Annotated in this window: 48 protein-coding genes and 1 pseudogene (1 of these 49 only partly in view); 22 read left to right on the top strand and 27 right to left on the bottom strand. The window is 61.7% G+C overall.

The window, feature by feature from the left end; translation table 11 throughout:
• The 6 genes from AB4Z20_RS13515 to AB4Z20_RS13490 form a co-directional block, all read left to right on the top strand.
• Positions 1–789, top strand: the 3' portion of a protein-coding gene (locus tag AB4Z20_RS13515; RefSeq protein ID WP_301300935.1) for a fatty acid desaturase. It extends 27 nt beyond the left edge of the window; the window shows 789 of its 816 coding nt (coding positions 28–816); the start codon falls outside the window, past its left edge; the stop codon is at positions 787–789.
• 3 nt (positions 790–792) lie between these two features.
• Complete coding sequence (locus AB4Z20_RS13510) at positions 793–1,527, top strand: metal-dependent hydrolase (RefSeq protein ID WP_442090080.1); 735 nt, start codon at positions 793–795, stop codon at positions 1,525–1,527.
• A 94-nt stretch (positions 1,528–1,621) separates the two neighbouring features.
• Entirely contained in the window at positions 1,622–3,001 is a 1,380-nt protein-coding gene (locus AB4Z20_RS13505; RefSeq protein ID WP_442090079.1) for a UDP-glucose dehydrogenase family protein, read from the top strand.
• A 176-nt stretch (positions 3,002–3,177) separates the two neighbouring features.
• Positions 3,178–3,885, top strand: a complete 708-nt coding sequence (locus tag AB4Z20_RS13500; protein WP_442090078.1) for an HPP family protein — start codon at positions 3,178–3,180, stop codon at positions 3,883–3,885.
• A 134-nt stretch (positions 3,886–4,019) separates the two neighbouring features.
• Positions 4,020–5,126, top strand: a complete 1,107-nt coding sequence (locus AB4Z20_RS13495) for an enoyl-CoA hydratase/isomerase family protein (RefSeq protein ID WP_253474960.1) — start codon at positions 4,020–4,022, stop codon at positions 5,124–5,126.
• Between the two features lie 3 nt (positions 5,127–5,129).
• On the top strand, positions 5,130–6,281 hold the full coding sequence (locus tag AB4Z20_RS13490; protein ID WP_003202007.1) for an acyl-CoA dehydrogenase family protein: 1,152 nt from the start codon (positions 5,130–5,132) through the stop codon (positions 6,279–6,281).
• Positions 6,282–6,675: 394 nt separating this feature from the next.
• Here AB4Z20_RS13490 and AB4Z20_RS13485 read toward each other — a convergent pair whose 3' ends face one another.
• The 11 genes from AB4Z20_RS13485 to pssA form a co-directional block, all read right to left on the bottom strand.
• The gene (locus AB4Z20_RS13485; RefSeq protein WP_003202009.1) at positions 6,676–7,449 is read right to left on the bottom strand and encodes an enoyl-CoA hydratase; all 774 of its coding nucleotides are present in this window, start codon (positions 7,447–7,449) and stop codon (positions 6,676–6,678) included.
• Between the two features lie 13 nt (positions 7,450–7,462).
• Positions 7,463–8,590, bottom strand: coding sequence for an acyl-CoA dehydrogenase (locus AB4Z20_RS13480; protein ID WP_214510370.1), 1,128 nt, complete (start codon positions 8,588–8,590; stop codon positions 7,463–7,465).
• A gap of 9 nt (positions 8,591–8,599) precedes the next feature.
• Positions 8,600–9,790, bottom strand: coding sequence for an acetyl-CoA C-acyltransferase (locus tag AB4Z20_RS13475; protein ID WP_442090077.1), 1,191 nt, complete (start codon positions 9,788–9,790; stop codon positions 8,600–8,602).
• Between the two features lie 12 nt (positions 9,791–9,802).
• Positions 9,803–10,564, bottom strand: coding sequence for an SDR family NAD(P)-dependent oxidoreductase (locus AB4Z20_RS13470; RefSeq protein ID WP_442090076.1), 762 nt, complete (start codon positions 10,562–10,564; stop codon positions 9,803–9,805).
• Positions 10,565–10,580: 16 nt separating this feature from the next.
• Positions 10,581–12,245 carry an AMP-binding protein gene (locus AB4Z20_RS13465; RefSeq protein WP_442090075.1) on the bottom strand — a complete coding sequence of 555 codons (1,665 nt, stop codon included), beginning with the start codon at positions 12,243–12,245 and terminating at the stop codon, positions 10,581–10,583.
• 261 nt (positions 12,246–12,506) lie between these two features.
• The gene (locus tag AB4Z20_RS13460; protein ID WP_442090114.1) at positions 12,507–13,964 is read right to left on the bottom strand and encodes an ArnT family glycosyltransferase; all 1,458 of its coding nucleotides are present in this window, start codon (positions 13,962–13,964) and stop codon (positions 12,507–12,509) included.
• 67 nt (positions 13,965–14,031) lie between these two features.
• Entirely contained in the window at positions 14,032–14,325 is a 294-nt protein-coding gene (locus tag AB4Z20_RS13455; protein ID WP_092143294.1) for a lipid-A-disaccharide synthase N-terminal domain-containing protein, read from the bottom strand.
• Position 14,326: 1 nt separating this feature from the next.
• Positions 14,327–15,070: a glycosyltransferase family 2 protein gene (locus tag AB4Z20_RS13450; protein WP_442090074.1), complete on the bottom strand. Its 744-nt coding sequence runs from the start codon at positions 15,068–15,070 to the stop codon at positions 14,327–14,329.
• Between the two features lie 32 nt (positions 15,071–15,102).
• Positions 15,103–16,074 carry an NAD-dependent epimerase gene (locus AB4Z20_RS13445; protein WP_442090073.1) on the bottom strand — a complete coding sequence of 324 codons (972 nt, stop codon included), beginning with the start codon at positions 16,072–16,074 and terminating at the stop codon, positions 15,103–15,105.
• Between the two features lie 247 nt (positions 16,075–16,321).
• A complete protein-coding gene (locus tag AB4Z20_RS13440; protein ID WP_253474976.1) occupies positions 16,322–17,338 on the bottom strand; it encodes an AraC family transcriptional regulator in 1,017 nt (338 codons plus the stop codon).
• Between the two features lie 11 nt (positions 17,339–17,349).
• Positions 17,350–18,693, bottom strand: a complete 1,344-nt coding sequence (gene pssA, locus AB4Z20_RS13435; protein ID WP_214510363.1) for a CDP-diacylglycerol--serine O-phosphatidyltransferase — start codon at positions 18,691–18,693, stop codon at positions 17,350–17,352.
• A gap of 121 nt (positions 18,694–18,814) precedes the next feature.
• Here pssA and AB4Z20_RS13430 point away from each other — a divergent pair, with 121 nt between their 5' ends.
• The 3 genes from AB4Z20_RS13430 (at position 18,815) to AB4Z20_RS13420 (ending at position 20,947) form a co-directional block, all read left to right on the top strand.
• On the top strand, positions 18,815–19,378 hold the full coding sequence (locus tag AB4Z20_RS13430; protein WP_253474980.1) for a TetR/AcrR family transcriptional regulator: 564 nt from the start codon (positions 18,815–18,817) through the stop codon (positions 19,376–19,378).
• Between the two features lie 45 nt (positions 19,379–19,423).
• Positions 19,424–19,903 (top strand): nuclear transport factor 2 family protein, encoded by a 480-nt coding sequence (locus AB4Z20_RS13425; RefSeq protein ID WP_046062452.1) that lies wholly within the window; start codon positions 19,424–19,426, stop codon positions 19,901–19,903.
• A 642-nt stretch (positions 19,904–20,545) separates the two neighbouring features.
• The gene (locus tag AB4Z20_RS13420; RefSeq protein ID WP_018610475.1) at positions 20,546–20,947 is read left to right on the top strand and encodes a hypothetical protein; all 402 of its coding nucleotides are present in this window, start codon (positions 20,546–20,548) and stop codon (positions 20,945–20,947) included.
• A 36-nt stretch (positions 20,948–20,983) separates the two neighbouring features.
• Here AB4Z20_RS13420 and AB4Z20_RS13415 read toward each other — a convergent pair whose 3' ends face one another.
• From AB4Z20_RS13415 to AB4Z20_RS13400, 4 genes are all read right to left on the bottom strand, one after another.
• Positions 20,984–23,407, bottom strand: a complete 2,424-nt coding sequence (locus AB4Z20_RS13415; RefSeq protein WP_442090072.1) for a TonB-dependent siderophore receptor — start codon at positions 23,405–23,407, stop codon at positions 20,984–20,986.
• A 270-nt stretch (positions 23,408–23,677) separates the two neighbouring features.
• A complete protein-coding gene (locus tag AB4Z20_RS13410) occupies positions 23,678–24,622 on the bottom strand; it encodes a FecR domain-containing protein (RefSeq protein ID WP_442090071.1) in 945 nt (314 codons plus the stop codon).
• Positions 24,622–25,131 (bottom strand): sigma-70 family RNA polymerase sigma factor, encoded by a 510-nt coding sequence (locus AB4Z20_RS13405; protein ID WP_003202042.1) that lies wholly within the window; start codon positions 25,129–25,131, stop codon positions 24,622–24,624. Before AB4Z20_RS13405 ends, AB4Z20_RS13410 begins: the two co-directional genes overlap by 1 nt.
• Positions 25,132–25,363: 232 nt before the next feature.
• Positions 25,364–25,885, bottom strand: a complete 522-nt coding sequence (locus tag AB4Z20_RS13400; RefSeq protein ID WP_013693409.1) for an SgcJ/EcaC family oxidoreductase — start codon at positions 25,883–25,885, stop codon at positions 25,364–25,366.
• 173 nt (positions 25,886–26,058) lie between these two features.
• On the opposite strand from AB4Z20_RS13400, the gene AB4Z20_RS13395 reads away from it, so the two are divergent.
• Genes AB4Z20_RS13395 through AB4Z20_RS13380 form a run of 4 tightly spaced genes read left to right on the top strand, consistent with a single transcriptional unit; the run spans position 26,059 to position 30,681 of the window.
• Positions 26,059–27,243 (top strand): sensor histidine kinase, encoded by a 1,185-nt coding sequence (locus AB4Z20_RS13395; RefSeq protein ID WP_442090070.1) that lies wholly within the window; start codon positions 26,059–26,061, stop codon positions 27,241–27,243.
• A complete protein-coding gene (locus tag AB4Z20_RS13390; protein WP_214510355.1) occupies positions 27,240–27,908 on the top strand; it encodes a response regulator in 669 nt (222 codons plus the stop codon). The genes AB4Z20_RS13395 and AB4Z20_RS13390 overlap by 4 nt, the downstream gene beginning before the upstream one ends.
• Entirely contained in the window at positions 27,905–30,217 is a 2,313-nt protein-coding gene (locus AB4Z20_RS13385; RefSeq protein ID WP_253474997.1) for an ATP-binding protein, read from the top strand. The genes AB4Z20_RS13390 and AB4Z20_RS13385 overlap by 4 nt, the downstream gene beginning before the upstream one ends.
• On the top strand, positions 30,214–30,681 hold the full coding sequence (locus AB4Z20_RS13380; protein WP_442090069.1) for a response regulator: 468 nt from the start codon (positions 30,214–30,216) through the stop codon (positions 30,679–30,681). Before AB4Z20_RS13385 ends, AB4Z20_RS13380 begins: the two co-directional genes overlap by 4 nt.
• A gap of 36 nt (positions 30,682–30,717) precedes the next feature.
• Here AB4Z20_RS13380 and AB4Z20_RS13375 read toward each other — a convergent pair whose 3' ends face one another.
• From AB4Z20_RS13375 to AB4Z20_RS13360, 4 genes are all read right to left on the bottom strand, one after another.
• On the bottom strand, positions 30,718–31,158 hold the full coding sequence (locus tag AB4Z20_RS13375; protein ID WP_320388650.1) for a CBS domain-containing protein: 441 nt from the start codon (positions 31,156–31,158) through the stop codon (positions 30,718–30,720).
• 173 nt (positions 31,159–31,331) lie between these two features.
• On the bottom strand, positions 31,332–31,718 hold the full coding sequence (nirD, locus tag AB4Z20_RS13370) for a nitrite reductase small subunit NirD (protein WP_003202074.1): 387 nt from the start codon (positions 31,716–31,718) through the stop codon (positions 31,332–31,334).
• Positions 31,718–34,279 (bottom strand): nitrite reductase large subunit NirB, encoded by a 2,562-nt coding sequence (nirB, locus tag AB4Z20_RS13365; protein ID WP_442090068.1) that lies wholly within the window; start codon positions 34,277–34,279, stop codon positions 31,718–31,720. The genes nirD and nirB overlap by 1 nt, the downstream gene beginning before the upstream one ends.
• A 544-nt stretch (positions 34,280–34,823) precedes the next feature.
• Complete coding sequence (locus tag AB4Z20_RS13360; RefSeq protein WP_253475006.1) at positions 34,824–35,447, bottom strand: TetR/AcrR family transcriptional regulator; 624 nt, start codon at positions 35,445–35,447, stop codon at positions 34,824–34,826.
• Positions 35,448–35,533: 86 nt separating this feature from the next.
• On the opposite strand from AB4Z20_RS13360, the gene AB4Z20_RS13355 reads away from it, so the two are divergent.
• The gene (locus AB4Z20_RS13355; RefSeq protein WP_053179926.1) at positions 35,534–36,160 is read left to right on the top strand and encodes an NAD(P)H-dependent oxidoreductase; all 627 of its coding nucleotides are present in this window, start codon (positions 35,534–35,536) and stop codon (positions 36,158–36,160) included.
• Positions 36,161–36,162: 2 nt separating this feature from the next.
• Here the strand turns inward: AB4Z20_RS13355 and AB4Z20_RS13350 are convergent, their stop codons facing one another.
• A complete protein-coding gene (locus AB4Z20_RS13350; protein ID WP_442090067.1) occupies positions 36,163–37,725 on the bottom strand; it encodes a L,D-transpeptidase family protein in 1,563 nt (520 codons plus the stop codon).
• Positions 37,726–37,887: 162 nt separating this feature from the next.
• On the opposite strand from AB4Z20_RS13350, the gene AB4Z20_RS13345 reads away from it, so the two are divergent.
• Together AB4Z20_RS13345 and AB4Z20_RS13340 are read left to right on the top strand one after the other, a co-directional pair.
• Complete coding sequence (locus AB4Z20_RS13345) at positions 37,888–38,571, top strand: murein L,D-transpeptidase catalytic domain family protein (RefSeq protein ID WP_442090113.1); 684 nt, start codon at positions 37,888–37,890, stop codon at positions 38,569–38,571.
• A gap of 107 nt (positions 38,572–38,678) precedes the next feature.
• On the top strand, positions 38,679–39,647 hold the full coding sequence (locus AB4Z20_RS13340; protein WP_442090066.1) for a class I SAM-dependent methyltransferase: 969 nt from the start codon (positions 38,679–38,681) through the stop codon (positions 39,645–39,647).
• Between the two features lie 62 nt (positions 39,648–39,709).
• Here the strand turns inward: AB4Z20_RS13340 and AB4Z20_RS13335 are convergent, their stop codons facing one another.
• The 3 genes from AB4Z20_RS13335 to AB4Z20_RS13325 form a co-directional block, all read right to left on the bottom strand.
• On the bottom strand, positions 39,710–40,312 hold the full coding sequence (locus tag AB4Z20_RS13335; protein ID WP_253475015.1) for a LysE family translocator: 603 nt from the start codon (positions 40,310–40,312) through the stop codon (positions 39,710–39,712).
• 54 nt (positions 40,313–40,366) lie between these two features.
• A complete protein-coding gene (locus AB4Z20_RS13330; RefSeq protein ID WP_018610404.1) occupies positions 40,367–41,203 on the bottom strand; it encodes an AraC family transcriptional regulator in 837 nt (278 codons plus the stop codon).
• A 565-nt stretch (positions 41,204–41,768) separates the two neighbouring features.
• Positions 41,769–42,194, bottom strand: a complete 426-nt coding sequence (locus tag AB4Z20_RS13325) for a GlcG/HbpS family heme-binding protein (protein ID WP_003202104.1) — start codon at positions 42,192–42,194, stop codon at positions 41,769–41,771.
• 280 nt (positions 42,195–42,474) lie between these two features.
• On the opposite strand from AB4Z20_RS13325, the gene AB4Z20_RS13320 reads away from it, so the two are divergent.
• Both AB4Z20_RS13320 and AB4Z20_RS13315 read left to right on the top strand, forming a co-directional pair.
• Complete coding sequence (locus AB4Z20_RS13320) at positions 42,475–43,560, top strand: aromatic ring-hydroxylating oxygenase subunit alpha (RefSeq protein ID WP_253475018.1); 1,086 nt, start codon at positions 42,475–42,477, stop codon at positions 43,558–43,560.
• Positions 43,557–44,507, top strand: coding sequence for a PDR/VanB family oxidoreductase (locus AB4Z20_RS13315; RefSeq protein ID WP_253475021.1), 951 nt, complete (start codon positions 43,557–43,559; stop codon positions 44,505–44,507). Before AB4Z20_RS13320 ends, AB4Z20_RS13315 begins: the two co-directional genes overlap by 4 nt.
• A 148-nt stretch (positions 44,508–44,655) precedes the next feature.
• On the opposite strand, the gene AB4Z20_RS13310 is transcribed toward AB4Z20_RS13315, so the two are convergent.
• Positions 44,656–45,369 (bottom strand): GntR family transcriptional regulator, encoded by a 714-nt coding sequence (locus AB4Z20_RS13310; RefSeq protein ID WP_057450680.1) that lies wholly within the window; start codon positions 45,367–45,369, stop codon positions 44,656–44,658.
• A 100-nt stretch (positions 45,370–45,469) separates the two neighbouring features.
• Positions 45,470–46,501, bottom strand: coding sequence for an Ldh family oxidoreductase (locus tag AB4Z20_RS13305; protein ID WP_214510341.1), 1,032 nt, complete (start codon positions 46,499–46,501; stop codon positions 45,470–45,472).
• A 234-nt stretch (positions 46,502–46,735) separates the two neighbouring features.
• On the opposite strand from AB4Z20_RS13305, the gene AB4Z20_RS13300 reads away from it, so the two are divergent.
• Entirely contained in the window at positions 46,736–51,568 is a 4,833-nt protein-coding gene (locus tag AB4Z20_RS13300; protein ID WP_442090065.1) for a dermonecrotic toxin domain-containing protein, read from the top strand.
• A 160-nt stretch (positions 51,569–51,728) separates the two neighbouring features.
• Positions 51,729–52,730, top strand: a complete 1,002-nt coding sequence (locus AB4Z20_RS13295; protein ID WP_320388660.1) for a FecR family protein — start codon at positions 51,729–51,731, stop codon at positions 52,728–52,730.
• A 341-nt stretch (positions 52,731–53,071) separates the two neighbouring features.
• Here the strand turns inward: AB4Z20_RS13295 and pvdQ are convergent, their stop codons facing one another.
• Positions 53,072–55,420 carry a bifunctional acylase PvdQ gene (gene pvdQ / locus AB4Z20_RS13290; protein ID WP_258688105.1) on the bottom strand — a complete coding sequence of 783 codons (2,349 nt, stop codon included), beginning with the start codon at positions 55,418–55,420 and terminating at the stop codon, positions 53,072–53,074.
• 295 nt (positions 55,421–55,715) lie between these two features.
• On the opposite strand from pvdQ, the gene AB4Z20_RS13285 reads away from it, so the two are divergent.
• Positions 55,716–56,096: a fe2+ zn2+ uptake regulation protein gene (locus AB4Z20_RS13285; RefSeq protein WP_253475038.1), complete on the top strand. Its 381-nt coding sequence runs from the start codon at positions 55,716–55,718 to the stop codon at positions 56,094–56,096.
• Between the two features lie 9 nt (positions 56,097–56,105).
• Here AB4Z20_RS13285 and AB4Z20_RS13280 read toward each other — a convergent pair whose 3' ends face one another.
• A complete protein-coding gene (locus AB4Z20_RS13280) occupies positions 56,106–56,294 on the bottom strand; it encodes a hypothetical protein (RefSeq protein ID WP_003202135.1) in 189 nt (62 codons plus the stop codon).
• A gap of 158 nt (positions 56,295–56,452) precedes the next feature.
• Here AB4Z20_RS13280 and AB4Z20_RS13275 point away from each other — a divergent pair.
• Positions 56,453–56,668: pseudogene (locus AB4Z20_RS13275) on the top strand (methyl-accepting chemotaxis protein); the annotation flags it as partial.
• Positions 56,669–56,928: the final 260 nt, after the last annotated feature.

The following is a 56,928-nucleotide window of genomic DNA, read 5'->3' as shown; positions in this document are numbered from 1 at the left end:
GCGATTGCCTGGCTGGCGACGCACGAGGCATTCGTATGGCTGGCTGTCGCACCGCTGATCGTGCTCCAGGCGATCCTGATGATCGGTGTCCAGGAGATCAAGCATCAAGGCGTGCATCGCCAGTTCCTCGTGGGCACACGCCTCAATGACGCAGTGGGGGTGTTCGCGGCAGGCATTTTTGCGGCCAACTTCGTGGGCTACCGCTACTTCCACCTCGAACACCACCGCAAGACCTGCCAGGCCGATGATCCCGAAGGCTTGATGTACGAACAGACCTGGCCCACCCGCTGGATCAGCCTGCTGGGCGCCGCAGAGCAATTCTGGGTGGCGATCTCCACCAACAGGATCTCCCGCCGCTACCTGCCGCCGAACGCGGTCTGGCGCTGGCGCTGGAACAACGCCTTGATCGTCGTTTTTGCCGGTGCGCTGGCGTTCGGTCTCTATGAGGTGCCTCGCCTGGTCGTCTGCGTCTATCTGCTCCCTTATTGCCTGTTTGCCTGGATGGATTTCTGGCTGACGCAAGCCGAGCACTATGGCGTACGGATCTCGGCCCAAGGCCCGCGCCGCGCGCCCTGTGAGATCACCACGGACGTGCGCCTGCCAAAGGCCCTCTCCTGGCTGATCCTGCATCGTTCGCTGCATCGCACCCACCATCATGCGCCTGCAACCCGCTGGTTCCACGCGTACGCGCAATCGAGGGTGCTCGCCAAAGACAAGCCCGGTGGCATGACAGACCTGCCCACGTTCGTTGCGACATGGATGCGACTCGGTCCCAGACTCTGGAAATAAGCCATGAAAAACAACTGCGAGCCCTTCTGGAACGACACACCGATCAGGACCTACCTGTTCGATGCCTTTTCGGTGCTGCTGCCTGCCGGCGAACAATTTGTGATTTCGGTGGTGGAATCATCCGCGTTGCAGTTGCCGCCAACCTCGCCACTGGCTGACCAGTCACGCGACTTCGTGGCCGAGGAACGCGCCCACCAGCGAGCCCATCGCCTCTACAACCAACAACTGGAAAAGCAGGGTTTTGCAGTCAAGAAATACGAACACGAGATCGAAAAGGACCTCGATGCCCTGCGTGCCAAACTGTCACTCCATGCGCAGCTGTCCCTGGCCGCGGCGTTCGAGCATGTGACGGCCGTCACCTCGCGGATCGCCTTGCGCAGTGGCGGGCTGCTTTCTACCAGCGCCTCCCCGCAAACACGCCTGTGGCGCTGGCACTGCACTGAAGAAGTGGCTCATCAGCACGTCACCACCGATCTGCTCCAGGCGTTGGGTGTCCCCTATTGGCAGCGGATTGTCTATTTCTTGGCCGCATCGGCGCTGATGACCTTCGATGTCCTGCGGCATCTGCATGGTTTTGCTCGCTGGGACATTGCCCGCGGCCGCGTCAGCGCCAGGCAGCTGGGATGGGCCACGGGGCGCCTGCTGCTGCGCGACGGCGCGAACCTGGTGCTGCTGGCAAGCGGATGGGCCGCCTACTTTCTTCCGCTGAAAACGAATGCGATGGCGGACTGTAAGTGAACTGCAATATCGCCGACTTATTCTGGACCGAGCGCACGGCGGCGAATGGCTGGTTGTGCATGTCGCCCGCTCGGAATGATCCAGGGAGTTCGCCATGAAAATCAGTGTGTTCGGAAGTGGTTACGTAGGCTTGGTGCAAGCTGCCGTGTTGGCCGAAGTGGGCCATGACGTGGTGTGCATGGACATCGACGAGCGCAAGGTCGACAGCCTGCGCCAAGGCCAGGTGAGCATTTACGAGCCGGGCCTGGCCGCGCTGGTGCGTGAAGGCCTGGAGGCTGGCCGTTTGCATTTCACCTGCGACGAACAGCTCGCCGTGCAGCACGGCCAAGTGCTGTTTATCGCCGTGGGCACGCCTTCCCGGGACGACGGCAGTGCCGATCTGAGCCAGGTCCTGGCCGTCGGCGAAGCCGTCGCCCGCTACCGCGAGCAACCGCTCATTGTGGTGGAGAAGTCCACCGTGCCGGTGGGCACCGGCGACGTTCTGCGGGCGCACATCGACAAATGCCTGCTCAAGGCCAGTCGCCTGCTGCAGTTCGATATTGTCTCCAACCCCGAATTCCTCAAGGAAGGCTCGGCGGTCGCCGATTGCCGTCGTCCGGATCGCATCGTGATCGGCTGCGAGCGCGATGAAGTGCGCGAAACCATGCGCGACCTGTACGCCCCGTTCAACCGCAACCACGACCGGGTCCTGTTCATGGACCTGCGCAGCGCCGAGCTGACCAAATACGCCGCCAACGGCATGCTGGCGACCAAGATCAGTTTTATCAACCAGATCGCCGAACTGGCCGAACACCTGGGGGCCGACATCGAGTCCGTGCGCCTGGGCATCGGCGCCGACTCGCGCATCGGCTATCACTTCATCTACCCGGGATGTGGCTACGGCGGCTCGTGCTTTCCCAAGGACATGCGTGCCCTGATCCACACAGCCGAGCAGGCTCATTGCTCCAGCGACCTGCTGCAAGCGGTGGAAGCCATCAACGGGCGGCAGAAACACAAGCTGTTCGAGCGGATCAACGCGTTCTACCAGGGCGACCTGCGCGGCAAGACCTTCGCCCTCTGGGGCCTGGCCTTCAAGCCCAACACCGACGATATGCGCGACGCACCGAGCCGCACCTTGCTGGAATCGCTTTGGGCCGCAGGTGCCAGCGTCCGCGCGTTCGACCCGGAGGCGATGCAACAGACGCAATTGCTCTACCCCGACGAGCCCCGACTCATGCTGATGGGCACGCCGGAATCGGTGTTGCCGGGGGCCGACGCGCTGGTCATCTGCACCGAATGGCAGCCCTTCAAGGCGCCGGACTTCGACCTGATCCAGCAACGGCTCAAGGCCCCGGTGATTTTTGACGGTCGTAACCTGTTCGATCCGGAGCGCATGGACGACAAGGGTTTCACCTATTTCCCGATGGGTCGCGGGCAGTCGCGCAACCTGCCTATCGCCCAGCAAACGTGGTTCCCAGCGTCGAGAAGCGCGTGACCGGTGGCGTTACCTCAAAATTAATGCACTCAAGCAGCATTAATATGAATTTGTAAGCAAGGGTTGTGAACGGCACACTGTGCAGCGTTCCTCCCCCAACTGTTGGAACACTTAAAGGGCTTTCTGGGACCTCCCCGTAAGCCCCTTTTTTTGTTCGTTTTTTGGATTGTCGCTTAATGCTTTCTCGCTGGTTCCCCGCCGCTATCAATACCCGTCCCACCGAATGGAGCCGCGCCGCCATCGGCATGGCGCTGGGGACGATGTTCAGCGTCTGGCTCTGTGGCCAGGTATTCGGCCTTGAGGTGGCGCAACACCTGATCGGCCCGCTCGGCGCCTCGGCGGTGCTGTTGTTTGCGGTGTCATCGGGCGTCCTCGCCCAGCCCTGGTCGATTGTCGGCGGTTACCTGTGTGCGTCGGTCGTCGCGCTGCTGGTGGCCCATGTATTGGGTCGCACGCTGGGTAGCGCCTGCCTGGCGGCGGGCATGGCGCTGGTGTTGATGTGCTGGCTGCGTTGCTTGCATCCACCGGCAGGCGCCCTGGCGGCGACGCTGGTACTGGCCGCCCCGTCTATCATTACCTTGGACTGGCAAGCCGTTGGCGCGGCGATGCTGGCCGGTTCCGGGCTGCTGGCCTTTGCCCTGGCCTACAACAACCTGACGCGGGTGCGCTATCCCAAGCGAGCCAGCGAACCGGTGGCCGTCATACCGGCTGACCACCCTCCCGTCGACCGCCAGGCGATCACCGCCGAAGACCTGAAACTGGCCTTGGCAGAAATGGAAGCATTCTTTGACGTCACACCGGAAGATCTCGAGCAATTGATCCACGTCAGCGAGCGAAATGCCAAGCGCCGCAGCATCGCGGAGGTTCTCTCTAGTCGCGGTTGAGCCTGTGGCTGCTATAAATATGCAGAAAGGACCTGCACGTATCCCGGTTGTGCAATGCAAATTTGCACTGGTACGATCCTGAATGGGTACGCGCGACACAATTCATAAAGAAGAATAAAAGCAGGGAGTTAGCGATGACAGCTCAGGTTTCATCACACGCTGCGGGAACCATCGAAACCGCGGCCTATGAGGTGCTGGTCGAAGTTCGCAATCACATTGGCCATTTGACCCTGAACCGCCCCGCCGGCCTCAATGCCCTCACCCTGGGCATGGTGCGCAGCTTGCAGCAACAACTCGATACCTGGGCTCTGGACCCACAGATCCGCGCCGTGGTGCTGCGTGGCGCGGGCGAGAAGGCGTTTTGCGCCGGCGGTGATATCCGTTCGTTGTACGACAGCTACAAGCAGGGTGACACCCTGCATGAAGACTTCTTCGTCGAGGAATACGCCCTCGACCTGACGATTCATCACTACCGCAAACCGATCGTTGCCTTGATGGATGGCTTCGTGCTGGGCGGCGGCATGGGGCTGGCACAAGGTGCCGACCTGCGGGTGGTGACCGAGCGCAGCCGCCTGGGCATGCCGGAAGTCGGCATCGGGTATTTCCCGGACGTGGGCGGCAGTTACTTCCTGCCGCGCATTCCTGGCGAACTGGGTATCTACCTGGGCGTCAGCGGCGTGCAGATCCGTGCGTCTGACGCCTTGTATTGCGGGCTGGCCGACTGGTATCTGGACAGTCGCAAGCTTGAACAGCTCGATGCGCGCCTCGATCGCCTGGCGTGGGGTGATACGCCACTCAAGGACCTGCAAAGCTTGCTGGCCAAGCTTGGTGTGCAACAGCTGCCTGCCCCGCCCCTGGCCGACCTGCGGCCAGCCATCGACCATTTCTTTGGCCTGCCCGACGTGCCGAGCATGGTCGAGCAGTTGCGCCAGGTCACCGTCGCCAACAGCCACGAATGGGCGATTAAGACCGCCGACCTGCTGGACAGCCGCTCTCCCCTGGCCACGGCCGTGACCCTGGAAATGCTGCGGCGCGGTCGGCATTTGAGCCTGGAAGACTGTTTTGCCCTGGAACTGCATCTGGATCAGCAATGGTTCGAGCGCGGTGACCTGATCGAAGGTGTGCGCGCCTTGCTGATCGACAAAGACAAGAACCCGCGTTGGAACCCGCCGACCCTGGAGGCGCTGGACGCTGACCATGTGGCGAGTTTCTTCGACGGCTTCGACGACCACGGGAACTGAGCCATGCATGACCTCGAACTGACCGAAGAACAAGTGATGATCCGCGACATGGCCCGGGACTTCGCCCGTGGTGAAATCGCCCCCCATGCCCAGGCGTGGGAAAAGGCCGGCTGGATTGACGACGGCCTGGTGGCGAAGATGGGGGAGCTGGGCCTGTTGGGGATGGTAGTGCCGGAAGAATGGGGCGGTACCTACGTCGATTACGTCGCCTATGCCCTGGCCGTGGAAGAAATCTCCGCAGGCGACGGTGCTACCGGCGCACTGATGAGCATCCACAATTCGGTAGGTTGCGGGCCGGTGCTGAATTTCGGCACCGATGAACAAAAACAGACGTGGCTGGCCGACCTCGCCAGTGGCCAGGCCATTGGCTGCTTCTGCCTGACCGAGCCCCAGGCCGGCTCCGAAGCCCACAACCTGCGCACCCGGGCCGAATTGCGCGATGGCCAGTGGGTCATCAACGGCGCCAAGCAGTTCGTCAGCAATGGCAAGCGAGCAAAACTGGCGATCGTGTTTGCCGTGACGGATCCGGAACTGGGCAAGAAAGGCATTTCGGCGTTCCTGGTGCCCACCGATACGCCGGGTTTTATCGTTGATCGCACCGAACACAAGATGGGCATCCGCGCCTCGGACACCTGCGCGGTCACCTTGAGCAATTGCACCATCCCCGAGGCCAATCTGTTGGGGGCCCGCGGTAAAGGCCTGGCCATCGCCCTGTCCAACCTGGAAGGTGGCCGCATCGGCATTGCTGCGCAAGCCTTGGGCATCGCCCGTGCTGCCTTTGAAGCGGCGCTGGCTTACGCGCGTGATCGCGTACAGTTCGACAAGCCGATCATCGAGCACCAGAGCATCGCCAACCTGCTGGCCGACATGCACACCCGCATCAACGCCACCCGCCTGCTCATCCTCCACGCCGCCCGCCTGCGCAGCGCCGGCAAGCCGTGCCTGTCAGAAGCCTCCCAGGCCAAGCTGTTTGCCTCGGAAATGGCCGAGAAAGTCTGCTCCTCGGCCATACAGATTCATGGTGGGTATGGGTATCTCGAGGATTATCCGGTAGAACGCTACTACCGCGATGCGCGGATTACCCAGATTTATGAAGGGTCGAGCGAGATACAACGCATGGTCATCGCCCGGGAGTTGAAACACTACCTGGTGTGATGGCTGTAAAAGCATCGCGAGCAAGCTTTGCTCCCACTGAATCTGTGCTGCACACAGAATACTGTGCCAGGTCACGGCCCCTGTGGGAGCAAGGCTTGCCCGCGATAGCGGTGTATCAGTCATTTATAGGCTGAATGTACCGCCGCCTTCGCGGGCAAGCCCAGCTCCCACAGGGTTTAGCGACGCACACAAATGCTGCGTATCCCTCCGATCCCCTGTGGGAGCGAGCTTGCTCGCGATGGCGGTGTATCTGTCACTGAGATGCCGAATGTTCAGGCCCAATCGCGAGCAAGCTCGCTCCCACAGGGTTTGATGGCGCACACAAAGGCTGCATACACCCCAAATCCCCTGTGGGAGCGAGCTTGCTCGCGATGGCGTCAGTGAAAACGCCGCCTTACTTGTCCTGGAACTCCGCCGCACGCTTGGCTACGAATGCCGCCATGCCTTCCTTCTGATCCTGCGTCGCAAACGCCGCGTGGAATACTCGGCGCTCGAAGCGCACGCCTTCGGACAGGCTGACTTCAAAGGCGCGGTTGACGCTTTCCTTGACCATCATGCTGATGGGCACCGACTTGGAGGCGATCAACGCTGCAGTCTTCAGCGCCTCGTCCAGCAACTCATCGGCCGGCAGGATCCGCGCGACGATGCCGCAACGCTCGGCTTCCACCGCATCGATGAAGCGCCCGGTCAGGCACATTTCCATGGCCTTGGCCTTGCCCACCGCGCGGGTCAGCCGCTGGGTGCCGCCCATGCCTGGCAGCACGCCGAGGTTGACCTCCGGCTGGCCGAACTTGGCGTTGTCACCGGCCAGAATGAAGTCGCACATCAACGCCAGCTCACAGCCACCGCCCAAGGCAAAACCGTTCACTGCCGCGATGATCGGCTTGCGACGGTTGGCCACTCGGTCGCTGTCGCTGAACAGGTCGTCCAGGTAGATCTGCGGGTAGGTCAGCTCGGCCATTTCCTTGATATCGGCACCGGCGGCAAAGGCTTTTTTCGAGCCGGTCAGCACGATGCAGCCAATCTTCGGATCAGCCTCCAGGCTGTCCAGCGCCTGGTTCAGTTCGCTGACGATCTGCGCATTCAAGGCGTTCAATGCCTGGGGACGGTTGAGGGTGATCAGGCCAACGCGGTCCTTGATCTCCAATAAAATCGTTTCATAGCTCATGCAGGACTCCTGTTCAAAGATTGCGCGAAATGACCATGCGCTGAATGTCGCTGGTGCCTTCGTAGATCTGGCAGACCCGCACGTCGCGGTAGATGCGCTCCAGCGGGAAGTCGTTGAGGTAACCGTAGCCGCCCAGGGTTTGCAACGCCATGGAGCAGACTTTTTCAGCCATTTCCGAGGCGAACAGCTTGGCCATGGAGGCCTCCACCAGCGCCGGCTGACCGCTGTCTCGCAGGGCAGCGGCGTAGTGCACCATTTGCCGGGCCACGGCGATCTGGGTTGCCATGTCGGCCAGGCGGAACGCCACGGCCTGGTGCTCGATGATCGGCTTGCCGAAACTGGAGCGTTCCCGGGCATAGTCCCGCGCCGCCTCGAACGCCGCGCGGGCCATGCCCACCGCTTGCGCCGCGATGCCCACGCGCCCGCCTTCCAGGTTCGCCAGGGCGATCTTGTAGCCCTCGCCCTCCTCACCCAAGCGATTACCCACCGGCACCTTCACATCCTCGAAGAGAATCTGGCAGGTGTCGGAGGCGTGCTGGCCGAGTTTGTCTTCGACTCGGGCCACGCTGTAGCCCGGCGAATCGGTCGGCACGATGAATGCACTGATGCCACGCTTGCCTGCGCTCGGATCGGTCACCGCAAACACAATCACCACCCCGGCATTCTGCCCGGACGTGATGAACTGCTTGCAACCGTTGAGCACGTAATGATCACCCTCCAGCCGCGCCCGCGTCTTGAGGCTGCTGGCGTCCGAACCGGCCTGGGGCTCGGTCAGGGCGAAGGCGCCAAGCATCGCGCCACTCGCCAGGGGCGTGAGGAATTTCGCCTTCTGCTCATCGTTGCCGAACTTGAGGATCGGCACGCAGCCCACCGAGTTGTGCACGCTCATGATGGTCGAGCACGCGCCGTCGCCAGCGGCGATTTCCTCCAGGGTCATCGCGTAGGCCAGGTAACCGGTGTCACAGCCGCCCCACTGCTCCGGCACCAGCATGCCGAAGAAGCCCAGCTCGGCCATTTCATCGATGGCTTCCCGGGGAAAACGGTGCTCACGGTCCCATTCGGCGGCGAACGGTTTCAAGCGCTCCTCGGCGAACTGTCGGGCCATGTCGCGGATTTGGGTCTGTTCTTCAGTCGGGAGCATGGTGATTCCTTAATACAGGCATTCGACGGCCATGGCCGTGGCTTCGCCGCCGCCGATGCAAATGGCCGCGACGCCGCGCTTCAAGCCTTTCTGGCGCAGGGCTGACAGCAAGGTCACCAGGATCCGTGCGCCAGACGCGCCAATCGGGTGGCCCAGCGCACAGGCGCCGCCGTGGACGTTGACCTTGTCATGGGCAATCTCCAGCTTGTCCATGGTCACCAGCCCTACCACGGCAAAGGCTTCGTTGACTTCGAACAGGTCGACTTGATCCAGCGACCAACCGGTTTTCTGCATCAGTTTCTTCACGGCGCCAATCGGTGCGGTGGGAAACAGGCTCGGAGTATCGGCAAACGCCGCGTGACCGTGAATCACCGCCAGGGGCTTGAGGCCACGCTGGGCAGCCTGGCTCTGGCGCATCAGCACCAGGGCAGCGGCACCATCGGAAATGGAACTGGCGTTGGCCGCCGTCACCGTGCCGCCCTCGCGGAACGCCGGTTTGAGCGAGGCGATCTTGTCGATCCGTGCTTTCGGCGGCTGCTCGTCGTGGCGCACGGTCACTTGCTCTTTGCCGACCATGACCTGCAACGGCACGATCTCGGCGTCGAAGCTGCCATCCTTGATCGCCTGCTGGGCGCGGGTGGTGGATGCAATGGCGAAGGCATCCTGGGCCTCGCGACTGAAGTCATTGGCCTCGGCGCAATCTTCGGCGAAAGTGCCCATCAGCCGACCTTTGTCGTAGGCGTCTTCCAGGCCGTCGAGGAACATGTGGTCAAGCACCCGGCCATGGCCCATCCGGTAACCGCTGCGGGCCCGATCGAGCAGGTACGGCGCGTTGGACATGCTCTCCATGCCGCCGGCCACCACCACTTCGGCGCTGCCAGCGATGAGCATGTCATGGGCGAGGATCGCCGCTTCCATGCCCGAACCGCACATCTTGTTGAGCGTGGTGCAGCGGGTCGACTTGTCGAGCCCGGCGCCCAGCGCGGCCTGACGCGCCGGTGCCTGGCCCAAGCCTGCGGCGAGTACGCAACCGAACAGCACTTCTTCAACCGCGTCGGGTGCGATGCCGGCTCGCTCCACGGCGGCCTTGATGGCGGCGGCACCCAGCTGCGGGGCGCTGAGGCTTTTCAGTTCGCCCTGGAAACCGCCCATGGGGGTGCGGACGGCGCTGACGATGACAATAGGATCGTTGGACATCATGAATCCTCCTGATTATTTGGCTACCATACGCAAGGCACCGTCGAGACGGATCACCTCGCCGTTGAGCATGCTGTTCTCAATGATATGCCTGACCAGCGCCGCGTACTCGGAAGGTTTCCCAAGGCGTGGCGGAAACGGCACGCCGGCGGCCAGGGAATCACGGACTTCCGGGGTCATGCCGGCCATCATCGGGGTCTCGAAGATCCCTGGCGCAATAGTCATCACCCGGATACCGAAACGCGCCAGCTCGCGGGCGGCCGGCAACGTCAGGCTGGCGATGGCGCCTTTGGATGCCGCATAAGCCGCCTGGCCGATCTGTCCATCGAAAGCCGCCACCGACGCCGTATTGATGATCACCCCGCGCTCGCCGTCGGCGTCTGCCTCGGTTTCGGCAATGGCCGCAGCCGCCAGGCGCAGCAGGTTGAAGCTGCCGATCAGGTTGACGTTGATCACCTGGCTGAAGCTGGCCAGGGCGTGGGGACCGTTCTTGCCGAGGATCTTCTCGCCGCGCACGATACCGGCGCAGTTCACCAGGCCATTGAGACCGCCGAACGCATCGACCGTGGCCTTGACCGCCGCTTCAGCCGCCGTTTCGTTGCTGATGTCGGCCACCACGCTCTGGCAACCCAGTTTTTGCGCCTGGGCGGCCACGGCGTCGGCGTTGAGGTCCACCAGCATCACTTGGGCGCCGGCCTTGACCAGCATTTCACCGGTGGCCGCGCCGAGGCCGGAAGCACCGCCGCTGACGAGGAAAATCTTGTTGTCGATCTGCATCATGGTTTCCTTGGATTCAAGCTGAAACGTTGGACGCCACGGCCTCTTGAGCCTTGGCGATTTCCTGGTTGCGCAAGATAAAGCGCTGCAATTTGCCGCTCGGGGTTTTCGGCAAGTCGCTGACAAATTCGATTTCACGGGGATAGGCATGGGCCGCCAGGCGCTTGCGCACATGCAGGCGCAGCTCTTCGGCCAGCTCCGGTGAGGCACGGAATTGCGCGCTGAGCACCACGAAGGCCTTCACCAGCTCGGTGCGTTCCGGATCGGGCTTGCCGATCACCGCCGCTTCCACCACGGCCGGGTGTTCGATCAGTGCGCTTTCCACGTCGAACGGACCGACCCGGTAGCCGGAGGTGGTAATCACGTCGTCGCTACGGCCCACGAAGCTGATGCTGCCGTCGGGGTTCAGCTCCACGGTGTCGCCGCTCAAATAGTAGTCACCGACGAAGGCCTTGGTCGGCCCGCCTTCGTAACCGGCGAACCAGCACATGGGCGATTGACTGCGATCCAGCGCGAGAATGCCCGGCTGGCCTACGCCCAGCTCGCGCTGATTTTCATCCAGCACCACGATCCGATGGCCTGGCGAGGCAAAACCGGCCGCGCCCAGGTGCACCGGATGTTCCAGCCCATGGTGGTTGCACAGCACCATGCCCAGTTCGGTCTGGCCGTAATGGTCGTGGATCACCACGTTCAGGTTATCGGCGAACCAACGGATCACCTCCGGGTTCAACGGCTCACCAGCGCTGCTGACGATGCGCAGCTTGCCCTTGATCGAGCGGGCAAACTGCTCGCCACCGGCGATCAACAGGCGATAGGCCGTGGGCGAGCCGGTCAGGTTGGTGATGCCGTATTTGTTGATGACCCGGCAGGTGCTTTCCAGGGTGAACGGGCCATCGTAGAAGGTAATCGGATGCCCCATGGCCAGCGGCCCGGTCACGCCAAAATAGATGCCGTAGGCCCAGCCCGGGTCAGCGACGTTCCAGAAGGCGTCTTCAGGGCGCAGGCCTACGGCGTCACGGGTGTAGCTCTGAAACGCCACGATGGCCTTGAGCGGCACCGACAGCGCCTTGGCAGGTCCCGTGGTGCCGGAGGTGAACATCAGCAGGAACGGGTCTTCGCCGGTGAGCATCAGCGGTTCGCACTGGCTGGAGTGGTTCGCCACTTCGGCCCAGAAACTGTAGTCGCCGCGCACGATGCCCTGGCCCTTTTCGCCGCCGACCGTGACGATGGTGGGGCAACCGGCGACTTCGTCGAGCTTGGGACGGTTGACCGCATCGGTGACGACCAAGCGCGCGCCCGAGCTGCCGAGGCGGTGCTCGATGGCCTTGGGCCCGAATGCGGTGAACAGCGGTTGATAGACCGCCCCAATGCGCCAGGTGGCGAGTACCACGATCAACAGTTCAGCGGTGCGCGGCAGCAGGCCGGCCACTTTGTCGCCCTTGCCGATGCCTTGGGCCCGCAGGAAATTGGCGAACCGTGCGGCGTTGTCCTGCAGGTCACGGTAAGTCCAAGTCGCATCGCTGCCGTCACGGCCCTCCCAGAACAAGGCGATGCGCCCTGGCAACGCATGCCGGTCACAACACTCGACGCAGGCATTGAGCGCATCGAGCGAGCCGTGCAGTGCGGTGTTGACAGTGTGCAGGTAATCGAACTGCGAAGTGGCGGACGAATAATCGCGCATGACCAGCATCCCTCTGTGGTTTTTATTGGTTGGGGGAACCGTAATAGCAGGCAAATACTCGCGCCGAAGGGCTGTGGCGGCAATGGTCAAAGCTTTCAAGTTGCTTGACTGGTTTGGCCATGGTCCGAGGGATGTGTTGTCAGTACGGCCGCCATCGCGAGCAAGCTCGCTCCCACAGGGTGTTTGGGCGGTCACAAAGTCGAGGCCCCCCACCAATCCCCTGTGGGAGCGAGCTTGCTCGCGATGGCGGTGGTTCAGCCGCTACAAGGGTTGCTGCCAGGCAAACGAATACACCTTCTCCGGCGCTGGCGACTGGCAGCGCCGGTTGTCCGCATCAGCCCCCACCAGGAACCACTCCGCTCTTGAGGTATCGCCGACCCGGCGAGCCTTTTGCGGGTCGTAACAGCGGGCCAGGTCCCGAGCGGGCACCAGGACGAAGGCCTGGGGGTGACTGCGCAGCCAGGTGGCGGATTGTTCCAGGGAGTTGCCGTTATAAAAGCCGAAATGCACGATGGGTTGCTGGGCGAACAGCCAATGCCCCTCACGCCACCCCACAAGCACCAACTCGGCATTTGAAGTCATCCCGGCGACATCGCGCATCAAGGTCTGGTGGGGGTTGATGCCTTCCTTGTGGGGCTCGATAAAACCGCGCACAAACCAGGCACACAGCCACAGCGCAGCCAATACGTTGAAGACCACCCTGCCCCTCGGTCGCGCGCCAAACCAGCGGCGCAGCATCCACGGCACAAGTGGCGCCACCACCAGAATCAACGCGGGTAACGCGGGAAAGATATACAGCTTGCGTTTGCCGCTGCTCAGGCTAAAGAACACCAACACCAGCAGTACCCAACCGAGCAGCACCAACACCCGACCGTCGTGCTTGAGCAGTTGTTTACGCCAGGCCGGCACCAACCAGGGGAGCATGAACACAATCGGCAGCCAGTACTTCGGAATCACCTGGACGAAGAAATACCAGAATGGCTCGCGATGCTCCCATGCGTTGGCATAACGCCCAGCGGTCTGTTTGAACAGGATTTCCTGGGCGTACGCCAGGCTGTCGGCACTGCCCTGCGCCACAATCATCAGCAAAGGCCCCAGCCATAACGCGATGGCGGCCAATGCTACGACCAGCCCCAGCCACCAGCGTCCCGCCTGGCCAGGCATGGCCACCACCCCTTTCCAACCTTTGCGCAGCGCATAGGCGTAGGGAATCAGCAGTAGCACCGGCAGAAACCCCACGCCTTTGCTGATGATCCCCAACCCCATCGCCGCGCACGCCACGTAGTACCAACGCCAGGCCGGGCCGAGCAGCATGTGCCGGCACAGGCCATAGATCCCCAGGATGGTCCAGAGCGCAAGGAAACCATCGATCTGCCCGGTGCGCAGGATGCTGTAGGTCTGGTAAGTCGCGAGAAACAAGAGCGCCGCGATCACCCCAACACGCCGTCCCCACAAACGTCGGCCCAGGTCATACAGACACGCAGTGGTGACGGCGCCTGCCAGCAGCGCGGGCAAGTACAGGGCAACTTTGGGCAGGTGGGTCTGTTGCACGAACAGCGCCACCGTCCACATGAACAGCGGCGGCTTGTCGGCGTAGATTTCACCGGCACGATGGGGAATGAACCAAGAGCCGTTCTGCAGCATCTCCAGGGCAACGCCAAGGAAGCGCTCCTCATCGACGTTCATCGGTTGGCGCCAGCCCAGGCCCGCGCCCACCATGATCAAGGCCAATACCACAAACGCCAGGAGCTCGAGCCGCGAGGAAGATAATCGTATCCGCACCGTCTCAGCCCTTCTTGGCCAGTTCGGGGTTTTCCTGCTCATGATGCTTGGCGATCAACTGCAAATTGCGCAGGTAAACGATAAAGCCGAAGGACTGGCCGACAATGAACACCGGGTCTTCGCGGTAGATGGCATAGGCCAGCAACAGCGCGCTGCCGATGATGCTCAGGTACCAGAAGCCCACGGGAATCATGCTGCGCTTCTTGTATTCGCTGTACAGCCATTGCAGGGCAAAACGCCCGGTGAATGCCAATTGACCACCGAAGCCAACGGCCAACCACAACGATTCTCTGCCCATTTCAAACCTCGGTTTCTTGTGCGTTGACGTCCAGGCGGGTGCGCTTGATCAGCCACCACACCCCGAACAGATCGACAATGCCCACCAGCGCCCGGTCCAGGTTGCTGTAGTTGGACACCCCGGCCCCGCGCTCACGGTGATTGACCGGTTGAACCAGCATCCGGCCGTTGTGACGGCGGATCAGCGCCGGAATAAAACGGTGCATGTGATCGAAATACGGCAGACGCAGAAACGCCTTGCGCTCGATCAACTTGATGCCGCAACCGGTATCGGGCGTCTGGTCCTTGAGCAGGCTGGCGCGCAATTTGTTGGCAAACCGCGAGGCCCAACGCTTGCTCGCCGTGTCCCGGCGATTGACGCGATGCCCTGCCACCAGCTTGACGCCCGCGGGGGTGCCTTCGGAGCCGCGCACCAGGTCGAGCATTTTCGGCAGGTCGGCCGGGTCGTTCTGACCGTCGCCGTCCAGGGTTGCCAACCAATGCCCGCGTGCCACTTCAGCGGCGTGGTAGATCGAGGTGCTCTGTCCGAGGGAACGGGTGTGGCTGAGCACTCGCAACTGCTGGTAGCCGCTGCCTTGCAGCGTCCGCAACTCAGCGGCGGTGGCGTCGGTACTGCCATCGTCGACCACGATGACTTCAAAAGCCTCGTCGACCAGCGCCGCACGTACTTCTTCCAGCAATGGAATGAGGTTGCCTGCTTCGTTCTTTGCCGGAATCAGGACCGACACATAAGGGGTTTCGTGCATGACGCTCCAGTAAAAAGCTGAGGAATGAGGGGTTAAACGCGGTAATACGCGCGGTACCAATCGACAAACGACTGCACACCGACGGGCACTGCGACCTGTGGGCGAAACCCCACCCGCTCCTCCAGTTCGCGAGTGTCCGCCCACGTGTCGACCACGTCGCCCGATTGCAATGGCAAGAAATTCTTTATCGCGCGGATGCCCAGCGCTTCTTCAATGCACTCGATAAACTGCAAAAGCTTCACCGGTGAGCCGAAGCCGATGTTGTAGACCTTGTTGCGCACGCCGCTCTCATCGGTCGGCGGCAGCGGTATCAGCCGCACGAGGCCCTCGACGATGTCGTCGATATAGGTGAAATCGCGAGACATCGCGCCGTCGTTATAGACGTCGATGGTGCGCCCCTTGAGGATCGCATCGGTGAATTTGAACGGCGCCATGTCGGGCCGTCCCCAAGGCCCATACACGGTGAAAAACCGCAGGCCGGTGGTGGGAATGCCATAGAGATGCGAGTAAGCGTGGGCCATCAGTTCATTGGCGCGCTTGGTCGCCGCATAGAACGATACCGGCTGATCGACGGGGTCGGTGGTGGCATACGGCAGGCGGTCGTTCAAGCCATACACCGAACTGCTCGAGGCGAAAATCAGGTGCGCCGGCCGATGGGCACGGCAGGCTTCCAACACGTTGAGGAAACCTACCAGGTTGCTTTGCGCATAAACGTCCGGATTGTCGATCGAATAACGCACGCCGGCTTGAGCCGCGAGGTGGACGACCTGGTCGAAGGCATGTTCGGCAAACAACTCCAACAGTGCCTGTTTGTCTGCCACATCCAGCAACTGAAAGCGGAAATCGCGGCATTCGGCCAACTGAGCCAGTCGTGCCTGTTTCAGCTCGACGCTGTAGTAGCTGTTGAGGTTGTCGATGCCAATGACCTGATGGCCATCGCTGCACAGCCGCTTGGCGGTATGAAATCCGATGAACCCTGCGACGCCGGTGACCAGTACTCTCATACGCGGCCCAAAACGGTCATTTGCATACATTACCCTGATGGATGGCCCGGCTTTTCCGGGGCCTGCACAGGCTTGTATCAGAAATAAATGACGGTTTTATGAGCGTAGCGAAAACCCCTGTGGGAGCGAGCTCGCTCGCGATAGCGTTGGCTCAGCCGCCTCTTCATCGACTGCCAGCCCCTCATCGCGAGCAAGCTCGCTCCCACAGGGGCTTGGGTAGGCACAAGATTGGAGGCCAGCCGATGGGTCAATCAGGGTCGTTGAGAATCAGGCTGCGATAATGCCCCGGGTTGGACCCAGACCATTTGCGAAACGCCTTGTAGAAGGAGCTGGCATCGGCAAAACCCAGGCGTGAGGCGATTTCGACGAAACTGATGGAGGGCTCGGCCAGCCAAGTGATCGCCAGATCCTTGCGCACGCTGTCCTTGAGGCCCTGGTAAGTCTGGCCCTCCTCCGCCAGGCGTCGGCGCAGGGTGGACGCGGACACGCACAGCTGCTGAGCCAGGGCCTCGGTTTCCGGCCACTGTTCGGCAGGCAACTGCCGCAGGTCGTGCCGGATACGGCTGGCCAGGCTTTGCGGGTTGCGGTACTTGACCAGGATGTTGGCCGGGGCCTGGGCCAGGAAGCGCTTGAGCTCATCAGCGTTGCGCCTGATCGGCAGGTCGAGGCATTCGGCGGCGAAAATCATTCGGGTGCGAGGCCGGTCAAAACGCAGGTTCTGGGAAAACATCACCCGATAGTCGTCGCAGAAATCCGGCGCCGGGCAACGCAGTTCGACGGAAAGAATGGGAATGCGCCGCCCGGCCAGCCAGCAGGCCACGCCATGGACGATCATCCAGTAGGTGAAATAGGTAAAGGCCCGGCGCGGTTCCTGATCGTCTTCCAGCAGCACGATCTCCGCCAGGCTTTGCTGGCGCACCCATTGGGCCGGCAGGTGTTCGAGCATCAGCGACAGAAACCCCAGCCCCGTCGTCAAGCCGCTCGCCAGCGTGGGCTGGGCCATGGCGCACTGGCAGAGAAACGCCAGGCTGCCGGACTTGAGCTTGCGCGGGTCCATGCCAAAAAACTCGTCATCCAGGCGCCGGGCGAGCAAACGCCAGAGCCGCGCATAGGCATGGGCCGGGACCCGTGCCTGGGCGTCGTCGAGCAACGCGGGATCGATGCCCACCTTGCTCAATACCTCATCGGTAGCCGCTCCGGGGGCGCAGCTTTGCAGCAGCGCCTCACGCACCAACTGAATGGAGATGGTGTCTTTTTTCGACATGGCGCGGGTGTTCACAGGATCCGGTAAAGCAGCCGTTCTATCCGCACCCGGCTGACCCGTTTCAGGAACCTGGCCACGGCGTCGGGGTAATCCGGCAGGGTTTCCAGGTCCAGGTAACGTTCGATCCGGCGGGTGTGGCGGTAGATCTGTTCAAGCTCGGCCTGGCGCGGCGCCAGCAACTCGCCCTTGGGGTCGTCCAGCAACAGCGCGTTTTCCAGGTCCAGGCGAAACGCCCGCGGGTTGAGGTTGTTGCCGGTCAGCAAGGTGTAGCGCTCGTCGACCCACATGCCCTTGAGGTGATAGGTATTGTCCCCGTCACGCCACAGGTGCAGGTTCAATTGACCGCTGTCGATAGCGCGCTGATGCCGTTTGGCGAAGCGCCGCAAGCTGATTTCGTAGAGGTATGGCAGCGCCGCGATGATCTTGAACGGCTCGCTTGGCGGAATGTAGAAGTCGTTGGCGGTCTTGTCGCCGACGATGATGTCGATCTTGACCCCACGGGCCAAGGCGCGATTGAGCTCCCGGGTCACCGCCAGGGGCAGGTTGAAATACGGTGTGCAAATGGTCAGTTGCTGGCGACTGCTGGCGATCAGCTCACCGATCACCCGGCTCAGCGGATTGTTCTTGCCCACGCCCAGCAACGGGCTTACCGACAGGCCACTCTTGTCGAGGCTGCCAACGCTGGTGTCATAGGTCGCGTACTTGAGGCGACTGCGCAGGTCGCCGATGTCCTTGCGCAAACTGCGGGTGCTGGGCAGGTTCGGCAGGTCCAGGCGGTGCACGGCCCGGGAGGTGACCAGGCCGTGCTGCACCAGGTGATGCATCGAATCGGCCAGTGCCGTGTTCTGCAGCAGGTGATAGCGGTCGTAGCGGTATTTGTCGAACTTGTGCAGGTAGACGTTATTCAGGCTGGCGCCGCTGTAGAGCACACAGTCGTCAATCACGAAGCCTTTCAAGTGCAGCACGCCGAACAGCTCGCGGGTCTGCACCGGCACGCCGTAGATCGGGACTTCGCTGGCATGGGTGCGAGTCTGTTCCTGATACCACGCCGAGTTGCCCGGCTGCTTCTTGGCGCCGATCAGCCCGCGCTGGGCCCGCAGCCAGTCCACCACCACGACCACATCCAGTTCCGGACGCGCGGCCTTGGCGGCATGCAGGGCATCGAGGATTTCCTGGCCGGCCTCGTCCTGTTGCAGGTACAGCGCGACGATGTAGATGCGCTGGGTGGCCTGGGCGATTTTCTCCAGCAGGCAACGGCGGAATTGGGCAGCGCCATCGAGGATGGTCACCGCGTCGGCGGTCAGTGCAAAGCTGCGCAGCTTGGGCAGCAGGGAGCGTTTGAAAAGCGACGGCATAGGGCTCGCAAAAGGTCGATTCCGAAGAACGGATGAGCTTACACCATGGATGGGTTTGGGTCTTCCTGTCCTCAAGAAAAAATGACTTGACCAAGGAGAACGATCATTCTACTTTTGTTTCATGAACGAAATCACTGGTAATGAAACACGAGACATCATCCTCGATGTCGCTGAAAAGTTGATCTATAAAAGTGGCATCGCCGCCACCGGCATGGACCTTCTGGTGAAAACCGCCGGCGTCTCCAGGAAAAGTGTTTATCGCTACTTCGCCAACAAGGACGACCTGATCGTCGCCGCCCTCAGGCGGCGGGACGAACGCTGGATGCACTGGTTCTGCACCGAAGTGGACAAGGCGCCGACCCCGACTGCACGGCTGCTCAACCTGTTCACCGTGCTCAAGGGCTGGTTCGACAGCGAAGGTTTCCGCGGCTGCGCATTCATCAACACCAGTGGCGAAACCGGCGATCCACAGGATCCGGTCCGCCAGGTGGCGAAGCTGCACAAACAGAAGTTGCTCGATTACGTAACCCGGCTGTGCGTCGAACAAGGTGTCCAGAACCCGGACGCACTGGCCCGCCAACTGCTGATTCTGATTGACGGCGCCATTACCGTGGCGCTGGTCATGGGCGACCACAGCGCGGCTGACGACGCCCAGGACTTGCTCGAAAAACTGCTGCACGCCTGACCTGTTGAACCCTTGTGCAATTCGTCAATTCACTGGAGATCCGCCATGTCTGCCTCTTCCGAAGTTCGTCCGCCGTTGCCGCCGTTCACTCGTGAATCGGCGATCGAGAAAGTTCGCCTGGCCGAAGACGGCTGGAACTCTCGTGACCCACAGAAAGTATCCCTGGCCTACACGCTGGATACTCAATGGCGTAACCGCGCCGAATTCGCCCATAACCGCGAGGAAGCCAAGGCATTCCTGACCCGCAAATGGGCCAAGGAGCTGGATTATCGGCTGATCAAGGAGCTCTGGGCCTTCACCGATAACCGCATCGCCGTGCGCTACGCCTACGAATGGCACGACGACTCGGGCAACTGGTTCCGTTCCTACGGCAACGAAAACTGGGAGTTCGATGAGCAAGGCCTGATGTACAACCGCTATGCCTGCATCAACGACATGCCGATCAAGGAAAGCGAGCGCAAGTTCCGCTGGCCGCTGGGCCGCCGGCCGGACGATCATCCGGGGTTGTCTGAGTTGGGGTTGTAACGCTTTCGACTGAACCACCGCTATCGCGAGCAAGCTCGCTCCCACATTGGATTTCAGCGAATACACATGGTGTGTCCGACATGGATCCCCTGTGGGAGCGAGCCTGCTCGCGATGGCGGTCTGACTGAGTACATATCCATTTCTGCGGTGACGGCGGCTTAGGGTTCCGCCCTTACGGCGGGTCACTTTTGGAAGAGCCGGGAGCCGGACCAGCCAAAAGTAACCAAAAGCGCTTTGCCCCACCACTCGGCACCTCGCCTAGGTTCGGCGTGCCCGAGATCAACGTCCACGCCGAGGCGGCCTAGTAGCCGACCTGGTTCTTCCGGTCGTACACCCATCAGATCTGTGGGAGCAAAGCTTGCTCGCGAGGCGGCCTTATAGTCGACCTGGTTCTTCCGGTCGTACTCCAATCCCATTGTGGGAGCGAGCTTGCTCGCGATGACGGCGGCAAATCCAGCAAGGGTCCAAGCTGACCCACCGCTATCGCGAGCAAGCTTGCTCCCACAGTACAGCGGTGGGCATGCAGTAGCGCCAGACCAGCGGCCCCTCCAACAGGCTTGACCCACATGCCGCCAGGCATCACATTGCCTGGGCCGGCGATAAGCTCGCTGTTTCGTTGTGCAGCAGATTCTTGTGGAGCCCATGACCGCGTCGATTCCGATCCGTCCCCCCTGCCCGCCCGGCGTCTGCGATTGTGGCCGTGATGCCTTGCTGCAAGCGCCTGGCAGCGACCTGCGCATCCTGTGCCTGAATCGCCAGGAAGAAAAACGCCTGCTTGAGCGTCTGGAGAACATCCAGGACCTCGACGAACTCCAGCGCCTGCAGCAGCGCCTGTACGAAAACCTGGGGATCCGCCTGAGCGTCGAGCCTGGCTACAACGAAGTGCGGACCATGCGCGGCATCGCCATCGAATTCCAGGACCAGCCCGGCCTGTGTCGCAAGATTCGCCAGTCGATTCCCGCCGCCATCCGCCGTGGGCTGGAAAAACGCCCGGAGATTGCCTGGCGGCTGCTGGATGCCCACGATCTGTTTCGCGACATCTGAACCCAGGCGGCTCCTTCCCTGGAGCGGCACCTCGGCCTAGAAATCCACCGTCGCGGAAAGCAGGTAGGTGCGCGGGGTCGACAGTGTCAAGCCAGCCTCACTGTCATCCGATGCGCCGGCCGAACTCCAGTAGCGCTTGTCTGCCACGTTTTCGATGTTGGCCCGCAGGGTGATGTGCTTTTCGTCGACCTTGAACGCGTAGCGGGCGCCCACGTCGAAACGTTCCCAGGAATCGATTTGCTTGGTGTTGGACTGGTCCAGGTACTGCGAGCTGGAGTAGATGCCACGGCTGGTCAGGGTCAGGCCCTGTACCGTCGGCACGTCCCATTCGGCGCCGAGGTTGACGTTGTACTTCGGCGTGGCCGGTGCGCGGTTGCCATCGAAGGTGCCGTTGGTGGTATGGGTCAGTTCGCTGTCGATGTACATCACACCACCCAGTAAGCGGGTTCCCTTCAGCGGCTCACCAAATACACTCAACTCCACGCCGGTGTTTTCTCGCTTGCCGTTCGGGCCGAAGACACGCGTCGTCGCGTCGGTCGCATAGGCCGGCTGCTTGATCCGGAACAGCGCGGCGGTGACGGCGAACGGACCGGCATCATACTTGGCGCCCACCTCGACCTGGCGGCTGATGAATGGCGGGAAAATCTCGTCCTCATTCACCGATGTCGACGGCGCGATCTTGCCCTGGCTCAGGCCTTCCATGTAGTTGGCATACAGCGACAGCCTGTCGGTCGCCTTGAACAGGATGCCGCCCGACGGCGAAACCTTTTCCTCATCGTAGGCAGTGTCGCCCTTGACGTTATTCGTCCAGTCGTCAACCTTCACCCGCTGCCAGCGGGCACCGAGGGTCAGCAGCAAGCGATCGTCGAACAGCCCCAGGGTGTCGGACAACGCCACGCCACTGAAGCGGTTCTCGGTGTAGACCTTGTCGTCCTGTCGCGTCGGGTTGCTCGGCGTCGGGGTCTGTACCGGGTCATACAGGTTGCTGCTGCCGTTGGCGTAACGGGCGCCGCCATTTTCGAAGTCCATGTAGAAATAGCTGGCCGCCAGGTTGACCTCATGGCTCACCGGGCCGGTATGGAACCAGTTGCGCACCCCGGCCGTGGCCGTCCGGACATTTTCGTCACGGGTAAAGTCACGGGGCTGGACGGTGAAGTCACCCGCGTCGTTGGTCACCGAAACGTTGTGCCGAAGGAAGTCGTGCTCGCTTTTGCGCGCCCCCACACCGCCATACAGCATGACGGAATCGTTGACGTCGAATTCAGCGTTCACGGCGCCGAAGGTGTCCTTGGTGCGTGCCTTGCTCCAGGACTGGGCGTAGTTGTCACGCACATCACTGGCGTGAGGAACCTGTGCATTGGCGCCCACCTGCACGCGTTCCTGGGGCGCGTCGGTGTTACGCTCGGTGCGGCCGATGTCCGTCGACAGTCGCAGGCGCTCACCGCGAAAATCCAGGCCCAGCACCGCCATCTCGCGGTCCACGCTCTGGTGATCCCATTCGGTGTCGCCCGCCTGCTTCACGCCATTGAAGCGAATCCCGAACTTGTCATCCTCACCAAAACGCCGACCGACATCCACGGCACCGCCAATCTGGTTGTTGGAGGCATAGCTGCCGGTGAACGAGGTGATGGGCTTGTCGGTGGCACGCTTGGGCACCACATTGATCCCGCCCCCCACGCTGCCCCGCGGCGAGATACCGTTGATGAGCTGGCTCGGGCCCTTGAGAATATCGACGCGTTCGGCCATCTCCATGTCGATGGTGTAGGTTGGCAGGATGCCGTAGAGACCGTTGTACGCAACATCACTGTTGAACAGGCTGAAACCGCGAATGGTGAACTGCTCAAAGCGTCCGCCCGCCGGGTTGGTGGCACGGACCGAGGGGTCGCTGGCGATCAGGTCGCCCAAGGTGCGCGCCTGCTGGTTCTTGACCGCAGCGCTGGTGTAGGTGGTCATGCTGAACGGCGTTTCCATGAAGTCCCGCGAGCCCAGCAAGCCTTGCGAACCGCGGCGAGCGACCTGGCCACCGGCATACACCGGGCTGTCCGTCGACGCCGTGGCGCCGACAATCGAGGTGGGTGCCAGTTGCAGGCTGCCGCCTTCTGGCGCCGGCATCAGGATGTAGGCCTGCTCACCCACCGCTTGCAATTGCAGGCCCGAGCCCGACAACAGCCGGGCAAACCCCTCCTCTACGCCAAACTCACCCGAAAGCCCGGCGCTGTTGCGACCACTCACCAGGGCCGGATCCACCGACAGGTTGACGCCCGCCAGTCCGGCAAACCGGGTCAACGCCCCGCCGAGGCTGCCGGCCGGCACCTGGTAGCTGCGCCGGTCGGCTTCTTCGGCCAGGCTCGATGAGATAAAGAACGGGCTGGCGCTCAAACTCAGCATAAGGCTCAGGTTCAACAGCGGACGCCAGCCGGCAAAGGCCGGGCGCAAACGCAAAGGTGCAACTGCGGACATTGGAAAGCGCTCTCATTTTTGTTCAGTTGCCTTGAATGACAAGCGAGACAAAAAAAGGGGACAGGCCTCAGGCTCGATTCCTGGCGAAACTTGCAAGCCACCCCCATCTGTGGCGAGGGAGCTTGCTCCCGCTGGGGTGCACTGTAGGAGCTGCCGAAGGCTGCGATCTTTTGATCTTTCGCTTGAGATTCAAGTGCCCGGGGAAAGATCGCAGCCTCGCTTCGCTCGGCAGCTCCTACAGGCCCAGCGGGAGATCGACTTCAATTGGCCTCAGGCCATATTTTTGCGAAGTGTCAACGTGACCCAGTAGCGAGTGCGCATGTGCACGTCCAGCGGCAGGCTGGCTGCAAGCAGCGTGAGGATTCGGTCGGTGTTGTCCAGGCGGAAGCTGCCGGTGATTCGCAGGGATTCCAGGGGTTCGTCCCAACGCAACACCCCGGGGCGATAGCGGCTCAGTTCCCGCAGGAAATGCCCCAGTGGCTGGTCCTGCGCAACCAATACGCCGTCACGCCAACCCAGCTGTGCCACGTCGAACGCCTTCACTGGCCCCGCGCCTGAATCCTGGATGTTGACCTGCTGGCCCGCTTCCAAGCTCAGCAATGGCCCGCGCAAGGGTTGCAGTTGTGCCGAGCCGCTGACCACCGACACCCGGCAATCGCGTTCGCCCAGATACACACAGATTTCGCCACGACCGACCGTGATGAGCCCGTAGGGTGATTGAACGGACAGCGGCGTGCGCCCGGCGAGCTTGAGGGTCATTTCGCCGCGCACCAGCACCAGGCGATGCGCCTTGAGGTCCAGGTCGACGGCGCTGTCGGTGTTCAGTTGCAGCGCACTGCCATCGACCAGCGACCAGCGCCGTTGCTCGCCCGTGGCGGTGTGCAAATCAGCGCGCCAGGCCTCCAACGGCAGCGCTCGCCCCAGCAACCAAGCGGTCGGGACCAATGCGGCGACGCCCAATGCGCGCTTGAGCACCTCGCGCCGAGCCAGCACTGGGCGGTCCAGGGTCGCCATGCCCAGGGACGCGGGCACCCCGGCAAAACGCTGGCGCAATCGCTGGGCCTTCTGCCAGGCCGCCTCATGATAAGCGCTGCTGTCGCGCCAGCGTTGCAGGGCCGCCGAGTCGAACGCATCCCCGTCGAACTCCATCAGGGTCAACCAGCGAGCCGCCGCCCGCGCCGCTTCGCGGGCTTCGGGTGAAGGGGCCGAGCGCATCAGAAGTCCACCAACAGGCAATGCTCATAGGCCTGGGCCATGTAGCGCTTCACGGTGCGTTCGGAGACTTGCAGGCGCTCGGCGATCTCGCGATAACCCAGGCCTTCAAGTTGGCTCCAGAGAAAAGCCCGCCGCACCAGGGGCGGCAGGCCATCGAGCAGTTCGTCCAAGGCTTGCAGGGTTTCCAGCAGCAGCCAGCGTTGTTCTGGCGACGGTGCGCAGGCTTCGGGCAGGCTCGCCAGGGCGTCGAGATACGCCTGCTCCAGATTGCGCCGGGTGTAGAAATTGCTCAGCAGGCGTTTGCCAACGGTCAGCAGATAAGCCCGGGGCTCTTGCAGGTCAGCCAAGGTCTGGGAACTGGAAAGCACCCGCAGGAAGGTATCCTGGCGCAGGTCCGCCGCATCCCAGGCATTGCCCATGCGCCGTCGCAGCCAGCCTTCCAGCCAGCTACCGTGGTCACGGTACAACGCATGGAGGGAATGCTCCGTCGGCGTAACTGCATCACACATGTCCAGAGCCTGCGCAAAGTCTTAAATGAGACTGATTCTAATTAATGTTCGCGCGTTAATCCAAGCTCTTTATGCAAAGTGTGTCTAGACACGGGGATGGAATTGATAGAGGGCCCTGTGGGAGCAAAGCTTGCTCGCGATGGCGGTGTGTCAGAAACATGGATGCTGACTGATACTCCGCTATCGCGAGCAAGCTTTGCTCCCACAGGCAGGTCTTTTGCGAGCAGTGCTATCAGTGGCTGGCGTGCAAGGTCTTCGGCACTTCAGGCATGGCCGAAGAGTGGTGGTTGATGATCTTCCACTGGCCATCGAGGCGCTCATAGAGGAAGGTGTAGCGCGCCTGGACCTCGCGCTTGGAACCGTCGGCCTGGGTCAGCGTGAAGGTATAGACACCACTGTCCATCGCCGCATCGGGGCCCAGGTGGCGGATCTCCCGGTAGTTGATTTGCCCGACCGGTTTGCCGGCCAGGAAATGCTCGAAGTAATCCTGGATCTGCGCCGGCGTGTTGCGCACCTTGTTGGAAACAGTCGGTTGCAAAATCGCATCCGGGGCGTAGAGGCCGGTCACGGCAGTGGCGCTACCGGTTTGCAGCGCGGCGTTCCAGCGGTCGAACAGCGCCGCGATCTCGCGGTCATTCACATTCTTGGGCTGCTCGGCCACCGTGCGATACACGTAAGGCGTAGCCTCAAGCGCCTGGACAAGCGGCGCGGCCAGCAGGAATAAAGCAGCAATGGCGCAGGTTTTCATTTTCATCAAAGTGGTCCTTTGGGTTTCAATGGGCCCACTTTGCCGGCCTTCCCTGCCTTCGCCATCGGCCAACCGGTGCCAATCGCCTATGCCGTTCGGCAGATAGGCCCGGTGCCGGTGACACGTTCTAATGACGCCACCGCGAACCGGACCGGTCCTCTTCCACGCTGGAGTTCCCCATGCAAAGTCCACCCCATGACCCCGGCAGTGCCCTGGCGATCCGCAGCCAATATCGCCAGTCGCAAAGCCGTGCCGCGCGCCTGGGCCTGCTGCTGGGCACCGGCCATGAACTGACGCAGTTGCCCCTGTCGGCCATGCGCCAGCGTGCGTTGCAACGGGCGTGCGCGTTCATGGCCATGGACCATGGCCTGCTGCTGGAGTGGGCGCCGGACCACCCGTTGCGCACCCTCGCCAGCCACGGCAGCGCGGAGCGACTCGAGCTGCTCGCCAACCTGGCCCAGCCACAAACGCCCGGCCCACAATGGCTGGAGTCGCCCGGCAGCGCCCTGCCCCAGGTCTTGCGGGTGCCGTTGCGTGCCTCCGACGGCGTAGCGTTCGGGGCGTTGTTGCTGGGTAACAGCGTGGCCCTCGGCGCGCCGGACAACGAAGACATCGAATCACTGCAATTGCTCGCGACGCTGTTGGCGGCGCACCTGGAAAACAGCCGTCTGCTCGAAGCACTCCAGGCCCGCGAACGGACCATGTCCGAGTTGGTCCACCGCTTGTTCAGCGCCCAGGAAGACGAACGCAAGCGCGTGGCCTACGACCTGCACGACGGCCTGGCGCAGAATCTCGCTGGTTTGCATCAGCGCTTGCAGGGCTTCGCCGGTCGCTGCCCGTCGCTACCGCCGGCACTGGCGAGCGAGCTGCAAAGTATCCTCGACCTGGCCCAAGGCTGCGTCGGCGAAGGCCGGCAACTGATCGGTGGCCTGCGCCCCCACGTGCTGGATGATTTCGGCCTGTACAAAGCCGTCGACAAGGAGGCCGACCGCCTGCGCGACGCGGGCCTGACGGTGAACTGGGCCGAACACAGCACCGCGCGCCTGCCGGGCAACACCGAGATCGCCCTGTTTCGCATTGCCCAGGAAGGCATCAACAACATTCTCAAGCACGCCCAGGCCAGCCATGTGCACTTGGGGTTGGCGGTGGACGATGGCCACGCTTGCCTGCGAGTGGAGGACGATGGCCGTGGCTTTGCCCTGGAACAACCCATCGAGACCAACGGCAGCTGCCATCTGGGGCTGGCTGCCATGCAGGAACGCGCGCACTTGCTGGACGGACACTTGAGCTGTTGCAGCCAGCCCGGCGGCGGCACCCGACTGCTGGCCAGCGTGCCGCTACCGGCCCACGGAGGACACCCATGAACTCACCTTTGCGCCTGCTGCTGGCCGATGACCACGAAGTCACCCGCACCGGGTTTATCAGCATGCTCGCCGGCAACCCGGGATTCGAGGTCGTCGGCCAGGCCCGCGACGGCCAGGAAGCCCTCGACCTGTGCGAGCGGCTACAGCCGGACATCGCGATTCTCGACATCCGCATGCCCGTCCTCAACGGTTTGGGCGCGGCGCGGATCCTGCAGCAGCGCCAGCCCGGAATCAAAGTCGTGATCTTCACCATGGATGACAGCCCCGACCACCTCGAAGCCGCCATCGGTGCGGGCGCAGTCGGCTATCTGCTCAAGGACGCCAGCCGCGATGAAATGCTCGACGCCCTCAAACGGGTCGCCCAGGGCGAAGAGGCATTGAACAGTTCGGTCAGCGCGCGCCTGCTGCGCCGCATGGCCGAGCGCGGTGCGAATGGTGCCACTCAAGTCCAGGCCCTGACCGCCCGGGAACGCCAGGTCCTGGGGCTGGTGGCCGGCGGTTTCAGCAACCGTGAAATCGGTGAAAAGCTGGGCATCGCGCCCGGCACGGCCAAGGCCCACGTAGAGCGCGTCATCGGCAAACTGGGCGCCGCCGACCGGACCCAGGCCGCCGTTCGCGGCGTTGCCCTGGGCCTGGTGGCGCAACCCTCCGGGCAATGGCCATGAGGTTTCTCGCCGCCCGCCGCTGGGCCGACCTGCCCTTGCGCGGCAAGGCCCTGGTGGTGATTTCCCTGCCCCTGGTGGTCCTGCTGCTGTCGCTGGTGCTGATCTATATCACCGAACGCCAGACCGCCCGGGCCGAAGAAGATGTGCGCCGGGTGCTGCTGGTCCAGGGTGATATCCAGACAGTCCATACCCTGTTGGCCGAGGCGGCGGCCAGCGTGCGCGGTTACCTGCTGACCCGCCGCGAAGATTTCCTGCCCAGCTACGAGCAGGCCACGCCGCTGATCCATGCCGCGTTGCAGCGCCTGGACCACAACATTCGCGACGCCAGGATGCGCGAACACCTCAAGACCATCACCCCGCTGATCGCCGACAAACTCGAGGGTTTGCTCGCTTTGCGCAACGGCAAGCGCGACGACCCCGAAGCCATCACCGCGATCCTGATCGAAAACAAACAGGTGCTGGACGTGCTGCGCGAGCAGATCAGCGCCATGCGCATACGCGAGGACGCCCTGCTCGCCGACCGCAGCGCCGCTGCCTCGGCCACGCGCATGCGCCTGTTGTTCGCCACCTTGCTGGCGGCGGTGTGCGGGCTGCTGGGGGCGATTGTCGCGGTGTTGTTCCTGTCCAAGGGCATTGTCGCCCGGGTCCAGCAGGTACAAGGCAACGCCCAGCGCCTGGCGTTGGGCCAACCCTTGTTGCCGCAACCGCCGGAGCAGGACGAAATCGGCCAGCTCGGCACGCGCCTGGTGGAGGCCGGGCAGTTGCTCGCCGAACGCGAGCGGGCCCTGCGCGACAACGAGGAGCGCTTGCGGCTGATCATCGATGGTGTGAAGGACTACGGGATCTTCGCGCTGGATGCCCAAGGCTACGTCACCACCTGGAACGCCGGCGCGGAGCGGATCAAGGGCTACACCGAGCAGGAAATCCTCGGCCGCCATTTTTCCCTGTTCTACCTGGCCGAGGAATGCCCGGCGCACCCGGACATGGCCTTGCGCGAAGCCACCCGCGACGGTCATTACATGGAAGAAGGCTGGCGTTGCCGTAAGGACGGCAGCCGCTTCTGGGCCAGCGTGGTCATCACCGCCCAATACGATGGCACCGGCGCCCTGCGCGGCTTTTCCAAGATTACCCGCGATATCACTGATCGGCGCGCCGCCGAAATCGCCCTGCGCACCGCCCGCGAAGAAGCCGAAAGCGCCAGCCGGGCCAAGAGCGAGTTTCTCTCGCGCATGAGCCACGAGCTGCGCACGCCACTGAACGCCATCCTCGGTTTCGCTCAATTGCTGGACATGGACTCCACGGCTGGCCAACGCCCCCAGGTCAGCCACATCCTGCGGGCAGGCCAGCACCTGCTGGCATTGATCAACGAGGTGCTGGACATTGCCCGGATCGAGGCCGGGCGCCTGCCGCTGAACATCGAACCGATCGCCCTGTCGACGGTGCTGCACGAAGCCCTGACCTTGGTTTCACCAATGGCCGCCGACGCCGGGATCCACTTGGCCGAGCTGCCAGCGCTGCCCGACGACAGCGGCGTGCTCGCAGACCGCCAGCGCCTGGTGCAGGTGCTGCTCAACCTGCTGTCCAACGCCATCAAGTACAACCGGCCCGGCGGTGAGGTGCGCATCGAGGTCAGCATCCAGGCCCATCAGGTGAGCATCGCCGTCAACGACACCGGCCATGGCATTGCCCCGGAACAGCTGGACCAACTGTTCAAGCCCTTCGAACGCCTGGGCGCCGATCCCCAGGTCGAAGGCACTGGCCTGGGGTTGTCCTTGAGCAAGAGCCTGCTGGAAATGATGCAGGGCAACCTGCAGGTCCACAGCGAGCCCGGACACGGCTGCTGTTTCACCCTGCAACTGCCCGGCACCCAGGTGGTTGGCGCGCATTTGCCGCCTATCGCCGCCCTGGCGGTGACACGTTCGCCTGTGGACTATCACGGCAAAGTCCTGTGCATCGAAGACAACCTGTCGAGCCTGGCGCTGATCGAAACCCTGATGCAACGCCGCCCTGGCATCCAGTTATTGTCGAGCATGCAAGGCCAGATGGGCCTGGACCTCGCTCGCCAGCACACCCCGCAACTGATCCTGCTGGACGTCAGCCTGCCGGACCTCGAAGGGCTGGAAGTCTTGCGGCGCCTGCGCCAGTCCCCGGCCACCGCCGCCACGCCCGTGCTGATGATCACCGCCGATGCCAGCGACCTGACCCACCGCGCCCTGCATGACGCCGGCGCCACGGCGATCCTGACCAAACCTATTCATATCCAGGCCTTCCTGGGCCACCTCGAGCACTATCTACCGGAGCCCGCATGAATCGCGACTTGCGCATTCTGATCGTCGACGATCAGCGCCCCAACCTGGACCTGATGGAACAACTGCTGGCCCGCGAAGGGTTGCACAACGTGCTGAGCAGCACCGAACCGTTGCGCACGCTCGATCTGTTCAACAGCTTCGAGCCGGACCTGGTCATCCTCGACCTGCACATGCCGGCGTTCGATGGTTTTGCCGTGCTCGAGCAACTCAACCGACGCATCCCGGCCAATGACTACCTGCCGATCCTGGTGCTGACCGCCGACGCGACCCGTGACACGCGCCTGCGGGCCCTGGCCCTAGGCGCCCGGGATTTCATCAGCAAACCCCTGGACGCGCTGGAAACCATGCTGCGCATCTGGAACCTGCTGGAAACCCGTGCGCTCTATAAGGCGTTGCGCGAGTTGATCCCGTCCCAGCAGATCGAACTGTTGCGCCAGCACCGTCCCGCCGTCGACCCGGTGTAGTTCATTTGATCCAGTAGTGAAAGGAATCGGCGGGGTTTAGTGCCCGCGAATGTAGTGTTCCAACTGCCGGATCAAATCCGCCTGCTCGACAATCGCTTCTTTCACCAGGTCACCAATGGACAGCAGGCCGATCAACTGCCCGTTATCCAGCACTGGCAGGTGCCGCAAGTGGCTGTCGGTCATGACTTCCATGCAGCGGTCGATGCTCTGCTGGCAGTCGGCGGTGACCACCGGCGCGCTCATGATGGTGCGTACCGTCGTCCCCACCGATGAACGCCCCTTGAGCACCATCTTGCGCGCGTAGTCCCGCTCGCTGAACACACCCACCACCTGGCCGTCCTCGATCACCGGCAGCGCACCGACATTTTTCTCGGCCATGATCTGCAGCGCTTCGAGCACCGTCTGCTCCGGTGCGATGCTGTGGACCTGCTGGTTCTGCACACTCTTGAGTCTTACCAGTTGGGCGGCGGTCTTCATTGTTCATCCCCACATTTCAATAAAATCTGACCCGCTGTTGTGGCGAGGGAGCTTGCTCCCGCTCGGTTGCGCAGCGACCGCAAAGGCTTGGGGCCGCTCCGCAGCCCAGCGGGAGCAAGCTCCCTCGCCACAAAAGCACCACAAAAGCACCACGAACGCAGCGATTGCGCAGATCAGTCTTCGCCAATCTCCACCACGTCGCCATTGAGCCGCACCGGCCACACCCGCAGGCTTTGCTCCGGGTATTCCAGGCAATGGCCGTCTTCCAGGCGGAAATGCTGCTTGTACATCGGCGAGGCAATCACCAGGTCACCCTTGATGCTGCCCAGCAAGCCACGGCCGATGACGTTTGCACCGGACTTGGGGTCGCGGTTGTCGATGGCGTACAGCGGTTTGTCCTGATGCTCGGGCAGGTACAGCAACGCCACTTGGCTACCGTCGTGCCAGGCGACCACGCCAGAGTTGGGCACCAGGTCCTCGCGGCTGCACAGGGCACGCCATTGCAGCGGTTCTTGGGCAACATCGCGGACAGGAATACGAACGACGTTTGACTGGCTCATCAGAGCACCTCCTCGGTAACGGGAATCAGGTGGAGTTCGTGGGCGTGAACCGGCCGACGCTGGCCGCGTTCCCTGACGAAGTGAACATCCGGATCGCCGCGCCCGTCGTTGACGAAGGTGCGGAAACGCTTGAGTTTGTCCGGATCCTTGAGGGCATTGGCCCATTCGCATTCGTAGCGGTCGACCACCAGTTGCATCTGCGCTTCGAGCTCGGCGCCCAGGCCCAGGCTGTCGTTGATGATCACGTCCTTGAGGTAGTCCAGGCCGCCTTCCAGGCTTTCGCGCCAGACCGAGGTCCGTTGCAGTTTGTCGGCGGTGCGGATGTAGAACATCAGGAAGCGGTCGATGTAGCGGATCAGCGTGGCGTCATCCAGGTCCGTGGCGAACAGCTCGGCGTGACGCGGACGCATGCCGCCGTTGCCGGCCACGTAGAGGTTCCAGCCCTTCTCGGTGGCGATCACGCCGACGTCCTTGCTCTGGGCCTCGGCGCACTCGCGTGTGCAACCGGACACCGCGAACTTGAGCTTGTGCGGCGAGCGCAGGCCTTTGTAGCGATCCTCGATGGTCAGGGCCATCTGCACGCTGTCCTGTACGCCGTAGCGGCACCAGGTGCTGCCCACGCAGGATTTCACCGTGCGCGTGGATTTGCCGTAGGCATGCCCGGTTTCGAAACCGGCTTCGATCAACTCGGCCCAGATGTCCGGCAACTGGTGCAACTGGGCGCCGAACAGGTCGATGCGCTGGCCGCCAGTGATCTTGGTGTAGAGGTCGTATTTCTTGGCGACCACGCCGATGGCGATCAGCTTGTCGGCGGTGATTTCCCCACCGGCGATACGCGGTACCACCGAGTAGGTGCCGTTTTTCTGCATGTTCGCCATGAAGGTGTCGTTGGTGTCCTGCAACGGCACCAGGGACGGGTCCATGATCGGCTGGTTCCAGCACGACGCCAGGATCGAGCCCACCGCCGGCTTGCACAGGTCGCAACCGGTGTGACCACGACCGTGCTTGGCCAGCAGTTCGTCGAAGCTGATGATGCCTTCCACCCGCACCAGCGCATACAACTCCTGGCGGGTGTAGGCGAAATGTTCGCACAGGCTCTTGTCGACGCTGACGCCGCGGGCAGTCAACTCATGCTCGAACACTTGCTTGACCAGGGCCGCGCAACCACCACATCCGGTACCGGCCTTGGTGTCGCATTTGAGCTGGCCCAGATCAGTGCAGCCACCGTCGATGGCCGAGCAGATCGAGCCCTTGGTGACGTTGTGGCACGAGCAGAGAGTGGCGGTTTCGGGCAACGCCGCCGGGCCCAGGGTCGGGGCGCCTGCGGATGAGGGCAGGATCAGGCTGGCAGCGTCCTTGGGCAAGGCGATACCGTTCTGCATGTATTGCAGCAAGGTGTCGTAGTAGCTGTTGTCGCCCACCAGCACCGCGCCGATCACACGCTTGCCGTCGGCGGCTACCACCAGTCGCCGGTAGCTGGCGCTGGTTTCGTCGATGAATTGGAAGCTGCGCGACCCCGGGGTGTTGCCATGGGCGTCGCCGATGGAGCCAACGTCCACACCGAGCAACTTGAGCTTGGTCGACATGTCCGCGCCAGTGAAGGCCTCAGCGCTTTCGCCGCACAGCCGGGCCGCGACATTGCGGGCCATTTGGTAGCCCGGGGCGACCAGGCCGAAAATGCTGCCGTTCCAGGCCGCGCATTCGCCGATGGCGTAGATGTCTGGGTCGCTGCTCTGGCAATGGTCGTCGATCACCACGCCACCGCGCGGGCCGATCTGCAGGTCGCTTTGGCGCGCCAAGGCATCCTGGGCACGGATGCCGGCGGAAAACACGATGAGGTCGGTTTCCAGGAAATCGTCGTCACCGAAGTTCATCCGATAACGGTACTGCTCACCGGCGCCGATGGACTGGGTTCCCTTGGACAGGTGCACGCCGACACCCAGCTTCTCGATACGGGCCTTGAGGGCCAAGCCGCCCTGGATATCCAATTGCACCGGCATCAGCCGGGGGGCGAACTCCACCACATGGGCTTCAAGGCCCAGGGTCTTGAGGGCATTGGCCGCTTCCAGCCCCAGCAGGCCCCCGCCGACCACCACACCACGACGGGCATTGCTGGCGGCGGCGCGGATCGCGTCCAAGTCTTCCAGGGTGCGATAGACCAGGCACGAATTGCCTTCGGCGCCTTCAATCGGTGGCACGAACGGGTAGGAACCGGTGGCGAGCACCAGTTTGTCGTAGTGAAGGCGATCATGGGCGGTCACCACTTGATGCGCGTCACGGTCGATTTCCAGCACCGGCACACCCAGGTGCAACGTCACGCCGGGGGTCTGGTACAGCGACGCTTCGCCAAGGGCCAGGGACTCGGCATCGCGGCCCGAGAAGTACTCGGACAGGTGCACACGGTCGTAGGCACGCATCGGCTCTTCGCTGAACACATGCACACGGTAATGATTGAGGGCACCGCGCTCGATCAGTTGCTCGACGCAGTGATGGCCGACCATGCCATTGCCGATCACGATCAGCGTTTGCAGCTTGTTCAGAGAAGCAACGTTGGAATTCATAAAAAGCACCCGACAAAAGCCCATCACGATTTTGAAAGCAAAAAAAAGACGCCTGAAACCTTGCGGTTCCAGGCGTCTTTGCCTGTTCTGTGCGGTATCGGCCCGGCGACTGCGCCCTGACCTACCGTTGTCCCCCGGCCTGCTGGCACTCGATCTTCGTTGACCGACGGGGCTGCCCACTCGACTGTGTTCGCGGTGGGCCTGGGTAGCCTCTTGCAGCGAGCGTGCCAAACCTGCGTCCCCGCTTATTCACGCCCTCCCGTTCACCCACAATCCCCTGTGGGGGCGGGCTTGCCCGCGAAGAGGCCAGCTCAGTCACCGCAAGCCAACCGGCGCCCGCCGCCGTTTCGCAAGCACCGCCAACTGCCTTGCGATGGTGCGATCACCCCGCCTGCAGCTTCATAAAAGTGCAGCCCGCCCTCAGGAGAGGCTTGCTCTCGATATCAGTCGGTCAGTGGGTAAAGATGCCGGATGTGCCGCCGCCATCGCGAGCGAGCTCGCTCCCACAGGGGTAAGTGGTGAGCTTGCTCGCGATAGCGGTGGTTCAGTTTGAGGGGATATTGGCGGTCCTATCCACCATCGCAACGATACTGACCAGCAGTTCTTCCTTCGCCTCGCCAGCGCTGATTTCCCCGCTGGCGGCGGCATTGGACAAGGCCTCCGCCGCTCCCAGCATCGCTCGCAAACCGGCTTGAGTGATGCCCTTCGTGCCGGCGAACGGTTCCAGCACGGCACGGCACTTGTCGAGGAAAATCCCCTCGTATTCGCGCTTGATACGTTCCAGTTCCGGCGAGCTGGTCAACGCCGCGATCACCCCAGGGATCTCTCGGCCCTGCAACAGCACGCATTCGACGTAGGACGAAGCAATCACCGTCGCGCGGCTTTGCAGGGTGGCTTCGCTGGCGTCCAGGGCTGCGTCCATCAACGCGGTCTGGCGGGCGTCGAAATCCTGGTACAGCGCCGCCAGCAACCCGGACCGGGTGATGAAGTGGTCGTAGACGATGGGCTTGGTCACCCCCGCCTGATCCGCCAGCCGGGCCAATGTCAGGGCGTCGCTGCCCTCCTCCCGCACCAGTCGCCAGGCGACATCCAGTAATTGTCGCTGCCGGTCATGCCGGGATAAACGACGACGAGGTGAAGACTGCGGATTTTCGTCAGTGCTTGACATGCTAACTTTACCAACCGTAACTTACTAACCGTAACTTAACCCAGCATACCTGTCTTCCAGACTGCGTGACCAGAAGGAGTTTCGCCATGCATGCACTGATCGTTGTGGCTCACCACGACCCTCGTTCCCTCACCCACAGCCTGGCCGGAAAAATCGCCGAGGGCATCACCCGCGCCAACCCCGCCGATACGTTCGAGATCGCCGACCTGGCCGCCGAAGGCTTCGATCCGCGCTTCAGCTTCGCCGACCATGCCGTTCACCACCGCGAAGCCTTGCCGCCCGCGGATGTGCTGGCCGAACAAGCCAGGATCGATCGTGCCGATACGTTGGTGCTGGTCTATCCGATTTACTGGTGGTCCATGCCGGCGCTGCTCAAGGGCTGGATCGACCGGGTGTTTTCCAACGGCTGGGCATTCGATTTCAGCCTCGACAAGCCGTTTGTCCAACAACTGCAGCACTTGCGGGTGCATCTGGTGGCAGTTGGCGGCGCCGATGCCGACAGCTTCCAGCGCCACGGCTATGGTGAGGCGATGACCACGCAGATCGACCATGGCATTTTCGATTACTGCGGCGCCCGCGTGGTGAGCTCCCAACGTTTGCTCGAATCGGAAACCGTCGATCCGCACCAGCATTTGCAGGCCGCCAGCGTTATCGGCCAGCGGCTGTTCACGACGCTCGACGAGACCACACACGCCGCCACCGCCTGCGCGTGACCTCAGAGTGCTCGACCCTGGGCAGCAGACAGTGTCGCGTCACGAGCATAGATATCCGGGATGTACACCGGCTGGCCCTGGCTGTCCGCTTGTGCTGTCCAGTACCCCAGCAGGATCGGCACGGGCCGGGCCAACCGGAATTCATGGGTCGTCTCGGTAGCCAGCAGCGTATCGGTACGTGCGCGTTCGGCCGGGCTGACCAGCAGGTCGCGCAAGCTCATCACTTGCTCGATCCGCACACAACCTGAACTGAAGGCTCGCGGGCCTTTGCTGAACAGCGCCTGACTCGGGGTGTCATGCAGATACACCGAGAACGGATTGGGAAAGCGGATCGCCATTTTGCCCAACGGGTTCTTCGGACCTGGATCCTGGCGCAGCATGAGGTTGCCCGGATGTTCCCAGTCGATATCTTCCGCCAGCAACGGCTGGCCTTCACTGTCGAGAATCCGCAGGTTGTAGCGGTTGAGAAACTCCGGATCACGGCGGATCTCGGGCAGTTTGTCTTCGCGCATGATGGTTGGGGGGATGGTCCAGGTCGGGTTGAGCGTCAGTCGGGTGACATGGGACTTGAGCAACGGTGTCTGCCGTTGCGCACGGCCCACCTGGGTGCGGGTTTGCCAGACCGGCGCGCCACCTTGGTAAACCGTCAGTTGGGCCGCCGCCACGTTGACCAGGACACTATCGGCCTCCACGTCCTGCGCCAGCCAGCGCATGCGTTCCAGGTTGATGCGCAACTGCTCGCGGCGTATGGCCGGGCTGATGTTCAGCTCGGTCACGGTCCACGGCCCCACCACCCCATCGGCCTGCAGCGAATGCTGGAGCTGGAAGCTCTTCATCGCCTCCACCAGCATGGGACTGTAGTGCTCGTCGGTCACCAGCGGTGGTGTACTCAGGTAACCCTCGTTGAACAGTCGCTGGGCCAGGGCGGGGACGCGGGCGTCCTGCTTGTCCGGTTGCAGTAACGGCCCGCCGGGCACGGGTTGCCAGTTGGATAAAGGTTGTTGCCGCAGGCGGGCATAAAGGCCGCGCAGGTTGCGATAAAGGTCCAGGTTCGGCCGGGCCTGTTCAAAGGCACTGGCGACGTTCTGCAGGCCCAGCCCGGCGATGGCCAGCACCACGGCCGGGTGGTCCTGTGGCGGCGGGTTGGCCTTCCATACCGGTTCCAGCCGGTCTTGGGGCAAATAGCCGAAACGCAGGTCATGCAAGGCTTGCAGGTAGCGCTGGCTGATGGCGATGTCGACACAATGAGCGCCCTGGTCTGCCCCCTGGGCCGGCAGGCTATAGCGGGTTGGATCCAGGCCGTCGTCGGCCAGTTGTTGCAACTGGACCTGCAACGCCATCCGTCGTTCGTCGTCCGTCCAGGCTTGCTGGCCTGCGTTTTGCTGATAGAACGCCTGCAAGTCGAGCAACGTCGGAAAGTCGACACTCGTCGCTACTTTTGGACACGCGACCGCCAATTGCGCCAGGGTGGTCTGCACGAGCGCCGGATCGCTGTCTTCGGCTGTCGCGACCAATGGCGCAGTGAGCAATAAAAGGCTCAGGTAACATGCGGACTTTTTGAACAACTGCTTTACTCCACTCCATGGCCGTCTCGTTGACGGTGAATTTTGCGACAGGTACGACCCGCCATCATGCAAACAAACGAAATCGGACGGGATGCCGCGAACGAACACCATGCTGGAAACGCTTCGCCTGTACAGGGCTTTTTGCGCCGATTCTGTCTGGTCATGCTGGGCCTGGGCGTCATTTGCAGCCCGGCACTGGCCGAAAAGAAGACGAATTCGCAAACGCTTTACAACAGCCTCGCCCACGCAGCGCCGGAACTCAATCCCCTGGCGCTCAAAAGTGCCTTGAGCGCCATGCAATGCGCGGTCGCCAATGGTGCCAGCCAGGCCCGCCACCTGGCGGTCATCGACTACTCGCAACCCTCCACGGCCCGTCGCCTGTGGATCTTCGACCTGCGTCAGCAGAAACTGGTATTGCGTGACCTGGTGGCCCACGGGCAAAAATCCGGGGAAAACTTCGCGACACAATTCTCCAATCGCCTGGGCAGCTATCAATCCAGCCTGGGCCTGTTTCGTACCCAGGAAAGCTACCAGGGCACCCACGGCTATTCGCTGCGCATGGACGGCCTGGAGCCGGGTTTCAATGACCAGGCCCGTGATCGGGCAATCGTGATCCATGCCGCCGACTACGTGAACCCGTTGTGGAGCGTGCGCCAGGGCCGTATCGGGCGCAGCCAGGGCTGCCCTGCCGTACGCCCGCAGGTGGCGCGCCAGGTGATCGACAAGCTCAAGGGCGGTCAATTCATGTTTTCCTGGTACCCGGACCCGGGTTGGCTCAAGCGTTCGGCCTATCTCAACTGCCAGCCGCAACAGGTTGCCAGCATTTTGACTACAAGCGGTAGTTGATGCGGCTGCTTCGCAGCCGAGCGGGAGCAAGCTCCCTCGCCACAGGGATTGCGCCGGGGTGGCCTGCGGTTAAAATGCCGGCCTTTCGAATCCCTGGCGTTGCCTGAATGAATTGCGTAGCCCTTCAAACCCTTCACGCCCATTTGCTGACCGCCCTGGAATCGGCGCCGGAAGAAACCCGGCGCCTGTTCCATGGCCGCGGACGCTGCTGGCCAGGCCTGGAGCAGATCACGGTTGACTGGTTGCAAGGGGTGGTGCTGGTCTCGCTGTTCAAGGAGCCTGAACCGACGCACCTGGACGATTTGATCGCAACACTGCTGGCGCTCACTACGTCGCCGGCCTGGCAACACAGCAAGGCCCATACACTGGCGTTGCAGCACCGCTACCTGCCGCAAAGCCTCACCCAATGGCTGGTGGGCGAACCCATTGACGAATGGACCCTGACCGAAGGTGGCCTGCGCTACCGGATCGATCTGGGCAAGAAGCAGAACAACGGCCTGTTCCTCGACATGCGCTACGGTCGCGACTGGGTGCGGGCCAACGCCAGTGGCAAGCGGGTGCTGAACCTGTTCGCCTATACCTGCGGCTTCTCCGTGGCGGCCATTGCCGGCGGCGCGCAGCATGTGGTCAACCTGGATATGTCCCGTGCGGCCCTGAGCCGAGGCCGCGACAACCATCGCCTGAACGGCCACGACCTGAGCCAGGTAAGTTTCCTCGGCCACGACTTGTTCAAGTCCTGGGGCAAGGTGATCAACAGTGGCCCGTACGACCTGGTGATCATCGATCCGCCGACCTTCCAGAAAGGCAGCTTCCTGCTGACCAAGGATTACCAGCGGGTATTGCGCCGCCTGCCGGAACTGCTGACGGCCCACGGCACAGTCCTGGCCTGCAGCAACGACCCGGCCACCGGCCCGGACTTCCTCATCGACGGCGTTACCCAGCAAGCGCCGGGGCTGGTCTTCGAGAAACGCCTGGAAAATCCGCCGGAATTTCCTGACGTCGATCTGGAGTGTGGCCTCAAGGCCCTGGTCTTCAAGACGACGGCGCCCGTGGCGAGGGAGCTTGCTCCCGCTTGAGTGCGAAGCGCTCACCAAAAGGGGCTGCTACGCAGCCCAGCGGGAGCAAGCGCCCTAGAGACTCAAACCACCAAGGTCAACCACGCCGACACCAGCAGCATCACCGCCATGACCCGATTGAATCGGCCCATCGCCACGGCGGAACGGCAGAACCTGGCGGCGCCGCGGCCCAGGTAGGCCCAGACGGTCATGCACGGGATCGAAATGGCAAAGAACGCCAAGGACAGCCAGAGGACCCGCACGGTGCGGTCGGCCTCCGCCCCCGCGAAGACGCTGACCACCGCCAATGCCATCATCCAGGTTTTCGGGTTCACCAACTGCAAACCGGCAGCCCCCGCCAGGCCCAGCCGCGGGCCTTCGACCGGCCGATCCGGGTCGATGGCCTGGGCCGGGGCGCTGAAAATCTGCCAGGCCATCCAACTCAACCAGGCAATGCCCGCCCAGGAGAGCAGCGTCTGAATCGTGGCATGGCGCGCCAACACGTCTCCCAACCCGGTGCCGACCAGAAGCACCAGCAAGGCCGCCGCCGCGCAGGCGCCGAGGATGATCGGCAAGGTGGTTGCCAGGCCGAAGCGCGAGCTATGGCTCAGCACCAGGATATTGGTCGGGCCCGGGGTGATGGAGGCGACAAACGCGAACAAGGCAAACGGCAGTAACTGGTCCATGGAGCAACATCTCGGTGAATGATCGATGGCTTGATCATCCCCATGAAGCCGTGGTCAGTCTGGAACAATTGAGCAGCGCTTGCGGTAGTCCGCCGGGCTCAGGCGATAGGCGCGCTGGAACCAGCGGCCCAGGTGGCTTTGGTCGGCAAAACCGAGCATGGCCGCCACTGCCACGGCACTCTCGCCACGCGCCAGCAGGCGCCGGGCGCGGGCCAGGCGCAACTGGATCAGATAGGCATGGGGCGCCAGGCCAAAAGCCGCCTTGAACGCGCGGGTCAGGCGGAAACGATCCACGCCGGTGACCTGCGCCAAGTCATCCAGGCCGATGTCTTCGCTCAGGTGACTGTGCAGATAATCCCGGGCCTGCTGCGCCACCAATGGCAGCCGCGGATCCGGGTTGATCCGCGCCCGCCAGTGCAGGTGTTGGGTCAGGTTGGCCAACAGCGTATCGAGGGCCGTCTGGCGCACGATGCGGATCTCCTGCTCGTGCAGGCTCTGGAAGGCCATGGCCGTGGCACTCGCCAGCCGCGCATCGTCGGTCAGGGTCGCGGCAAACCCCAACTGGGCGTTGTCCGGCGCCACGTCGAACAAGGAACGCAATTCGCGCTCCAGCCATTGAGGCTCCAGGTACAACGTGCGGTAGGTAAACCCGTGGTCGTGGGGGGCATTGCCATCATGCAGCTCGCCGGGCTCGAGCAGGAACACTTTGCCCGGCGTGCTGTTGTGCTGCTGGCGGCGGCAATGAAACTGCTGCACGCCCTGCTCGGTCACGCCCACCAGATAGGCGTCATGCCAGTGGGGATCATAGGCATGCCCCTCGAAATGCGCGCGCACGGTCTCGATCCCGGACGTGGCGTCCTGCTTGAGATCGATCCAGTTGCGCGCCGTCATGCCCTATCCCGCTTGGTGAATGTGCTCTTGGCAGATTAACTGCTGATGAGGAGAGTGTCTGGAAGATTTGTGCAAGCCTTGTGGCATTCGGGTCTGCTCGCGATGGCGTTCGGTCTGTAGATGCATCTGTAACTGCCCCACCGCTATCGCGAGCAAGCTCGCCCCCACACTGGATCTTCAGAGGGCAAAAAACTTGTGTTCGGCACAAATCCCTCTGTGGGAGCGAGCTGGCTCGCGATAGCGGTGGGTCAGCTTGCATCAACATTAAATGTGCCACCGTCTTCGCGAGCAAGCTTTGCTCCCACAGATCTAACGGGTGTACGACCGGGAGAGCCAGGTCGGCTGTTAGGCCGCCTCGCGGTGGACGTTGATCTCAGGCGCCCCGTTAACCACGCTGGCCGAACGTAGGCGAGGCACCGAGTGGTGGGCAAAAGCGCTTTGGTTACTTTCGACTGGGCCGGCTTCCGAGCTTTTCGAAAGTGACCCGCTGTAAGAGCGGAACCCTAAGCCGCCGTTACCGCGAAAATGGATATGTACCCGATCAACAAAACCGCCCGATCCCACCTCAGGCATCCGGAGTGATCGCTGGCAACACCGTCTCCACCGCCAAACGAGCCAATTCAGCATCCTGCTCAGCCTTGACCCCTGACACCCCGATGGCACCAATGCACTGGCCGTCATGACGAATGGTCACCCCACCTTCAAGCATCCCCTGCAGGTGCGGAGCGCTGAGAAACGCGTAACGACCACCATTGATCATGTCTTCGAAAACCTTGCTATCACGCCGCCCCATGGCGGCCGTGCGGGCTTTTTCGGTGGCGATATAGGCCGACAACGGCGAGGCATCGTCCAGGCGCAGCAGCCCCAGGGGATGACCACCGTCGTCCACCACACAAACCGACACCGCCCATTGACGCTGGTGAGCCAGCTCCTTGGCCGCCACCAGCAATTGCGCAACGTCCTGCTCAGTCAATACCGCTTTGGTTTTCATGGATCACTCCGTGCTATGCCACAGGAGGCCCGCGAGACAATCAGGCGCCCGCCCAGCAAGCCGAGGAATATTTCCTTCTGCGAACCATAGCGCACATCCAGCGGTTCATTGAAGCCCGGGGGCCGGCGATCTACCGCGGGGGCACGAACATCCATTTCATATCAATGGATCCACCACATCAACCAATTGTCCGTAAACACGGCAAAACCGTTGACAATGAAATTAGTTAAGAGAGTTAATGGATCCACAGACAAGAACAACATCCGCCTGGAGATCCCTCATGTACCCCAAAAATGCCTGGTACGTTGCCTGCACCCCCGATGAAATCGCCGACAAGCCCCTGGGTCGCCAGATCTGTGGTGAGAAGATGGTTTTTTACCGGGGGCATGAAGGCAAGGTCGCGGCGGTGGAAGACTTCTGCCCCCATCGCGGCGCCCCGCTCTCCTTGGGCTACGTCGAAAACGGCAACCTGGTGTGCGGCTATCACGGCTTGGTGATGGGCTGCGACGGCAAGACCGTCGAGATGCCGGGGCAACGGGTACGAGGCTTCCCTTGCAACAAGACCTTTGCGGTACAGGAACGCCATGGGTTCATCTGGGTCTGGCCCGGTGACCAGGCGCAGGCCGACCCGGCGCTGATCCATCATCTGGAATGGGCTGAAAGCGATGAGTGGGCCTACGGTGGCGGCCTGTTCCATATCCAGTGCGACTATCGCCTGATGATCGACAACCTGATGGACCTGACCCACGAAACCTACGTCCATGCCTCGAGCATCGGCCAGAAGGAAATCGACGAGGCGCCGCCGGTGACCACGGTCGACGGCGATGAAGTGGTCACCGCCCGGCACATGGAAAACATCATGCCCCCGCCGTTCTGGCGCATGGCTTTGCGCGGCAACAACCTGGCCGACGACGTGCCGGTGGACCGCTGGCAGATCTGCCGTTTCACCCCGCCCAGCCATGTGCTGATCGAAGTCGGCGTGGCCCATGCTGGCAACGGCGGCTATCACGCCGCGCCGCAATTCAAGGCGTCGAGCATCGTGGTGGATTTCATCACGCCGGAAACCGAGACGTCGATCTGGTACTTCTGGGGCATGGCCCGGCACTTCCAACCACAGGATGACGCCCTCACCGCGTCCATTCGCGAAGGCCAGGGCAAGATTTTCAGCGAAGACCTGGAAATGCTCGAACGCCAGCAGCGCAACCTGCTGGACCATCCCCAACGCAATTTGCTCAAACTCAACATCGACGCTGGCGGCGTACAGTCTCGCCGGGTACTGGAGCGCTGGCTCGCACGGGAACGGGAAGCACAGGCCGGGCTGATCGCCAGCAGCCATCAACCGCAACAGGTGGAGCAACGGTCATGATCGAAGTCCAGGTCGCGGCGCGACACAACGAAGCCCTCGATATCTGCAGCTACGAATTGATGCGTGTCGATGGTCAGCTGTTGCCGGCCTTCACCGCCGGCGCCCATATCGATGTGCACTTGCCTGGCGGGCTGATTCGCCAGTACTCGCTGTGCAACCATCCCGAGGAGCGGCACCGCTACCTCATCGGCGTGCTCAAGGATCCGGCGTCCCGCGGTGGTTCGAGCAGCCTGCATGAGCTGATCCAGCCAAGTATGCGCTTGCATATCAGCGAACCGCGCAACCTGTTCGCTCTCGCCCCGCAAGCCCGGCGCAGCCTGCTGTTTGCCGGAGGCATCGGCATTACGCCGATCCTGTGCATGGCCGAGCACCTGGCCCAGAGCGGCGCGGCGTTCGAGCTGCATTACTGCGCTCGCGCCCGAGACCGTGCAGCCTTTGTCGAGCGCCTGCGCCAGTCTCCTTATGCCGACCGGGTCTTCCTGCATTTCGATGAAGAACCTGAAACCCTGCTGGACGCCGCCAGGGTGCTGGCCGCGCCCAGTGACGACGGGCACCTCTACGTCTGCGGCCCTGGCGGGTTCATGCAACACATTCTCGACACCGCCAAGAGCCAGGGCTGGCAGGAAGCCTGCCTGCACCGCGAATACTTTGCCGCCGCCCCTACCGACACCCGTGCCGATGGCAGTTTTTCGGTCAAGCTGGCCCGCAGCGGCCAAGTGTTCGACGTGCCAGCGGACTGCAGTGTGGTGCAGGCGCTGGAGCGCCATGGCATCGAGATTCCGATCTCCTGCGAACAAGGTGTCTGCGGCACCTGCCTGACCCGTGTGCTGGAAGGTGTGCCTGAGCATCGGGACATGTTTCTGACCGAGGCTGAACAGGCCTGCAACGACCAGTTCACGCCGTGTTGTTCCAGGTCCAAGACACCGATCCTGGTACTCGACCTCTAACACAGGACATTGTGGGAGCGAGCCTGCTCGCGATGGCGTCAGCTCTGCAGTATTGATGGTGACTGACCCACCGCTTTCGCGAGCAAGCTCGCTCCCACAGGGGATTGGTGGTGAATGACAATCCAGCTGTTATCTGCAACCGGGCGGGTTACTCCGAACGCAGAATCACCGTCATCCGCTCGTCAGCCAGCGTCGAGCCGAACACTTCGGCGTAGCGCAGGGTCGCGTTGGCATGCTCGCGCATGATTGCCTCGGCGCGGCCGCTCTGGCGGTTGATCAGGGCGTCGAACACCGAATGGTGTTGCATATGGGCATAGTTGAAGCGGCGAAATTCGCCGGCCATGTTCTGGCGATCCACCGCCAGGGCGGTGACTGAGGCGAATGGCAGATGATCGTTGCGGGCCAGGGCATCGGCAATCGCCGGGTTGTGGCTGCCTTCGACGATCACTTGGTGAAAACGCATGTTGAGGTCGTGATAGACCTCCAGGTCGTCCTCGGTCACATAGCCCTTGGCGAACAGTTCATCGCCCTGCACCAGGCATTGCTCGAGTATCGCGCGGGCCTTTTCAGACAAACCGTGCTCGGCCGTCTGCCGTGCCGCCAGGCCTTCCAGCACGCCACGCACCTCCACCGCTCCGGCGATCTGCTCGGCGCTGACCGAGCGCACCTGGAAACCTCGTCCGCCGAAGCGCACCAGCAACCCTTCCTGCTCCAGGGTGCGGAACGCCATGCGCACCGGCATGCGCGAAACGCCGAACAGCTCGGCCGTGGGGATTTCCATCAAGCGCTCGCCAGCGGCCAACTCGCCCGAGGCGATCATCTTGCGCAGCGCAACCAGCACCGTTTGGCCGGGCTTACTCATCCAGGCGATTCCACAGAAAAGAAGCCGTCATAGTAGAAGGCTTGGCGCAGCGTGTCACGGCAAGGCAGTGGCAGCCAGGCTGGCCGCCACAGCGGGTTGTTCAAATCCCCGCCAACTCGCGCAACTGCGCCAAGGTCTGTTCGTCCAAGCTAATCCCATGCTCATTGGATTTGCTGCGTTCGCGATGGCGACGGTCTCCCGGCAAGCGCCGCAACCCGACGCCATGCATCTGCCTGACCAGTTCCTGGCTGCGCTCGGCAAAGTTTTGCCCGGCGGTCTTGCTCGGGTCGATCACGATCAACAACTGACCGGTCCACGGGGTCTTGGCACCCGGATGGTTGTGCCAGTCGAACTCGAAGGAAAAATTGCCGCCAGTCAGGGCTGCCGCCAGCAACTCGACCATCATCGACAGCGCCGAGCCCTTGTGCCCGCCAAACGGCAAGAGCGCTCCACCTTCGAGAATCGCCTTGGGGTCGCGGGTCGGCTGGCCGAGGCTGTCCACGCCCATTCCTGGAGGCAACAACTCGCCCTTGCGTGCAGCAATCTGTACGTCGCCGTGGGCAATGGCGCTGGTGGCGAGGTCGAAGACAATCGGCTCACCGTCAGCCCGTGGTGCGGCGAAGGCAATGGGGTTGGTGCCGAACAACGGGCGGTCCGCGCCATGGGGCACCACACACGTCATGCTGTTGACCACACTCAACGCCACCAGGCCTTCATAGGCAAACGGCTCGACATCCGGCCAGAGGGCGGCAAAGTGATGGGAGTTGCGAATGGCCAGGATGGCGATACCGGCACTGCGGGCCTTCGCCACCAGCAATGGACGCGCGGCGGCCAGGGCGGGCTGGGCAAACCCGTTGCCGGCGTCCACCGCGACAAACCCTGAAGCGACGTCCTCGACCACTGGCACGGCCTTGCCGTTGACCCAACCGCTGTCGAGCGTCGAGACATAACCGGGAATGCGAAACACCCCGTGGCTGTGGGCGCCGTCACGCTCGGCCCCGGCGCAGTTTTCAGCCAGGCACCGAGCGACTTCGGTCGACGTGCCATGACGCAGGAAAATTTTCTCCAGCAAGCTCACCAGAGCATCGAAAGACAAGGTGCAAGAAGCGGCATGATCGGATGGCGCAGACATCTGAAGCTCCAGAATGATTGTTGGAGGTAGCAACAGCGTAAAGGGACCCGCCGGGTGATTAAACACCGTTTCAGGCGCGCACTGTCAATCCTTGTCCACGGCATCTGCCCGGCCTGGCAGGTCGAACACCAGCATGCGGTAACTATGTACCACCTTTGCTCATTTATCGTTGCCTAGTCTGGTGGCTTCCTCCACGTTCGCGCCGTTTTGAGGCGCCCTGATCGAGAAGCAACGATGCTCACTGAAACCACGCCACTTTTATTTCCCGAGGTATTGCACGCCCATCGCCTGGACGAATTAACCGCCACCCATGGCCTGACGCAGACAGACCTCGACTGGTTGCAGCACATCGCCCTGCCCGGCCACACACAGCGCGCAGCGCAGACACCCTCGATGTTCGCCGAAACCATTCTGTTGCAAGCCGATGAAAAACCGCCCATTGCGCTGGCCGGCTGCTTTGTCCTCAGCACCTCGTCTAACAGCAGCGAAACCAGCACCCACCCGGTGTTCCTCTACACGCCAAGGGGGGGCATCGAAAAATTCGACAACCTGGCATCCGTCGAAGAAAAGATTGACCGGATGCGCCGGGACACTGCGCAACGCGACGACCTGTTTCGTCTCTTGTCGATTTCCCAACGCAGCGAACTGAACAGCACCACCGACATCAGGCAGACCCGGCAACTCATAGAGGAGGATGTTTTCAAGACCCAGCTCGAATCCATCGAGCACGCCCAGAGCCTCAATGCCTTGGCCATGGTGAAGGAACTGATCAAATTGCCCTCGTTAAGATCGATGCTTGACCAGGTATTGAACGAGGCGCTGCCGGACCTGGATCATCGACAGATCCGCGTGGCGTTCACCAAGGAGATTCACCCGCAAGATCCAAAGGCAATCCCGGTGACGGAAAGCATCCCACTGAGCGATGCAGTCCTGGACTACTTCCATCACCAGGGGTGGCGTGCCGGGCATGACATTGATCTGACTCATCCGGGTACGCCCGCATCGTCCTACAGTCCGCAGCAATGGGAAAACATCATAAAAGACATTGCCACAACACTGATTCCAACGCTGATCAGCTGCATCGATGCCTTCTGGGAGGGAAGAGCCGCCTCTTTCTATATGTCACGACGCAAACTTCTATCTCGCGTCATTCACGATGAGTTATGGGCGTCCATCCTGATCGAACGGGAGAAAGGACAACTGACGGATGAGCAGAGTCGTGAGCTGCTTCGGTTATTCCGTCCCTCTCGCCGAGACGAAACGCTGCTGTTCATCGAAACGATTCGACTCTGGGAATATGAACCGAACTACGTGGAGCTTGCCGGCTCCATGATGATCAGCGCCAAGGGGCATTATCTTTATACGCCCCTCGACGGTGTTCAAAAGATAACCAACTATTCGGGCTTCAAGGACAGGTTGTACGGTCAATCCGCAAGCACTGTAGAAAAAGAGAAAATCTATAGCCTCTTGAGCCTGGAAGAGCGTAACCGCTTCCAGCGCTTCGATGAGCCGCAGCTTTCGGGCAAGTCACTGGACTTACCGGTCGCCGAAACCCTGGCAAGCGCGATAATTGAAAAGCAGAAGAACAACTTCCATTACGCATTGGAGATGTCTCGCCAGGCCGATGTCGACATCCACTCGCTCATCGACAAGGCGCTGGATATACGCGCTTTCATCAGCAAGCGACTGTTGGCGCAGCCAACCGCCGGACATTGGGGAACGCGTCCCGCGTTCCATGGGGACCTGCGCCCATCCAATTTCATGGCTGATCAACTGGAAAAAAGGGGCAAGAGCTATACCGATGTGGAAGAGGCTTTCGACAGTCTCTTTCGTCAGTTACCAACGTCCCCCAACGTTTCGCTGCACAACGGGCTCAGGCCGCTACTGGCTGAGCTGACCAGTGTTTTTTCTTTGGGTATCCGCGCCGAGGCCGAACTCAGGGAGCTTGGTTCGAGTCTGCCGTCGATTGCAAATAATCTGATCAGAACAGTTTTCGTCTACGACCCAGACTACCCGGACCGCGCGCAACGCAAAACGGTCAGGGGCTTTCGGCCGGATGTCTATTCGTTGACGCTCGCCTGTGGCGATGAAGGCCGAACGGTCCTGCTGCCACTCGCCAATTGTTTTTTATTAACCGAGCGTGGGGGGCTAGATACTCCCCACTCAGGCATGGCGATCCTTTGGACACCTGCCGATGGCTTGCGGGCTTTTCCTTCCGTAGAGGTGACCACCCGGCAATTGAATCAAGATCTGCTCGACTCCCAAAGACGCTTTGCATTGCTTGAAAATTTACCGGTCACTCAACGCCTGCCCCATAGGCGCTACCAACTCCAGGCCTATGAATTGATCGACGACAACGTACTGATCAATCGGATGAGTTCGTTTATCAAATACTTTGAGGCCGAGTATGGCTATCTGAGCACATTAAAAACCGGTGATTGGCAACTGACCGGATCGGCATTGGTCAACAGTCTTCAGGCGCTCCTGAACAAAGGCGCCCCCACCAATCTGAAACGCGCTACCGCTATCGCTCAGGCAAATGAACGCCAACAGAAACTACCTGCCTGGCTTGGCACTGCGTCCCTTGAAGAAAAACGCCTGCACGTAGAAGTGCTTGAGCAATATAAAAACAGCGTGTCCGATGGCAAGGATTACCTGGACGGTATCGAGCCCCTGCGCACCTATGTGCATAAAACACTGCAAACGCTATTGGACGCGCGCTTTCCTCAGAAAAACCTGAACCCCGAAACGATCCAGATCACGCCCAACCTCGCGATCGTGGGACCGGCCAGCTCGCTGACCGATTTTGCGTTGAATCACATCGAGGTGACCGAAAAGGGTTTCAAGGTTTCGTCAACATCCACGCAGCCGTTGCCCGATGGTTTGAGCGAGACCGCCGTACGGCAAATGTTGTCGTCGCTGGATATCCCTACCACCTATAAAAAACATGTAACCCAAGCACTTTCCGGCAGCATTGTGGATGTCCAGCCGAGAAAGCGGCGCTTTCGGCAACAGTTGCCATGGCAATTGTTGCAGTACGCTCACGCACGGTATCTCCAGCAACACCTTTCCCCTCCGGCATTCGATCTGTTCCGGCAAGTCATGGACATGCCGGACGCCATCGCTCGTCAAGCGGTCGAGGGCGTCAGCGCATTCTTCCGCCCTTTGGAGCTGATCAAAACCGAAGGCGGTGCTGCGATCAAAGCATTGGGGCTTTACCTGTTCAGTTCGGCTACCGATGCAACCAGCCCTCACGTCCTGTATTCGCCCTACCATGACGGCGAGCTGTTACAGGAGTTCAAGGATGAAGCGAGCATCGTCGCGGCATTCAATACGCCCGGCGCACTCCAGGATTTGTTGATTCGCCGGCTTCCCCAGGACCAACAAGCCACGTTCAAAAATCTCTTCGCAGCCACGCGCGGAAAACAATCGGAAATGACCCTCGGCTTCAGCCCCATCAATACAAATATTCTGCATACGCTGTATGACGACAACACAGCGTTGCTGGCAGATATGTTGACCGCGCAAAACCAGGACCATCGTCAGTCCGATTGGGCAACGGTGCTGCATCTGTTCAGCTCCGGGGTCAGGATGTTGGGAAGACAGTTACCGGCCAAACTGACTTTCCTGGAAACGCTCTGGGAGAGTTATCAGGACTTCAGGGGCTCAGCCGAAGCCTTGCAACAGCATGACTGGAAAACAGGCCTGCACAATTTTATCGCAGGCGCCGCGGAGATGGTCTTGCTTGGCTTCTTGAACCGCGAGGATACATTCGGTCTTCTCGACCCTATCGGACCGGCTTCTGGAAGCGCTACACCCGCGACAAACTGGAAGGACATCGCGTGCACGGCTCCGATGCGCACCGACCTCCAGGTCTTCGAAGCCTCGGACGTCAGCCTCTCGAATCTTCAACTGAACCTGAGCGACGGGATCTATAAGGTCGCGGCGAATGGCAAGTCTTTTATCCCACTCGCCGGCAAGGTCTATCAAGTGGCAAAAGCCGGCCAGACCTGGCGAATCATTCACGAACACGGTGAAGGGCCTTTATTGAAAAAGTCCCCGGACGGCCGGACATGGGAAATCGACCCGCAACGCCAAACCATTCGATTCGGCAAGGCCGGGTCGAAGATGGCCATCACCTATAGCGACTTCAAGGCCAAAGGTTCGTTGAACATTGAGGCACGGGGCATGGCCGAGATACGCAGGAAATATCCGTACCGGGCAAATGCGATCGTGCAGGCACTGGAGACCGCGAGGTTCTACTCATCCAACGCCCTTCACAACTTCGAGCAATTCAAGCGACAACCACTTGCGGGCTCTCGGCTGGATCATTTCCTGAGATTGTTTTTTGGGGTCAACAGCGTCGACGCCCGTCTTATCAGCAAAATTGAGGCGGCGATTTCACCGATATGCCAAGCATTGGCCAACCCCTCCTGGGCACAACAGAATGCGGACCGCATCATTGTCGGCAGCCTTAAACAGCTGGGAGATAGAGCCACAGCCTTTGTGCTCGAACCAGCAGCCGTCGGGAGAATTTATATCACCCAGTTTTTCTTCGACATGGGATTGGATTGGTATAGATCCGTTGTACCGGAATCCTTCAATGTCGACGCTCATGCCCAGGGAGCGACGTTCATCCATGAAGTCTCCCATCAGCTTTTCAATACAGTCGATATCATCTACCTGGATGCGGCACTGCCGTTCCTGGACTTGATTTCAACAGCCACTCATCTAGGAAGGGAGAAATATGAAACGCAAAAAGGACTGCAACAGGATGGGCTTTCGTTGAGCACCCCGAAATCGAAATTGTTTACGCAATGGGATGATAAAGACAATACGTACAAAAGCATGGAGCATGTATTTGGATACAGGGAGACGGCTCGGGAGGTCCTGAAAATAACCGGCGCCAAAAACATGAACGAAGCGCGTGACGCGTTCCTCGACCCGCTTTTGCCGGAGAAGCGCATCGACGTCATACTTCGCAACGCAGACTCGCTCACACTCTTGATTTGTGAATTGGGACGCCAACTCGACCCCACTCCATCACAGCAAATTACCCTGCCGTAAAGGGTTTGGGTGGTTGATCTTTTTTTCACGCAATGTATGCGACGGTAGGCGACAACGAGTGCTTGAGTAAAAAAACAGGCTCATTGATGCGTAAACGCCATGACGGTTGTTCTCGGCAGCTCATGCCGAAGGTTAGAATGCGGCAAACCAGGAAGAGTCAATGACCGAACATCCCCTCTCGGAAGCCGAATACGACGCCATTACCGATGCCGCTGCCCATTGGTGCATGCGCTTGCATGCCGCCGATTGCACCGATGCCGAACGGCAGGCGTTCAAGCGATGGCACGATGCCGAACCCCTGCATGCTTTCGAATACGAAGCCATGCTGGAGATCTGGGCTGTTGCCGATCATCTGCCGCGTGTCGAGGCAACGCCGACTGCTCGAGTACGCCGCACCCGGTCGCGCTGGAGCCGGTTGGCGGTCGCCGCTGCGGTGTTAGTAGTGGGCATGCCCCTGGCCGCTTACACCGGCTGGAACCTGGGCTGGGTTGCCAATTCCTACCAGCGCTTCGAAGCGGGCGCCAGCGTACGTCATGTCACCCTGGGTGACGGCAGCCAGGTCGAACTCAACCTTGGCAGTGAGCTGGTATTTGCCAACTACAAAAACGAACGCCGGGTGACGCTGAAAAAGGGTGAGGCGTTTTTTGACGTCAGTCATGACAAACAGCACCCGTTTGTCGTTCGGGCCGGCCAAGGCCAGGTGCGTGTGACCGGAACACGCTTCAACGTATGGATGTACCAGGACCAGGTACGGATCACGCTACTGGAGGGCTCGGTGAGGGTAACCAGCAACCAGGCTCTCACCCGTGACGGCCTGCCGCTTTCCCCGGGCATGCAAGCCAGCTACAAGGCGGGCGACCAACAACCACAAGTTCGTGATACAGACGCCAATGACAGTTCGCTGGCGTGGCGCAACGGCAAGCTGGTGCTGGATAACCTTGCCCTGAGCGATGCACTGCCGCTGATCAACCGCTACCTTGACCGCCCCGTCATGCTGGCCGACAACAGCACCGGTGGCCTGCGTATCGGTGGTGTCTACAACATCAGCGAAGTACAGAACCTGGTGCCTTCGCTGCCCAAAGTCCTGCCGGTCTACCTGACCCAGAACAAGGATGGCAACCCGGTCCTCAACTCCGTCGGGCAACGGCCGGCCACTAACTGAAAGCTTTTCTCTGTGGGAACAAAGCTTGCTCGCGATAGCGCCAGGTCAGCTTGCCTCGATGTTGAATGTACCGCCGTCATCGCGAGCAGGCTCGCTCCCACAAATAGGATCGGTGCCTGCCTGCGGTTTCCCGGCCAACACAAATCCCCTGTGGGAGCGAGCTTGCTCGCGAAAGCGCCGGGTCAGCTTGCCTCGATGTTGAATGTGCCGCCGTCATCGCGAGCAGGCTCGCTCCCACAAATAAGATCGGTGCCAGCCTGCGGTTTCCCGGCCAACACAAATCCCCTGTGGGAGCGAGCTTGCTCGCGAAAGCGCCGGGTCAGCCGACTGCTCACCAGCAGCTATTGCGTCGCCACCCTGCCCGTCTCATCACGCTCGCGGATAATCAACGCCTGATAGTGCGGATCGGCTTTGATCTGCTGTTCGGTGAATGGCAGCACACTCCACTGCTTCTGCGAAAAGGCCTGGGTCTGGTCCGCCGAATAGGGCGATGCCGGGTCGCTGGAGAGGGAGAATGCCAGCAACCCCTGGGCCTGCGGACCTTTGCCGTCAAACGTCACCACTTGCAGATAACTGGTCCCGCTGACCACCTCCCGTTTGCCGTTCGCCCCGGGCACACTCTGGATCGCGTTGTAGATGCCCAGCTCCCCGGGACCGCCGTGAATCGGTGTCTGTCGGCCGCCGCTGCTGGCCACCTGGAGGTCTTGCCATTGGCTGTCCTTCGACAAGCCGGCGACCTTCACCGTCTCCACCGAAGCCAGCATGGCATCGCGCACGGCCTTGAGCACGGCTGGCCGCTCGATCGCCAGGCCACGCGGTGTGTGTTGCGGGTCTTTGGGGTCGAACGCGACGCGCCATGAATCAGGCACCGCCTGCAACCGGTCCATGATGTGCTGGAAATGCACGAACCCCAGTCCGCTCTTCAGGCCGGCCTTGCGATCCCAGGCCTTGAGGCTGGCACACGCCTCGACCAATGCCGAAGCGTCAGCCCCCAGGTCACCGGCGCACACGCCGAGCAGGTCCGGCATCACCTGGTCAGCCAGGTAAACCTGATCGTCCATGACCATGCGCTGCAAATCCTCAACCTTCACCGGCCCGCTCTTGGCCAATTGGCCGATCCGGTCCAGCGCAAAACGCGACCGCAGTCCCAGGGGCTGGCCTTGCTGGCTGATCAACGGGGAGTAACCGGACAGCGGCTGCGCAGGGTTGACCATCCAGGCCGAATCGTTGGAGTTCTGCACATAATCGCGGCGCAGCAACTGCGGAAGCCTGTCGGCGGCATAGGTGCCTTTTTGCACGGCTTTGGAATCGATGCCCCAGGCACACTCGCTGCGAGAGCCGTCCAGCACGATCAGTCGCAACCCGGCCCGAGGATCGCTGCACCGGGCCAGCTTCTCGGCGTTGACGTTCGGCACCACCGACACGTTCATGTAAAGGCTTTGCCCCTGGTCGTCCACCGCCAGGGTATTGACCCAGGGAATACCCTGGATCTTATGGACGGCGTCCTGCAGATCCTTGAGCGTGACCGCCTTGTTCATGGCGTACCACTGCGCCAGCACACGATCGTTTTCCAGGTTCGCGTCCCGCAGGCTGTAGGCGAACCGGTTATCCCAGTCCAGCCGGCCAGGCCATTGCACAATCGGGCCGAACTGCGAGCCATAGACCACTCGGGAAATCGTCTGCACCTGGCCGTCAGGTTGCTTGACGTCCACCGCAACCGTCTGCTGGTTCATCGGCACAGACTTGCCGTCGAGCAGATAGCGGGTCGGGTCCTTGGGGTCGAGTTGCAGGCGGTACAGGGTGAAATGCTTCGAGCTGTCGACGGTGTGGGTCCAGGCCAGGTGCTGGCTGAAACCGATGTTGATCATCGGCAGACCTGGCAGCGCCGCGCCCATGACGTCCAGCTTGCCGGGAATGGTCAGGTGCATCTGGTAGAAACGCATGCCGCCCAGCCACGGAAAATGGGGGTTCGCCAGCAACATCCCGCGGCCGTTGAACGAGCGCTCGCTGCCGATGGCCAGTGCATTGCTGCCACGCTCCAGGGCAAAACGCTGCTGCCGGGTTGCGGCGGCCGCGAAACCGGTGACCGGGGTGCCCCCAAGCGCGGTCGCCTGGGGCGGTTGCGCGCCGGCCAGGGCCTCGGCGAACTGGCCGACGCCGCCTTCCACCAACAACCGACGGGTCAACTTGACCAGGTCCAGCGCCGTGATCGGCCGCACCCACTCACTGGCGCATTGTTCGGGCAGGCCTTTGGCCTTGCGCTCGACCAGCGCACGGTTGTAACCCGCCACGTAGCCTTCGACCAGTTGTTGCACTTGAGGCGTCTGGGCCTGCCAGAAACCGGAAACCGCTTGCGGCGTGTTGAGCCAGCTGAAGAACAGATCGCTGACGCGGTTCTCCCGCTGCTCGACCGTGACCTGCTCCGGCCCAAAATAGCGCGAGCGTTGGGCGTTCACCGTGACAATCTCGTTTGCCAACAGGCACAGGTTGTCCTGGGCATAGGCATAGCCGATGCCATAACCCAGCCCGCGTTCATCCTGGGCCCGGATATGCGGTACGCCAAAACGGGTTCGACGGATTTCGGCACTGGCCTGCTGCCCATCGTCTTGCGCATTGACCACGGGGCTGAGCCCGAGGGCGATCCCCAGAAAAGCGCCTGCGAGGCCAATCCTCGATAACTGCCCGGACATTCTCACATTCACTCCTGATAAAACTTCAGAAACCAGGACGGCTACCGGTGCGACAGAAGACAAACACTCGACCCGCCTGGGAAATCACATGCCGCTTGCTGAACCGGAATGTGCCTACCTTGAAAACGAACCGGATGAAAAAAAATTAATGGCTGGCGGCCTTTTGAATGTGGGGGTTTGACGCAGCAAAGGCATTTTTTTCACATCATGGTCCTCATGATTGTGCGTCCTCGTTCGTCCTATTACAGGAGAGTATCCGTGACCTTTTCTGATCAGGCTGGTAAGGAGTTTTTGCATGCGTAACGCGCAACTGCCCATGGAGGGCAAGCCAAGGGCGACCGGCGTCTCGCTGAGCGCCCCCCACCGTGTATTCGACAGGCCGGCGGAGCGAGGCGGCAATGACCACATCAGGCGCTTGCTCAAGAGCTTCGGGCTCAGGACCAGCCTGATTCGCCTCAAAGTCATCGACGCGCTGCTCAAGGCCGCCCAGGAAAACCGCCCCTTGGGCGTGCGCGGGGTGCACAGCCAGTTGTTGGGGCTGGACATTCCATTGTCCTTTCTCAGCGTGCGCGAGGTGTTGAAGCGCTTGTGCAGCGAGGGCGTCGTTACTCTCAACCCGGATAAAAGCTACTGCCTGCACCCCCGTGCGATGGCCGTGCTTGAGGCCGAGGATTGAAGCCGGCGCTCAGGACTTGACCTTGCGCCGCATGACGCCGTTGATCACCACCACGATGACCGCCACGGCGATGGCGATGTATTGAAACAGCTGCTCGCTGATCATGCCCTTGCCTTGCATCCACGACAGCCCAAGCATGATTGCCAGGACGACGAGGACGATCAGAATCGAGTATTTCAAACGTTGTGAATGAGTCATTACCAATTTCCTGAATGTATCCGTTCTGTATCCGAAGGCTCGCCAAGCCCATACCCTATTGCGGGAATGGCGGGCTGCCAACGGGGTCCCATGGTACAGCCGAAGAAGCGTATTCGCGCAACCGCGGCGGTTAATCATGAGGAATTATGTATGTTTCGTCGTATCAGCCTATCAACAGCCTGAGCACCCAGATCGCCACCGCCGCCGAGCAACAGAGCGCGGTGACCGAGGAAATCAATCGCAGCATGGTGCAAATCCGTCACATGGTGGAGGAGCTGGTGGACGGCGACCTGGCCAGTGAGGCCAATACCCGGCAATTGCTGGAAGCCAACACGCGGGTGAATGCGATCATGGGGCGGTTCAAGGTGCGCTGAGGCGTCGCCATTCTCCTGTGGGAGCGAGCTTGCTCGCGATAGCGGCCTGACAGTTGGCCCGGGGGGTTGTTGACTGGGTACATATCCATTGCTGCGGTAACGGCGGCTTATGGTTCCGCTCTTACAGCGGGTCACTTTTGGAAGAGCGCCAAAAGTAACCAAAAGCGCTTTGCCCCACCACTCGGCACCTCGCCTAGGCTCGGTGTGCCCTCACTCCGGCATTGCTCCGTGGGCCGCCGCGAAGGGCCATCCATGGCCCA

Source organism: Pseudomonas sp. KB_12, assembly GCF_052114545.1.
Lineage (GTDB): Bacteria > Pseudomonadota > Gammaproteobacteria > Pseudomonadales > Pseudomonadaceae > Aquipseudomonas > Aquipseudomonas brassicacearum.
Note: the sequence above shows the minus strand (reverse complement) of the source record. Positions and strands in the feature narration are given on the sequence as shown.

Excerpts from the sequence above, each read along its gene's own strand:
- AB4Z20_RS13420 (WP_018610475.1), top strand. The coding sequence starts at position 20,546 with ATGACCGCGTCGATTCCGATCCGTCCCCCCTGCCCGCCCGGCGTCTGC.
- AB4Z20_RS13460 (WP_442090114.1), bottom strand. The coding sequence starts at position 13,964 with ATGGTGGGCGCGGGCCTGGGCTGGCGCCAACCGATGAACGTCGATGAG.
- nirB (WP_442090068.1), bottom strand. The coding sequence starts at position 34,279 with ATGAATTCCAACGTTGCTTCTCTGAACAAGCTGCAAACGCTGATCGTG.
- AB4Z20_RS13305 (WP_214510341.1), bottom strand. The coding sequence starts at position 46,501 with ATGTCTGCGCCATCCGATCATGCCGCTTCTTGCACCTTGTCTTTCGAT.
- AB4Z20_RS13445 (WP_442090073.1), bottom strand. The coding sequence starts at position 16,074 with ATGAGAGTACTGGTCACCGGCGTCGCAGGGTTCATCGGATTTCATACC.
- AB4Z20_RS13425 (WP_046062452.1), top strand. The coding sequence starts at position 19,424 with ATGTCTGCCTCTTCCGAAGTTCGTCCGCCGTTGCCGCCGTTCACTCGT.
- AB4Z20_RS13285 (WP_253475038.1), top strand. The coding sequence starts at position 55,716 with ATGCGTAACGCGCAACTGCCCATGGAGGGCAAGCCAAGGGCGACCGGC.
- AB4Z20_RS13480 (WP_214510370.1), bottom strand. The coding sequence starts at position 8,590 with ATGCTCCCGACTGAAGAACAGACCCAAATCCGCGACATGGCCCGACAG.
- AB4Z20_RS13470 (WP_442090076.1), bottom strand. The coding sequence starts at position 10,564 with ATGCAGATCGACAACAAGATTTTCCTCGTCAGCGGCGGTGCTTCCGGC.
- AB4Z20_RS13495 (WP_253474960.1), top strand. The coding sequence starts at position 4,020 with ATGACAGCTCAGGTTTCATCACACGCTGCGGGAACCATCGAAACCGCG.
- AB4Z20_RS13485 (WP_003202009.1), bottom strand. The coding sequence starts at position 7,449 with ATGAGCTATGAAACGATTTTATTGGAGATCAAGGACCGCGTTGGCCTG.
- nirD (WP_003202074.1), bottom strand. The coding sequence starts at position 31,718 with ATGAGCCAGTCAAACGTCGTTCGTATTCCTGTCCGCGATGTTGCCCAA.
- AB4Z20_RS13450 (WP_442090074.1), bottom strand. The coding sequence starts at position 15,070 with ATGCACGAAACCCCTTATGTGTCGGTCCTGATTCCGGCAAAGAACGAA.
- AB4Z20_RS13505 (WP_442090079.1), top strand. The coding sequence starts at position 1,622 with ATGAAAATCAGTGTGTTCGGAAGTGGTTACGTAGGCTTGGTGCAAGCT.
- AB4Z20_RS13510 (WP_442090080.1), top strand. The coding sequence starts at position 793 with ATGAAAAACAACTGCGAGCCCTTCTGGAACGACACACCGATCAGGACC.
- pvdQ (WP_258688105.1), bottom strand. The coding sequence starts at position 55,420 with ATGTCCGGGCAGTTATCGAGGATTGGCCTCGCAGGCGCTTTTCTGGGG.
- pssA (WP_214510363.1), bottom strand. The coding sequence starts at position 18,693 with ATGCCGTCGCTTTTCAAACGCTCCCTGCTGCCCAAGCTGCGCAGCTTT.
- AB4Z20_RS13490 (WP_003202007.1), top strand. The coding sequence starts at position 5,130 with ATGCATGACCTCGAACTGACCGAAGAACAAGTGATGATCCGCGACATG.
- AB4Z20_RS13415 (WP_442090072.1), bottom strand. The coding sequence starts at position 23,407 with ATGTCCGCAGTTGCACCTTTGCGTTTGCGCCCGGCCTTTGCCGGCTGG.
- AB4Z20_RS13440 (WP_253474976.1), bottom strand. The coding sequence starts at position 17,338 with ATGTCGAAAAAAGACACCATCTCCATTCAGTTGGTGCGTGAGGCGCTG.
- AB4Z20_RS13325 (WP_003202104.1), bottom strand. The coding sequence starts at position 42,194 with ATGAAAACCAAAGCGGTATTGACTGAGCAGGACGTTGCGCAATTGCTG.
- AB4Z20_RS13390 (WP_214510355.1), top strand. The coding sequence starts at position 27,240 with ATGAACTCACCTTTGCGCCTGCTGCTGGCCGATGACCACGAAGTCACC.
- AB4Z20_RS13475 (WP_442090077.1), bottom strand. The coding sequence starts at position 9,790 with ATGATGTCCAACGATCCTATTGTCATCGTCAGCGCCGTCCGCACCCCC.
- AB4Z20_RS13405 (WP_003202042.1), bottom strand. The coding sequence starts at position 25,131 with ATGTGTGATGCAGTTACGCCGACGGAGCATTCCCTCCATGCGTTGTAC.
- AB4Z20_RS13335 (WP_253475015.1), bottom strand. The coding sequence starts at position 40,312 with ATGGACCAGTTACTGCCGTTTGCCTTGTTCGCGTTTGTCGCCTCCATC.
- AB4Z20_RS13410 (WP_442090071.1), bottom strand. The coding sequence starts at position 24,622 with ATGCGCTCGGCCCCTTCACCCGAAGCCCGCGAAGCGGCGCGGGCGGCG.
- AB4Z20_RS13355 (WP_053179926.1), top strand. The coding sequence starts at position 35,534 with ATGCATGCACTGATCGTTGTGGCTCACCACGACCCTCGTTCCCTCACC.
- AB4Z20_RS13360 (WP_253475006.1), bottom strand. The coding sequence starts at position 35,447 with ATGTCAAGCACTGACGAAAATCCGCAGTCTTCACCTCGTCGTCGTTTA.
- AB4Z20_RS13455 (WP_092143294.1), bottom strand. The coding sequence starts at position 14,325 with ATGGGCAGAGAATCGTTGTGGTTGGCCGTTGGCTTCGGTGGTCAATTG.
- AB4Z20_RS13500 (WP_442090078.1), top strand. The coding sequence starts at position 3,178 with ATGCTTTCTCGCTGGTTCCCCGCCGCTATCAATACCCGTCCCACCGAA.
- AB4Z20_RS13375 (WP_320388650.1), bottom strand. The coding sequence starts at position 31,158 with ATGAAGACCGCCGCCCAACTGGTAAGACTCAAGAGTGTGCAGAACCAG.
- AB4Z20_RS13400 (WP_013693409.1), bottom strand. The coding sequence starts at position 25,885 with ATGAAAATGAAAACCTGCGCCATTGCTGCTTTATTCCTGCTGGCCGCG.
- AB4Z20_RS13345 (WP_442090113.1), top strand. The coding sequence starts at position 37,888 with ATGCTGGGCCTGGGCGTCATTTGCAGCCCGGCACTGGCCGAAAAGAAG.
- AB4Z20_RS13295 (WP_320388660.1), top strand. The coding sequence starts at position 51,729 with ATGACCGAACATCCCCTCTCGGAAGCCGAATACGACGCCATTACCGAT.
- AB4Z20_RS13380 (WP_442090069.1), top strand. The coding sequence starts at position 30,214 with ATGAATCGCGACTTGCGCATTCTGATCGTCGACGATCAGCGCCCCAAC.
- AB4Z20_RS13385 (WP_253474997.1), top strand. The coding sequence starts at position 27,905 with ATGAGGTTTCTCGCCGCCCGCCGCTGGGCCGACCTGCCCTTGCGCGGC.
- AB4Z20_RS13315 (WP_253475021.1), top strand. The coding sequence starts at position 43,557 with ATGATCGAAGTCCAGGTCGCGGCGCGACACAACGAAGCCCTCGATATC.
- AB4Z20_RS13280 (WP_003202135.1), bottom strand. The coding sequence starts at position 56,294 with ATGACTCATTCACAACGTTTGAAATACTCGATTCTGATCGTCCTCGTC.
- AB4Z20_RS13340 (WP_442090066.1), top strand. The coding sequence starts at position 38,679 with ATGAATTGCGTAGCCCTTCAAACCCTTCACGCCCATTTGCTGACCGCC.
- AB4Z20_RS13300 (WP_442090065.1), top strand. The coding sequence starts at position 46,736 with ATGCTCACTGAAACCACGCCACTTTTATTTCCCGAGGTATTGCACGCC.
- AB4Z20_RS13395 (WP_442090070.1), top strand. The coding sequence starts at position 26,059 with ATGCAAAGTCCACCCCATGACCCCGGCAGTGCCCTGGCGATCCGCAGC.
- AB4Z20_RS13465 (WP_442090075.1), bottom strand. The coding sequence starts at position 12,245 with ATGCGCGATTATTCGTCCGCCACTTCGCAGTTCGATTACCTGCACACT.
- AB4Z20_RS13430 (WP_253474980.1), top strand. The coding sequence starts at position 18,815 with ATGAACGAAATCACTGGTAATGAAACACGAGACATCATCCTCGATGTC.
- AB4Z20_RS13310 (WP_057450680.1), bottom strand. The coding sequence starts at position 45,369 with ATGAGTAAGCCCGGCCAAACGGTGCTGGTTGCGCTGCGCAAGATGATC.
- AB4Z20_RS13330 (WP_018610404.1), bottom strand. The coding sequence starts at position 41,203 with ATGACGGCGCGCAACTGGATCGATCTCAAGCAGGACGCCACGTCCGGG.
- AB4Z20_RS13320 (WP_253475018.1), top strand. The coding sequence starts at position 42,475 with ATGTACCCCAAAAATGCCTGGTACGTTGCCTGCACCCCCGATGAAATC.